Raw genomic sequence first — 51,078 nt, 5'->3', positions numbered from 1 at the left:
GCCTATTCACAGGCCACGCTCAACGCTGTTGCCAAGCGGCTCAATGAGCGTCCTCGAAAGACGCTAGACTTCGATACACCGGCTGAGCGCTTTCATCAATTCGTTGCATCGACGGGTTGAATCCGCAGTCCCTAAGCGGGCGCACAGGGGGTGTCAGGATTTCCGTGTTTTGGTACGCCTACAAGGTAGACCGGCGTACTCGACGAGCCGAGATCAAGGCGCCGCCAGATGTCGAGCCGCCAGTCCAGAAGAGCTACCACAAAGACTCCTACAAGGGGCGCTGCAAGAGCGGATCGAGCGTGTGTATCTCACCACCGTATGTCTGCTCGATGTCGCCGATCTGATCCTCGTAGGAACCGATGTGTTCCGAGAGCTTCGCGGAGGCGACCACGCTAGCGTCCTCGTGGTGCGATCGTCCCATGGCATGCACTGCATCCGAGAAGCTACGTGTGGCCCACTCGAAGGTGTGAGCGCGAAGTTCGCCGCCTTCCTTCTGGAGTGCTGCTGCGGTCACTGCCCACGCCACGGCATTGGCCGTCCGGGCCGCGAGACGGTGCTGATGCTGCTGGGAAAGTGACGGGAATGATGCAGACGCTTCCTCAAGAACCGACCAGAGGGGTGCAAGAAAATCTGCGGCCGGAAAGTCCTTAGTTAAGAGGGTGTGCAGCTTTCCTGGGTTCTTCAGCACTGAACGTCCGAGGTAGCCGGAGATTCCATCCGTGGAACCCTCGAAGACCCTCAGAACTCGGTAATCCCTGAAGTTCTGCGTGACGGGGTTCGAGTCAAGGAATCCGCGCCACCCCATAAGTTGCACGCAAGTGTCGATAACGCTCCACGACAGTTCGCCGCTGATGATCTTGCATACCGTGTAGTACGTGGGATCGACGACGCTCCCGTCGTCGAGGCCGTCATAGATCAAGCGAGTGACCGCGTCAACCGCTTCGACGGAAGCGACGCAATCACTCAGGATCTGCTCAATCCGGCCATTGCTCAACAGCGGGCCGGTCGCCACGGTACGACGCGAGACGTAACGTGTGGCCAGCTGGAGACACCGTTTCATCGTCCCGACGATTCCGGCAGCGAGCATCCAGCGGCCGGCCTGGAAAGCGTGCGTCGCAACAGCCGCGCCATTGCCGACCCCGCCGAGGACAGCATCGGCGTCGAGCCGCATGTCGCGCATCTCGATGTGATTTTGCGGCACGGCCCTCATTCCCACCGTGAGGGCTTCGGAGACAGGTACCCACCCCGGAGTGCCGGTCGGCACCAGAAAGGTGGTCAGGCTGTCGTCAAGGCGCACCGTGAGGTTGATGTACTTAGCCCAGCCGCCCAGCGAAATCATCGACTTGGTGCCGTTGATGACGTAATCGGAACCATCGCGCACTGCGCGCGACATCATCGCCTGGAAGTTTGTGCCGACTTCTGGCTCCGTCGCCGCCACGCCAGCAAGCGCCCCCGTGGAGGCTAGGACAGGAAGCACCTTGTCCTTGGTGTCTTGGTCCGCGAAAGCGAGGATCGGGTCGACCCCCACTGCGTTGTGCACGGTCGTTAGCAGCGACACATTGCCGTCGATTGCTCCGAGCTGCTCGAGGACGCGGGCGGTGTCGCGTGCGGACAGGCCCTGGCCGCCGTGCTCTGCGCCGACCCTCAGGCCGAGCAGTCCTCCGGAAGCCAGGTCGGCTGGCAGTGAGGCCGGCGGCCGTCGGTGTTCGTCGATGAGGCGCGAGCTGAGTCGTTCGCCCGCGTACCAGCGTAAGAACTGGATGATGCTGTCTGCGCTCATGGCACTCCCGTCAGTTAGTCGACAAAATTGATGGAGAAGATCGTGCATCCTTCGACGCTCGCCGGGATGTGCGAAGAGCCCTTCTTGCCATACAGAATCGAACCTGCGGGATAGCTTCCGGCATTATCGGTCAGAGTGCCATCGAGCACATGGACGATTTCCAGACCGAGGTCGTGAGTGTCCTCCATAGGGAGGACGGCGCCCGGGGCGAATCGAATCAGGCGAACCATCACGCCCTCGTCGGTGTGGTGCAGCATCTTGATGAAGATGCCGGGGGCAGCCTCGACCTCTGCGATATCGTCAATGTGGGCTCGTTCGAACATCTCAGGAGTGACCATGTTTCCTCATCTCAAGCGAGAGGATAACTTTGCAGTTATCCGGTTGAAGACACTTAGGACTACAATCCTTTGCAGGATTGCGGTCCTAACTCCAAATTCCGGGAAAGGCATGTAGGTGGATTTCGCCGATCCCAGTCAAACGCGATTTCAGAGTATCCACGCAGAAATTATTTGAAAATCTAGACTTCTAGAGGAAATCTTCGACGCGGCGATGGTGAGATTGTCATCGAGATCGATTTCCACATGATCCTTCGTGGTAGTTGCGAGCCCCGGGGTATAGGCGGTTCGAACGCTATTTTTGGCAGTCTGTCGATTGCCGATGGTCGTGCAAGTGCCGGTTGGGCCAGTTTCGGCACAGACCAGCGTGCGCGCCGGAAATTTCGGCACAACGCGGCCGCGCTACCTTGCAATCCACGGCCGTTTCGGAGACGATGGAAACACACCTGATGTGGCATGACGCAATACGCGAAGTCTTGAGGGCCGCGTTACCGCGCGGACGATCGCGGACGTGGTGAATCGGCTTGGTCGCTATGCGCGTCTAGATGGCGAGCCGGTAGATGCCAGCAAGATCACCGCTTGCACCCTCAACTATCCGTATCCGTTTGCAGTCGCCGGCGGCGCTCATTGCGCCGTACTGATTGGCGATCCAGCGCGGTGTGCCCGAAGGCGGGGTCGGTCACCGAGGGACTATCGCGCGCTGGGTCAATATTTTCGCGAGCTCAACGTCGACGTAGTGACGCTGCTTCACGGACATTGAAGAGATTTCGGACGCGCCGTTGCCACCCGTCGCACGCAGTAGTGAGAGGGACACGCGTTTGGGGTAGAGGTCTTACGTAATGCAATGTCTGTATGTTCGAGGTACACGTTTTTGTTGCATTCCGCTGTGAAGACTCACTATACTGAAGCCCTATTCGCAGTATTTTGCGATGCCGATCATGATCCGCAGCATAGCGGAACAGGGAATCCATCTCGAGATCGCCATGTGTCGTCACGCGGCACGGTCCGGTGCTCCTGCCGTTTGAAAGAGACGATGTGACCATATTCGTGTGGTCGAGGTCTCCCTTCGCATACGCGTGATTCGTGCGACTCGCTACCGCCTGTCCATTCGATTCCGAAACGCTTTTTGCCAGGAATTTTCATATTTATTTCGTATTCCTGTTGAGTCGGATAGTAACCGGCTCGCTCGCAAAGCAATTGGTCCGAGACATCAGGTTCGCAACGTTCCCGTCCAATTTGTCAGACCCCTTGATAAGTCAAAGTCGGGGCAATAGATGGTGATCGTCCGTGTGAGCCGAACGACCCAGAACACGTGCTGAACGCACCGATTATCGATTGCGGGCGCTCTTAGGGCCATGTCCCAGCATCGGCGATCGAGAGTCTCGATGAATCTGCGCTGCTACTAAAGGCTTGCGTCGATGTCTGACACCGGGCCACTTTTGATGTAGCGGGATACGCAAATAGCATGGGTGGCAGAAACGCGCTCGGGGCCAATGCGTAGCGGGAAGACGCAGTGCGTGCTCGTCTTTTGGCAGACGAAACTCTGTCGTGTTGTTTGCAACGCAGGGATGCGGTGCGGAAAAGATCGTTTCGAGCGATTTAACGACCATTGGACGATTTGAGAACCGTCGAATCAAATATTCGGCTCAACCATAAAGAGCGTCAGGTCGCAGGAGCTTTTGCGGAAATCCTGTAATGAGGAAATTAATCATGAAGTTGCATATTAGGCGACCTCCTACTGCGGGCGTGGAGACCGGGGCGGTCGATACAGCGTATGCGGCGATGGAAGTGTCGGAGCAGGCGGACGCTTTCTCGAGTGCCGCGAATACTGCTCAGCCACTCGGGAGGGCGAGTGCCGTATTGCCGCAAGGCAGCTCGCGGGTCGTTCAGACTGCGGAGATCGCTGAAGTTGAGGCGATGATGACGCGCGATGCCCTGACCACCCTTCGAACATTGCAGACGTTTTCTTACGTCGTGTCGCTACTGTTGTACCGTACTGAGCTGTCGTACTACATCACGCTTAGCCAGGACGGACGTATCTGGCGCGCGTTGAATGCGATGGAATTTGAATCAGCGGAGGTAGCCTTTCGACATTTCGAGGAGCAGGCGGTCCGGCTTGCTGACATTGAGTTGCGACGCGCGCAGTTAGAAGCACAGAACAAACAACTGGTCGCGATGATCGAGGAGTCTGAAGCGCAGGCGGAGCGGCTTCGCACCGATCTCGACAATCATCTCGAACAGACGCAGCTTGTGAGTAACCGCCAACAGCAAGTTAGGAAGGAGGTAGCTCAACTCGAAGCACAACGACTCGCGTCACAGGCGCAGTTAAACAAGGCGGTTCGTCTCATTCAACAGCTCCGCGCATCTAGCAATGAGCGCATTCCGAATTTGACCGTTCGTCGGATAGATATCTAAAAGTTACGAAGAAGAAAAGTGAAATTTTGAAATTATTTGGCGATGCCTAGTCTCACAAATGACGCTCATGGTCGTGTTGGCGTTGGTTGCTATTCTACCCATCGTTCGGCAATTGCACTCGGATGTAACGGGTTAACGGAGGACAGATGTCGAGTGAGTCGTTGCATATGCTCCGGGCGCAAATATCTGCTCTGGAGACGAGGATTGCGGTACGACGCGCGGCAATCCGGAATGATGTCGTCGAGCAGATCGTCAAGCTCATGCGGGAATATGAAATCACAGCGCGAGAGGTCGAAGTACGGTTGAGCGTTGGGCAACGCAGGCGTATTCCACCACGATATTGGGATCCGGCTACGGGAGCGACGTGGTCGGGTCGCGGGAAGCGACCGCGTTGGATGCAAGGGCGCGATCCGGAGGATTTTCGGATTGAATCGGATAGCGATTCAACCGGCGGGGATGTCGATACGAAAGTGGGATGAGTTGCAGCTGATCGCGCGGGTAGCTGACGGTGGTGTCGTTCCGATGAAATGAGACACCGTCATCGAATCAATGACAATGAGAAGGGGGGATCAATGCCGTCGTGTTCGATCAGTCGTGCGGTCGTTCGTTGCGCGGTAGTGGATGGGAATTCGGTTCGTCGGCGGGAGTTGGCCAATGTACTGGCCAAGTTCGGCTATTTGACCGCCGAGCTTGATACGCGGGATGCGCTGGTGGAGTATATGCGCGAGGCAGTCGTTGATCTTGTTCTGGTGATGGAACCGACGGTTGATGAGCCGATCGGTCCGTGGGTCGAGCAACTCAGAAACGATCCGGCCTTTTCGGGAACACCGTTGATCATCGTGGGAAGAGAGATTGAGAGTGAGATGGTCGCTGCTCTGATGGCAGGAGCAGATGTGTATCTCAACTGGCCGGTCTCGTACGACCTGATCATTGCCCGCCTCGAGGCTCTGTTACGTCGGGTCCACGGATTTTATCTCGGTTCAAGAAAGCAGTCCCATGATTCGGGTATTTTTTTTCTTGGTAGTGATCGAGTCTGTCTCGGCCCAGAGCCGGTTCTTTTGACGAGAATGGAGTATCGTGCCGCCCATTTGCTGTTTTCTCAGTATTTGCGTGTCGTCACATTTGACGATCTTTGGCGCGTGATGTGGGAGGGTGTTTCGATACAAGAGCCTCGACCGCACAACATACGCGTTCACATTTCACGCCTGCGCATCAAGCTCAAGTTGAATGGCGAGAACGGTCACCGTCTCATGTCGGTGCGCGGCGAAGGATATAGGCTGGTATCTGCTGGTCAGTGGAAAAGTGATAGAGGGAGGTATCCGGAATTCCGTGTGTGAGGCGGGTTGAGATTCAGACTCCAATGTTGAATCGTTCCGGGTAAAGCAGCGCGAACTGGGTCATGGCACTCTTCCAATCGTGCCGGGAACCGGTCCACTTGGCCACAACGTTGCGCAGCGCCAGCCAGATCAGTTTGAGTGCGGCCTCGTCCTACGGGAAGTGGCCACGCGCCTTGATGATCTTTCGAAGCTGCATGTGCAGCGACTCGATCGCGTTGGTCGTATATACAATTTTCCGGATGTCGGGCGCGAAGGCATAGAACGGAATTACTTGATCCCAGGCCCGGCGCCAGAGTGCGGCGATCGGGGTATTTCGTACCCCACCGTACTGATGAAGTCCGGCGATATCTCGATGCCGTACATCTCCGGCAAAAAAACTTTGAATCTCCCGCGCTCATACCGCGTGTATACATCTCGATCATCTTGTCGTCGAAGCCTGCGAAGCGCCGCTCGCCCTTGGCGATCTGCACCGGATCAAAAGTGCCTTCGAGGTTGCGCGGAATCTCGACGTCAAGGAGGTCATCGTCGGTTGCGATGCACCTGCGGCGGTGCTGTTGCGATGGTTCGCGCGGCCTGCCGGCTTTGCGTCCCCCTGCTTGTAGCTCGGATGGTGGTTCGGTTCGCCGCCCAGCGCGGGCTCGAGGATTGCTTCCTTGACGGCTCAAACGTTGCGTCGACGCGCTCGGCAAATCATGGCGTATGACCTGTCTCGTCCACCACGTGCAACAAAACGTTAACCTCTGGACGCACGCGTTTTGTTAGTCTAGATTCAGTGCACTGATTGTCAACCATGCGGTTTCCAGGGTCGAAACAATATCAAATTTCCGCGCAAATGTACGGACTGCAAACCAATCTGCGGCCCGCCTTCTGCCTTCTAGGAGCAGATTCAGGCAATGGGCCGTGCATGACGACCTCCGGCTTTCAGAAGTCACACTCGTGAGCTTCAAACTATATGAGATCGTTTCTTGCCCGTCCTCTTCAATGCCGTGGAACACCGAATCCGGGTCGCTCTCTTCTGGCGCCGCGCGACGTCAGCTCAACTTCTGCGAGTTGTATGAGAGGAAGACCAGTCAGGACGATGTGGCCCATGCGCATTGCCGGGCCGTCGTATCTGTTTTGAAAGGGCGACCGTAAGTATTAGAGTTCAGATAGAAATTTACTGAGAGGAAGTGCCGGAGAATCCTTACGTCGGTTACGTGTGCGCGGAGCTTCGTAAGACCTTGGCGCGACGCGAGCCAGGTCAGGAAGGGATTTTCCAATTCACCTATCCAACCATGTCATTCAATCGGCTAAAGATCGGGTATGCTCGGGTTTCCACCGAGGAGCAGCACTTGGACCTACAACTGACAGCATTGAAGGAGCGTGGATGCAGTACGGTGTTCTTCGACAAAGGGGTGTCCGGAGCCAGGTTTGATCGGCCCGGCCTGAATCAGGCATTCGAAGCGGTTGAGGGGGGCGGAACTCTCATGGTGTGGAGGCTCGACAGATTGGGGCGTTCACTGCCGCATTTGGCAGGCATCGTGGTGGAGCTTGAAAAGAAAAATGTCCGCTTGGTTTCTCTGAGCGAGCACATTGACACGGGCTCGACCACGGGCCGTTTTACGTTTCATATGCTTGCCGCGCTTGCCGAATTCGAACGCGGACTGATCAGTGAACGGACTCGAGCCGGGATGGCAGCGGCGCGCCAGCGCGGTAGCAACATTGGGCGCCCGGCTGGTATGAGCTCTAGGCAACGGGATGAGGCGCGTGCACTTCTCGAGATGTATCCGCCCGAGGAGGTCGCGAAGACGTTCAATGTCCATACCCGGACATTAAAACGGCATTTAAAAATTCCTGGATAGTTGTTGAAATACATAAAAGTCGGTAATTTCGCACATGGATTGCAAAGATTTAATACTATTGCCTTGGTTCATCCGATATGACGCAGATGCAGTTTCGAGCAATTATCGACGCGTGGCGCTTTAAAAGCGTCTGCAATTTCGGATGTCCGTGCCTCGAAAAAGCGTAGAGATTCTCCGGCCTTAGGGCGAGGGACGTGAACTGCTCTCGAAATCATGGACACGGAAGAGAGCGAGTGTTTCGGAGGCAATTTTCCCAATAGGAACGGGAGGTTGGCGATGAAGCATGAGCAATACTCGGTAGAGCGGGGCGTGGCCGCGCTCAAGCAAACTGACTTGGCCATGCCGGTGGCGAATCTAGTTCCGTGGCTTGGAATATTCGAGCCGATGTATAGCCGATCGAAGAAGCAGTATGCGGGCTTGGAATCGTACCGGCGCCGCAACTGAAGCAACTGCGGGATGGGAACGAGGGCGCAAGAAGCCGGCCATCGCGCGAGTCGTCGAGCCTGTTGGCGCGCGGCCGACCAATTTCACATTCGACGTCGGCGGGTTGGATCTTGCGTTCGCACCGGGCACCGGTATGCTCGTTCCGGCCAGCCTGTCGAGCGACCAAGCACAGCCGAACTCCGAGGGTACACGTCGCTCGATCAAGGCGTCGCGGACGTGATCGAGGTGGTATTCGCCTACGACTATCCAGACATCACCGCGCTCGCGGCCGCGGACGTGGCGAGCGAGCTAGTCCGCCTGTTCAGGCGGAGCGCGAACGCTACATGGGTTGAAGACGTCGACGATACGCGGCACGAATGAAAAACGCTCGAGGAAGCCTGTTTTTCAAGCATTGCTACGACCGAAAAAGAATGTCGGACGAGATCCCGTACTGTTCGCGCGTCATACGATGTTTGTACGGGCTCCGCGCAGCTGTTTCTTATTGCATTCCGCTACGAAGGCTCTCTATACTGAAGCTGTCTTCGCGATATGTTGCGACGACGATCATGATCCGCAGCATAGCGGAGCAGGGAATCCACTTCGAAATCGTCATGTGCCATCCCGCGGCACGATTCGGCGTTCCTCCCATTTGAAACGATAACTGTGCCCTCCTTTGCCGGGCGCGGCTTTCGTTCGCCATGTGCTCGGTTTGGCCGCGTGGTCACCGCCTGCCGCCCGCGCATTGATCCAGAAACGCTGCGCTCCGAGAGATCGTGAATTATTTCGTAATGCATAGTAAATGGCGATATCGAAAAAGAAAAAGGAAAGCTTCTCAACCGCAAGGAGAATCCGCGTATGGCGTATCCCGACGTGCTTCGGATGTTGCACAAGCTGATTGCAGCGCCGCTCATCGAACAGACGCCGCCCCTTCTCGGCGAAGCGGGAAGAGACGTCAGAGAGGCCGTGAACGCGCTGCTGCCGAATCTGCTCGCGGCTATCGTCCACCGGGGACTGTCTTGCCCTTCGGAAGCCACTGTATTGATGGATGTGCTCGACTCGCCTCGTCTCGATCCGACGCTGCCGCAAGCGAATCCGGCCAATTTCTTTTCCGGCGATAGAGTAACCGAATTGCACATGGCGGCAGGAACCGTGCTGCTCACCGAACTATTCGGGGATCGCATCCACGACATGGAGCGTGCCGCGGCAGATCTGGCGAACCTCAAACTAGGAAGCGGCAGGGTACTGCTCGCGATGGTTGCCCCGTTCGCTTTCGCCGTTCTCCGACATGCGTGGGTGACCAGTGAAGGGAGCACCGACCGTGGGTCCCTTGTCCGCCTTCTGCACGCTCAGCGGCACACTATTCATCCGGCCCTGCAGGAGCGCTTTTTGTCGGCGCTCGGCGTGCCATCCGCGGCAACCTGGCTCGAACTGACCGGTGATTTTGACGCGGCTCTGGTACGACCGGTCAGTGCATCCGCGCAAATGCGCCTGAACGAAAACAAGCGATGGAGTCGGGCGTTATGGTTGGTCCCGCTACCTTTGCTGGCCGTACTGCTCCTGCTCGCCTATTGCTCGCATCACACGCCTGGCCTAACTGAGAAGGCCGCGGCACCCGGCTTCGCGGCGTCGGACGTTCCCGCATCGTTGTCCCAACGGGCATCGTCCGCCACTGCAGCATCGACCGCTTGCGAATTCGACAACGCCTCTGAACCCGCGGCGAGTTCGCTTGAAAGCGTGAAGTCGCAGCGGGCACGGCACCGCCTTTGCTCGATGCTCGCTTTGGTTATGCCCGTGCCGCGCTGCCCGACGATTTCAAGCAGACCGCTTCGGAACGGGGGCCTTACGCGAAGGCCCGTTGCGCATCAGTCGCTGCGCTCGTCGCGCCATCATTCGCGTGCGCATTTATGTCAACATGCCGAAATAATGAACGACGCAACTATCGATTGCGCGAACAACTTTTGCAGGCAGCATCGCCCCGGACAGGCATTGATTGAAGCGCCGCCAGTGCCCGTGCGTAATGCGATGTCATAATGTACCGCCTGTATTTTTTTGTTGTTGCATTTCGTAGTAAAGACACCCTATACTTGAATCGCTCATCACGGCGTCTCGTGTGTGCCCATTATGATCCGCAGCATAGCGGAGCAGGGAATCCACCTCGAAATCGTCATGTGCCGTCTCGTGGCACGACTCGACGAATCATCCCGTTAAAACCCTTGATGTGACCGATTTCCATCGGTCGCGTTTCGCTCGTCCATACGCATATTTCGTGCGTGTGGTGGTCCACTGCCGTCTGTTAAATGGATTTATTTCCGGACCTTGTGCGCCGGTAATCGATGTATTCGTTTTGAATTTCGGATTCGAATGAAATAGTAATAAAAATAATTTATACGCCACCGCAAGGAGAAACTGTGTATGACGTACGCCGATATTCTTCGGAAATTGCATAACCTGATTGCGACACCGATCGGTGAACAGGCCCCTCTGTTTCTCGGAGAGGCGAAGAGCGATGTGAAGGATGCAGTCGATTCGCTTTTGCCGAATCTACTTGCGGCAATCGTCCACCGGGGGCTGGCCACCCTCTCGGGTGCCGATGCGCTCACGGCCGTGCTCGACTCGCCGCGGCTGGATCGGTCGCTGGTGCGTACGAATCCGGACAATTTCTTTTCGGGCGGCGTTGTAACGGAAACCAACATGAAGGCCGGCTCGGCATTGCTCGCCGAATTGTTCGGCGACCGAATCCCCGCCATGGGCCACGCCGTGGCGAGTATGGGCCACCTCAAGCTGGAAAGCGGTCACGCGCTGCTTGCGATGGTCGCGCCGTTTACGTTCGCTGTTCTTCGGCATGCGTGGATCACGGGTCCCGACGGCGCGAACCGGGCCTCGCTTGTAGGCCTTCTGCGCGCCCAGCGGCAGGCAATTCACCCCAGGCTGCAGGACCGATTCCTGTTGGCGCTGGGCATTCCGTCTGCCGTGGCGTGGCTCGACTCGACCCTGGAGTCACAGGCGGCAGCGACGGGCCTCGTTACAGCGGCGCCCCCGCCGGACGACGATGAAGGCAGCCACCGACATCGCGCGTGGTGGGTGATCCTGCTGTTGTTGCTCGTGCTCGCGGTCTTGCTGACCGTTGCCTATTGCACCAATCGTCTCCCGGGTACAGCGGACAAGACAGCGGCTACCCCGAGTCCGGTGGTGTTGGTGACGCCGGCATCGTCGCCTGAACCGGCTTCTTCCGCGCCTGCGTCGGCCGCTTCTGCAGCAGGCGCCGCGTCCGAACCCGCAGCGGCACCGAAGCCGGTGCCTGCTGCCGCGGCTCCGTTGCTCGAAGTGCACTTCGGATACGCCCGTGCCGCGTTACCCGTCGATTTCGCGCAGACGGCCTCGGCATGGATCGCGTACGCCAAAGATCACGCGAATGCTAGGTTCGAGGTGTTTGGGTTCGCAGACAACACAGGCGAGCCGGCTTTCAACGCGCGGCTGGCGGGCCGTCGTGCGGAGGCAGTCATGGCGGCACTGATCGCGGCGGGAGCCGGCAAGGCGCAACTGACCAAAGGGGCGTCTCAAGTCGTGAGCGAGACCACCGACGCAGCCGCGGCCCGGCGCGCCGAGGTACGACCGAAACCGTGATATGCATACTCGATCCATGTTTCGAGCGGGCGTGCTTGCCGGGTCGTTGGCCTGCGGAGCGTGTGCGCTGGCGCCCACCGACGGTCCGGCAACAAGCGACATCGTCGCCGAGCAGCAGTCGCGGGCGCGCATCAAGGTGGTCGACCTGACGCCGGACGCCGTTGGGCGGATGCGCGTGCGCGACACACGTCGCACCTTCGCCGACCACTTCACGCCAGCCCGGCCACGCAGCGACGTGCTGGGGCGTGGCGACATCGTGGCCATCACGATCTGGGAGGCTCCGCCGGCGACGCTGTTCGGCAGCGTGGACACGACCGGTTCGATGGCGCCGGCCGCGGCGAAAGCCACCGCGTTGCCGGAGCAGACGATCGATTCGAACGGCAGGTTGATCGTGCCGTTCGCCGGTAGCATCGGCGCGGCCGGCATGACGGTTCCCGAGCTCGAATCGACGATCGTGAGCCGGCTGAAGTCGAAGGCGAACGAACCGCAGGTGCTGGTTCGCATCGTACGCAACGCGACGGCGGACGTGACGGTAGTAGGCGATGTCGGCAGCAGTATGCGCGTGCCATTGACGCCCAAAGGTGAGCGTTTGCTCGACGCCCTCGCGGCAGCCGGTGGTGTGCGGCAACCGGTGAACAAGGTGACGGTGCAGATCACGCGGGGCACGCAGGTGTTTTCGATGCCGCTCGATGCGGTGATCCGCGATCCGCGCCAGAACATCGCGCTGCAGGCGGGCGATGTGGTCACGGCGCTCTACCAGCCGGTCAGCTTCATGGCGTTCGGCGCGACGGGCAAGAACGAGGAGATCGGTTTCGAGGGGCAGGGCATCTCGCTCGCGCAAGCGCTGGCGCGCTCCGGTGGCCTGCTCGATTCGAGAGCCGATGCGCGCGGTGTGTTCGTATTTCGTCTCGAAGACGTGGCGGCACTGGCCGTTCCGCGAGACGAAACCATGCCTGTCACCGCCGATGGGCGTGTGCCCGTGGTGTACCGAATCGACATGAAAGACCCGGCCAGCATGTTCATCGCGCAGCAGTTTCCAATGCACGACAAGGACATGCTCTACGTGTCGAATGCGCCCGTGGCCGACATCCAGAAACTGGCCAACCTGTTCTATACGGTCGTATTTCCCGCGGTCAGCGTCGGCACGCAGTTCCGTTAGGCGGAGGCAACGGCATGGACATATCGGTCGGTCTTTCCGCGCAAGGCTCCCAAAGAACATACAGGTGGAATCCCAGCAAGATGCCGCGTTCGACTTCTTACAGGCTCACGCCCGCAAAGCTGCTGTTCGTGCTCACGGTCGTCATTCCGGTGACGATCGCGGCCGTCTACTACGGCTTCGTCGCAGCCGACGTCTACGTGTCGGAAAGCCGCTTCGTCGTCCGTAGCGAACAGCGCCAGCCGGGCGGTTCGCTGCTCGGTTCCTTCCTCGCGGAGAGCAGTCTGGGCCGCGCGCAGGACGATGCCTGGATCGTGAACGACTACGTCCTCTCGATGGATGCGCTCAAGATCCTCGACCACGAAATCCAGCTTCGCAAACGTGTGGGCGATCCTCACGGAGACATCGTCAGCCGCTTTCCGCAGTTCGGCAGCGCGGATGCGACATACGAGAAATTCCTCGACTACTATCGGGACCGTATCGTCGCCGTGGTCCACGACAGCACGACCAGTATCACGACACTCAGGACCTCGGCCTTCGATCCGCGTTCGGCGCGTGATATCAACGAGCATCTGCTGACGATGAGCGAGGCGCTCGTCAACGAACTCAATCGGCGTGCGCGCCAGGACGAGATGCAGTACGCGTCCGCGATGGTCCAGGAGGCCCAGGACCGCGTGAAGTCGGCGGCACTTGCATTGAGCGAATACCGCATGAGCTACGCCGTATTCGATCCGGACCGGCAGTCCGCCCTGCAACTGCAACTGGTCGGCAAGCTGCAGGACGAGATGCTGGCTACCCGTGCGAGGCTTGCCGAGGTCGAATCGCTGTCTCCCGACAATCCGCAGATACGGCCGCTGAAAACCCGTATCGCGGCAATCGGATACGAGATGGCCGCGGTCTCCACCCAGGTGATGGGTAGGGGCGACGGCAGCTTCGCGGCAAGGAGCCGCGAGTTCGAGCGCCTGAGCATCGAGAAGCAGTTTGCCGAGCGACAGCTCGCAAGCGCGCTCGCATTGCAGGAGCAGGCCCGCAGCGAGGTGGCGAAAAAGCAGCTCTATATCGCACGTGTCGTGCAGCCGCGTCTGCCCGATGCGGCTGAAGAGCCGAAACGCCTGCGCGCCGTGCTCATCGTGCTGACGATGGGGCTCGTGACTTGGGGGCTGCTTGCGCTGCTGCTTTCCGGTATCCGTGAACACACGCTCGAGTGATGCCCATGCTCGCCACTCCGTTCCGCGACTCCCTGGCCATTCAAACGCGCGTCATCGCGGCGTTGTTCATGCGCGAGATCATCACGCGCTTCGGAAGGCACAACATCGGCTTTTTGTGGTTGTTCGTCGAACCCATGACGTTCACGCTTGGCATTGCAGGCCTGTGGTACATCACGCGGTCCACGCACGGTCACCACGTTCCGATCGTGGAATTCGCGCTGACCGGCTATTCGACCGTCCTGCTGTGGCGCAACTGCGCAACGCGCTGCGTGGGCGGTCTCACGCCCAATCTCAGCCTGCTGTTCCATCGCAACGTGAAGCCAATCGACGTCTTCCTTGCCCGCATCCTGCTGGAAGTGGCGGGCGCGACCTGTTCCTTTTACGTTCTCGCCATCGTGTTTTATGTGACGGGGCTGTCGGAGCTGCCTCAGCATGCCGGTCGCGTGATCGCCGCGTGGTTGTTGACCACGTATCTTTCCGCGGGGCTCGGCGTATTCGTGGGCGCGGTCAGCGAACTTTCCGAAATGGTGGAGCGCGTGTGGCACACCGTCACGTATCTGCTGTTTCCGTTTTCGGGCGCGGTATTCATGGTGGACTGGCTGCCCCCTGCCGCACGCGACGCGGTGCTGTTGCTGCCGTGGGTACATGGCGTCGAAATGCTGAGAAGCGGTTTTCTCGGCGAGGGTTACACGTGGCACTACAGCGTGGCCTACATGGTGACGGTCTCGTCGTTCCTGTTCCTCGCCGGGCTGATGGTCCTGCGGCTCGTTCATCGACGCGTGGAGGCGGGATGATCCAGCTCGACGGCGTGACGAAGATCTATCCGGCCCGCGGCGGGAAGAAGGTGGTTCTCGACGACGTTAACTTCGTGCTCGAAAGAGGGCAGAAGATCGGCATTCTCGGCCCAAACGGTGCCGGCAAGTCCACGTTGATCCGCCTGTTGGCGGGCGTCGAGCAGCCGTCAAGGGGGGCCATCCGCCGTCATATGAGCCTTTCATGGCCGCTCGCGTTCGGCGGCGCTTTCCAGAGCAGCCTGACCGGGCTCGACAACCTGCGCTTCATCTCGCGGGTGTACGGCTGCGACGAAGCGAAGATGCGAGCATTCGTCGACGAGTTTTCCGGACTGGGCCGCTACCTGCGCGAACCGATCAAGGTCTACTCCAGCGGCATGCGCGCCCGGCTCGCGTTCGCGTTGTCGATCGCGGTGGAGTTCGATTGCTTTCTGATCGACGAGGTCATCGCGGTGGGCGACCAGCAGTTTCAGGAGCGTTGTCGCGAGGAGCTGTTCGTCAAGCGCGGCGACCGTTCGATGATCCTCGTCTCGCACGACCCCAATCTCATTCGTCAGCATTGCACGCTCGCGGCTGTGCTGAACGCGGGAAAACTGACCGTCTGCGATTCGGTGGACGAGGCCTGGGCGCGATATTGCGGCCAGCCTGTCAAGGAAACGGCAACCGGAGACGGTGCCGACACTACAAATCAACCGGGGGAATGAGGGTGAAAGGCGACAAGCCAAAACTCGCTATGATCAGTACGTACGACGAACTGTGCGGCATCGCCAGTTATGCGCGTGCCATCGTGCGGCAGCTGTCACCGTGGTTCGACATCACGGTGTTCGACCTCGACCAGTACGTGTTCCGTCACCGCAGCCGCCGGATACGCAAGATGGCCAATCTGGAAATCGAGCGCATCTGCAAGGAGCTGAAGAAGTTCGATTGCGTCAATGTCCAGCTCGAACACGGCATATTCGGGCGCAACAAGCGCGATGCGTACCGGCGTATCTGCCGGATCATCGCGGCGGCGCCGCAGCTGTGCATCACGTTCCACACCGTGTTCGAGAGCGAGGGGACCAACTGGAAAGCCGTGCGCGCCATGCTGCGGGAGTTTCAGCTGGGCAAGGCGTGGTCGGAGATGATCGGCTCGCGGCAGGAAAGCAGTCTGCTCGGGCAGGGCATCTACAGCGCCATCCGGCGTGCGCAGTGGCGCAAGAATGTGAGCGTCGTGGTTCATACACGACGCGAGGCGAAGACGATGAAGCTCGTGGAGCGCATCTCGCACGTCCACGATCATCCGCTTGCCTACTACTCCGACGCGGACGCACAGGGTTACACGGCCAAGGCGACGCGCGACAGTTTTCCGTTGCTCCAAAGTCTCGGCAAGGACGACGTGCTGCTCGGCTGCTTCGGATTCACCGGCAGCTACAAGGGAATCGACACGGCGCTGCGCGCGCTGCACCTGCTTCCCGACAACTATCACCTCGCCATTTTCGGTGGCGTGCATCCCGAGGCGATCCAGCAGGGCGTGCCGCTCGATCCCTACATCGCGGAACTACTCAGGATCGTGAGCCCGGGGCGCAACTGGCTCGATGACATCGGAGCCGGGCACGGCAAGGCGATCAGTCTCACCACGTCGGTGGACGATCTGCTGCGCCTCGCCCGCACACGTCATGTTTCGGATATCTCGCGCCGCACCCATTTCATGGGACCGATGAGCGACGACCAGTTTCCGCATGCCATGGCGGTATGCGATGCGGTGCTGCTGCCTTACCTGGAAGTGGGGCAGTCTGCTTCCGGGCCGATGTCGATGGCGGTCAATCTGAACCGTCCCGTCATCGCGACACGCACGAAGACGTTCATGCAGTTTTCGCGCTACTACCCGGGCCGTGTCGAACTCTTCGACATAGGCAACTACCTGCAGCTCAGCCAGATCATCGAAGCGGGCGCGTTCAGAGGGATAAGCGCACAGCGCATGGAGAACCAGCCGGACACGTCGACCAACGTCGAGACGTACCGCAAGGCGTTGTTCTCAACGTCGGCAACGTGAAGCGGCAAACACATATCAACGCGACAGGGAGAGCGCAATGGAACGCAGGGCAATCGTGACGGGTGTGAGTGGCCAGGATGGCGCGTATCTGGCGAAGCTGCTGCTCGAGAAGGGTTACAAGGTGTTCGGCACGTATCGCAGAACGAGCTCGGTGAATTTCTGGCGCCTGGCGGAACTGGGTGTTGAAACACATCCGCGGCTCGAGCTCGTCGAGTACGACATCACGGACCTCGGCGCCAGCGTGCGCCTGCTGCAAAAGACCTGTGCCGACGAGGTCTACAACCTCGCGGCACAGAGCTTCGTCGGCGTGTCGTTCGAGCAGCCGGTCACCACCGCGGAAATCACCGGCGTCGGTCCGCTGAATCTTCTCGAAGCGGTTCGCGTTGCGCGTCTCGAAGCGCGTTTCTACCAGGCCAGCACGTCGGAGATGTTCGGGCACGTGCAGGCCGTGCCGCAAACCGAGAGCACACCTTTCTATCCGCGCAGTCCCTATGGCGTGGCCAAGCTTTTTGCTCACTGGATGACAGTCAATTATCGCGAGAGCTACAACCTCTTCGCGTCCAGCGGGATTCTCTTCAATCACGAGTCGCCGCTGCGCGGGCGCGAGTTCGTCACGCGCAAGGTGACGGATTCTTTCGCGAAGATGCGGCTCGGCAAGCTCGACGTGCTCGAACTCGGCAACCTCGATGCAAAGCGCGACTGGGGTTTCGCACAGGAGTACGTGGAAGGGATGTGGCGCATGCTCCAGGCCGGTCGTCCGGATACCTACGTTCTCGCCACCAATCGCACCGAGACGGTGCGTGACTTCGTCACGCTGGCGGCCCGTGCCGCGGGTTTTCGCCTCGAGTGGGAAGGCCGGGCACAGAAGGAAGTGGGCATCGACGCGGGAACGGGCCGCGTCGTCGTGCGCGTGAATCCAAGGTTCTACCGTCCGGCGGAAGTCGATCTGCTCATTGGCGACGCGACGAAGGCCGAACGTGAACTCGGCTGGAAGCCGACGACGACGCTCGAACAGTTGTGCCAGATGATGGTCGACGCCGACATCCGGCGCAACGAAAACGGGTACTCGTTTTGATGTTTGCTTCGTCCGCCTGAGCGTGGTAGGGCCGATCGAAACGGCCGTGTTCGTGACAGGCAGTGGCGCATGTCGTTGCGCGGAAGTTCCATCCGACTCGATAACTTTGGGATTCCTATGAATACGATTTTTGTGCTTACGCTGAAAACCGTGCTGCTTACGGTGGTCATGTATCTCTCGGTGAGCGCGTTGGGATGCTCGCCCATCGTGTCCATGGTGCTGGCGTCGATTCCGCTCGTATTCATGATGCTCAGCGTCTATACCGGGTTCGCCTTTAGGCTGGTGGCCTTCGTCTTTCTGGTTGCCTGTGCCAAGACCTTGATCGTAGGCGAAAACATCACGGCCAAGCAGGCGACCAATGCGTTGAGGGGCGCGGCGGGCGAAGTCAATGAAACGCTTCGTGCCGTCAGGCCCTGAGAAACGCGTTCGCGAGCGTGCAGCGCCAATGCGGCGATTCCTTCGTTGGGGACGAGCGAGATGATTCCGGGCGGTTGGTCGTATTTCGAAGACATGAACGTCCTGCTGCTGCAGGGACCGGTAGGACCGTTCTTCCGGCGCTTGTCGAAGCGCTTGGAGGCCGCGGGCGCGCACGCTGTTTACAAGGTCAACTTCAACGCCGGCGACTGGCTGTTCTTTCCGATGCGATCGGTCAACTACACCGGATCTCGGGCCGACTGGCCCGTCTTCCTCGACACGTTCCTCGAACAGAAGAAGATCGACGCGGTACTCCTGTTCGGCGATTGCCGCGCTTACCACGAAATGGCAGCGGGATTGGCCCGACTGCGTTCGATCGAAGTTTGGGTGTTCGAGGAAGGGTATGTGCGACCGGACTTCGTCACCATGGAGCGGGACGGCACAAATGGGCATTCGAAGGTTCCACGCAATGCCGGCTTCTACCAGTCCCTTGCTGATTGGCCGGACGAGCCGGAGCAACAGGTGGGCAACGTGTTCGTGTGGCTTGCGTTGTGGGGGGCACTGTACTTTCTGGCTGGTTCGTTCGGCGCTGCTCTCTTTCCGGATTACCGCCACCACCGGCGGTTTTCGCTTCTCGAAGCGCTCGTCTGGGTTCGCGCCGGCTGGCGCAAGCTCCTGTACGCAGCACTCGAGCGAAAAACGACACGCCTGCTCACCGATGCAATGAGCAAGCATTTTTTCCTGGTATCCCTTCAGACCGCGATCGATTCGCAGATTCGCGTTCATTCCCGTTTCGAGTCTATAGAGCCCTTCATACGCGAGGTCATCGCGTCCTTCTCGCGCCATGGGCCGCCCTCATGCGTGCTTGTGTTCAAGCATCATCCGCTGGACAGAGGACACAACGACTACGGCCGTTTCATCCAGCGGGTATGCGCGGAACATGGGATCACGGGCCGCGTGTTCTACATCCACGACCAGCATCTGCCGACGCTTCTCGCGCATGCGGCGGGGCTCGTCGTCGTGAACAGCACGGTCGGGCTGTCGGGTGTCCATCACGGGCTGGCCGTGAAAGCGCTCGGTGACCCCGTGTACGACATCGAAGGACTCGTCTTCAAGGGCGAGCTGGATGCGTTCTGGCAAGCTGCGGGCACCTTTGCTCCTGATATGGCGTTATACCGGCGTTTTCGTCGTTGGCTGATCGATCACACGCAGCTGAACGGCAGCTTCTATGCCGGCGATGTCGAGGGTGACGCGTCTTGCGGGGCGTCGCGGCCCGGTGAATCCGCGGCGGAGGCGGCGTGGCCGCTCGCGGCGCACCGGCACGCTGCCGTATCGACGGACAGCGACGATCCTCCCGTGGGCCTTTCGCCGGAAGAGGAGGCTGCCTGATGACAAACGCGACGGAGTGGGCCGGCACGGCGCCGTGTCCCTTGCGCCTCGATGTGACACGCCTCGTTTATCGTTGGGTGCGGGATATTCGCCCGACGGGCGTGGACCGGGTCGGGCTTGCCTATGTGCGCCGCTATGCCGAGCAGGCTCGGGCCATCGTGGCCATTCGCGGCGTACCCGTCGCACTGACACGCGGCGCGTCTTGTCGCTTGTTCCGGCTGCTGCTGGGGGCGAACGAGGGCGCCGGTCTGGCGGCACCGTCGTTGCGCGCGCTCGAGCGGGTATTGGAGGGAGCCAGCATGCCCCCCGACCCGCTCCTATGGCAGGGCCGGGAAACGGTTCTCCACACCGCCCACTCCGGTCTGGAATACAGCCGGTATTTTCGCGCGGCGTCGTCTGCGGGCGCGCGTACCGTGGTCATGGTGCACGACCTCATCCCGGTCACGCATCCGCACTATTGCCGGCCGGCCAGCGTACGGAAGCACGCGCTGAGAATGGCTACGACACTGCGCTTCGCTGCCGGAATCGTCACGAATTCGCAGGCCACGCTGCGCGCATTGACGGCATTCGCCGACGAAAACGGGCTGCCTATGCCGCCGACTGCGGTGGCAAGGCTTGGCGTGGACACGGTGCCTTTGCCGGTGTCGTCGAGTCGGAACATCGCTCGCCCCCATTTCGTGATGGTGGGCACCATCGAGCCCAGAAAGAACCACTGGTTCATTCTGCACCTATGGCGCGAACTCGTCGCCCGGTGGGGCAATGCCGTGCCACAACTCGTCATTGTCGGGCGGCAGGGATGGAAGTGCACCAACGAGCTCGACATGCTCAAGCAATGTCCGGAGCTGCAAGAGACCGTGGTCTATCTGCCGGATTGTTCCGACGCAACGATGCTCGCGCAGCTTCGTTCGGCTAGCGCCCTGCTGTTCCCTTCGTTCGTGGAAGGATACGGGTTGCCCATCGCCGAGGCGCTGTCCATGGGCGTGCCGGTGCTGGCCAGCAATCTCGCGGTGTTTCGCGAGATTGCCGGCGACGTGCCCGATTATCTCGATCCACTGGACGGAGCGGGGTGGCTTGCGCGCATCGACGCGTATGCCCAGCCGTACAGCAAGGACCGAGAGCGGCAGATGGCGCGCATGGCGGGGTTCCGAAAGCCGACTTGGCCGGCGCACTTTGCCGCGCTCGAAGCCTTTCTGGAGCGGCTCGCATGATGGTCGCGCGCGCGTATCGGCAAGTCGTGCGGCGAATGCGCCGCGCCCGACAGACGTACGTATGGAACGGGCCGGTTCAGGAAGGCTCGCACCCATCGCGCAAACGGCTGTCGTGGTTCGAAGTCCCGGTGGCAAGGTCGATTTCCGCATCGTTCCTCGAAGCATTGAACGATGCGCTGGACGAGAGCGGAAAACGCGCGTGTGAGGACGAATGGTGCGCGCTCATGAACCGGCTACTGGATGCGTATGTCGGTGCCGATTCGGGCCTGGAGCGATCCACACGGCGTACCGGCTCGCCTCATGGCAGCGCGGCAGTCGTTATCGTGGACGAACGCCTCTCGTTGCCCGATCCGTTCGCCTGCTCCCGCTGGGACCGACGCGCGGCGTTTCGCCGGCTATTGCGGGCGGCGAAGGACGCGCATCCCGGTCAGACGCCATGGATCGTTCGATCCGGTGATCGAGGAAGCGGCCCGTGGCTTTCCGGCACGGCGCTGACGCTATCGAACGACGCGTGTTTGACGACGCACGACGGGAGCTTTCATGCGTTGCTCCCGGAAGTGCGGCATGTGTACACGCTCGGCGCCACCGAGGGGTTATATGCGCTACTGCGCGGCGCCACGGTCCACGTCTTCGGCAGGCCATATTACGCGGGCTGGGGCCTGACCGATGATCGAGAGCCTCAGTACGGACGCCGCTCATCGCCAACACGGGAAGCGTTCTTTCACGCCGTTTTCGTCCGACTCGCGCACTACCTGGATCCGTCCTCGCATCGGGAGGGGGCGCTCGATGCAGTCGTCGCCAGCATGGAACTGCAGAACGAAGTCGCGCGACGGTACGGCGATATTCGATCGATCGCCGCGTGTGGATTCCAGTGGTGGAAGCGTCCGTTCATCAAGCCGTTCCTCGAGGGCGGGGCCGCGAAGAAAATCAGTTGGGTCAGGAAACCGTCCGGCGCCGTAGCGGAGCACCATATCGCCACGTGGGGCGCACGCGCAGTGCGGCATTCGCGCGGTACCGTGCCGCGACTTTTCATCGAGGACGGCTTTCTTCACTCGTGCGGCCTGGGCTCGGATCTGAGTGCGCCCTTCAGCCAGGTGATCGATCGCAGCGGCATTTATTTCGATCCTCACCGTCCTGGTGATCTTGCATCGCTGCTTAACCAGACGGTGTTCGACGATGCCGAACTGGCAAGGGCCAGGGCATTGCGTGAGCGTATCGTCGCGGCCGGACTGACCAAGTACAACCTCGGGCGCCGGCGTCCGACATGGACCGCACCGGCCGACGCACAGGTCGTGCTGGTCGCGGGACAGGTGGCCGACGATGCGTCTGTGCGCTTCGGTTGCCCCGGGATTCGGACGTCGGAAGCGTTGCTCCACGAAGTGCGCAAACGACGCCCCGCTGCGTGGCTCGTGTACCGGCCGCATCCTGACGTGCTCGCGGGCAATCGCAGGGGACTGATCGGGGATCCCGGGCTGGACGATGTCGTCGATGTGATCGATACGACGGCCGATATTGTGTCGCTGATCGACGCGGCCGACGAGGTCCACACGTTGACCTCGCTCGCAGGCTTCGACGCGCTCCTGCGAGGCAAGGAAGTCTTTACGTACGGCATGCCGTTCTACGCGGGCTGGGGACTCACCCACGATGCGATCAGCGGCATTCCCGCGCGGAACCGGCCGCTTACCCTCGACATGCTGACCGCCGGCGTGCTGTTGCGGTATCCCCTCTACTGGGACTGGGAGCTCGGCCGTTTCACCACGGCAGAGGCGATCGTCTGCCGACTCCGTGCACAGGCGCAACGATCCCGCTTCGCGATGCAACCCATGGCGCTGCGAGCCGTACGCAAGGCGTGGCGCTGGTCGCGCAACGTCGTCATTCATCTGGCGCAAGACGGAATCACCGGTTCGCGCGGCTCGCACGAGCGGTTTCCTTGAATTCACGACGGCTATTGGCCACAACAAAGGAGGGGTAAATGTCGATCTATCCAGTCATCCTCGCGGGCGGAAACGGAACCCGTCTGTGGCCGCTGTCGCGCGGCAGCTTTCCGAAGCAGTATCTGTCGCTCACCGGGGAGCAGAGCCTTCTGCAACAGACGGCGATGCGCGCGGCACAGCTTCCCGACACGGTCTCGCCGATCGTGATTGCGAACAGCGAACAACGCTTTCTCGTGACCGAGCAACTGCGACAGGCCGACATTGCGCCATTGGCCATCGCGCTGGAGCCGGTGGGGCGCAACACGGCGCCTGCCATCGCCGTAGCCGCGCTGCTGGCGCTGGAAGACTCGCCCGACGCGTTGCTGCTCGTCTTGCCGTCGGATCACGTCATTTCGGATGGCAGCGCGTTTGCCGATGCCGTCGGGCAGGCGTCGCGGGCCGCTGCGGAAGGCTATCTCGTCACGTTCGGCATACAGCCCACGGAGCCGCACACGGGATACGGCTATATCGCACGTGGCGCCCCCCTCGATGGACTGCAAGGCGTGTTTGCGGTCGACCGGTTCGTGGAGAAGCCCGACGCGGAAACGGCGAACGCTTTGCTTGCCGATGGCACCTATTTGTGGAACGGCGGCATGTTCATGATGAAGGCTTCCGCCTGCATCGAAGCGTTGCGCCGCTGGGAGCCGAAGCTCATGGCCGAAGCGGAAATGGCCTGGTGGCATGCCAATCGCGACGGGAAATACGTGTTTTTCGACGAGATGCACTTTGCTGCGTGCCCACGCATTTCGCTCGATCACGCGGTGATGGAGCGGACCGACCGGGCCGCCGTGGTGCTGGCCGATCGGATCGGATGGAGCGATATCGGCTCATGGAGCGCGCTGGCCGATCTCGCACCGGGAGACACGGACAACAATGTCCTCATCGGCGACGTGATAACGGAGGGCGCGTCGCGTTGCTATATCCGTGCGGAGAACCGGATGATCGCGGCCGTCGGCGTGGACGATCTGGTGATCATCGAAACCGCGGACGCGTTGCTCGTGGCCCGCCGCGACCGCGTGCAGGACGTCCGCAAGATCGTGGACGCGTTGAATGCTTCGGGCCGTGGCGAGTCCGTCACGCATCGACGTGTGGTTCGTCCATGGGGATCGTTCGAAGGCATCGATCGCGGCGACCGCTTTCAGGTGAAGCGGATCGTCGTGAATCCGTCCGCCCAGCTGAGCCTCCAGATGCACCACCACCGCGCCGAGCACTGGATTGTCGTCAAGGGAACCGCCCTCGTTACCAACGGCACGCAGCAGGTCATATTGAGCGAGAACGAGTCCACGTATATCCCGGTCGGGACGACGCACCGTCTCAGCAATCCCGGAAAGATTCCGCTCGAACTGATCGAGGTCCAGTCCGGGGCGTATCTGGGCGAGGACGACATCGTACGGCTCGAGGACACCTATGGCCGGGCCCCGGCAGCGTGACGTCGCGCATCGGACCGGCCGCGAAGGCTGACGGGGCGCGCGAGCCGGCCCCTGGTCCATTGAACGAAGGCTCGGTAATCTGGAGAACGCGAATGAAAAGACTGGTCTTGGCAAGTGTGGTTCTCAGCCTGCTCTCGTCGGTGTCTTATGCCCAGAGTAGTGTGACGCTCTATGGTCTCATTGACGAGGGTTTCGACTTTACCTCGAATGTCGGCGGGCGGAGGGCATATCAGATGGAAAGCGGTGTCCTGCAGGGCAGCCGATGGGGGCTGACCGGAACAGAAGACCTGGGGGGCGGCATGCAGGCGATCTTCCGGCTCGAGAACGGCTTCGACCTCAATAACGGGGCATTGGGCCAGGGGGGACGGATGTTCGGCCGACAGGCATACGTCGGGTTGAGTTCAGCTACGGCCGGCACGCTGACCATGGGGCGCCAATACGACTCCGTGGTGGACTACGTCGGACCGTTGACCGCCAATGGCAGCTGGGGTGGGGAGTTCTTCTCGCATCCGTTCGACAACGACAACACGAACAATTCCTTCCGCATCAACAACTCGATCAAATACGCGAGTCCTTCCTATGGCGGGTTGAGTTTCGGCGGACTCTATGGTTTCAGCAACGATCCCGGAGGCACGAAGACGAACCGTGCATGGAGCGCGGGCGGGTCATACAGCAACGGCCCGATCGTTATCGGCGCGGCGTATCTGAACGTCAACAAGCAGGCCAGGACGGCGTTTGGCGCGGTGACGGACGGCGATCCTTTCGCTACCGCCGGATGGCAACGCGTGGCGGCGGCGGGTGTCAACCTCACGCTTGGACAGCTCACGCTGGGTGGAGTCTTCTCATATACGAACGTTCACAACCTTGCCGGATTCTCTTCGATGATTTTCCGGAACTACGAGGTGAGTGCACGGTTTGCCATGACGCCGGCGTTTTCGCTGGGCGCGATGTATGACTACACGCACGTGAGGGAAGGCCTGCAGACGGGAAGCGTGGCAAAGGGACACTGGCACGAGGGCGGCGTGATGGCCGACTACGCGCTGTCGAAACGTACCGACGTATATGCGCAGGCCTTCTATCAGCGGGCGACCGGCGCGGCAGGCCCGGCATGGATCGTCGGCACCACGGGGGCCGCGTCGGGGGACCATCAGATTGCGGGGCGTGTCGGTATGCGGCACAGGTTCTAAGTGCAGCAGGGGACCAGGACGGCGGCGAGAATCGCCGCCGTATTTACTCAGCCGCAGCGGTCGTCGTGCTCCATCATCAGCGCGCGCATTTGCGTCCACATGCCGAAGTAATGAACGATGAAACTGTCGGGGCCGCGCATGAACCATGGCGTGTTGAACCGAAGCGGGCTGTCGATCAGGGCTTCGTGCAGCAGGTTGTGCTCACGCATGGCTTCGATGAAATGGAACTGATCGCCGTTTCCCGCGTAAACACCCGACCGATCGGGTAGCGCGGCGATACGCTGCATCAGTGCGGCCAGCATGGCCAGATTAGCCTCGGTGCGCCGAAACCCCATCACTCCCGCATTGAAGGGCCACTGGCCGATGTCTTTCGCGAGCAACTGCGTACGTTGCGCGAGCATCGGCTCCAGCGCACGGTCTTGATCGGCAACGAGGACGTCCGCATCGACCCAGATCACCCACTCGTGATGGGCCAGATAGGCGTGCAGCAGCCAGGGCTTGAGCCAGTTGCCGGTGCCCGCCAACCCCACTTCGTGCGGACTGTCGCGGTGCACGTGCAGCGTGTAACCGTGGCGTTCGCAGTAACGCTTGAAGCTGCGTTCGGCAATGCTTCCATAGCAAGCGATATCGGGCGTGTAGAGCGTGACGAGCGCAATTGGATGACCGGGCTGGAACGTGCTGCGCTCGGGCGAAGGCTCGGTATCGCTCGGGAGCGCGGTATCGAATAGCGGTTCGCCGTGCGACTGGCACCGGTTGACGTGGCCGAACAAGGTCTCCCGGAATCGCGGCACGACGCCGAGCTCGGGCGGTGAGTGCATCGCTGTGTCGAGGCTGATCGCGAACGTTGGCATCCGGCTCCAGCGCGGGTCGACATTCGGCCCGGCAGGCATGACCGCGCATAGGCTATCAATGGTTTCATACCACGGCAAAGCGGGAACCGCGTCGAGCAACCGCGTTTCGTCGATGAAGGGCTCGCCACCCAGCCGACAGCGTGCGGCAATCTCGCGTACGCGCGCGCGTATGGCGGGCGTATTGCGCCATACCTGCACGTTGTGCCGCAACGCTGAATCCGAGGTCGAGACGATCAGATGATCGCGTCCGGCCATCAGGCTGGGCAGCGCAACGGGCCGAACGATCGCGGCGTTCTCGGTGAGCAGCAGGACGAGATGCTTGTCGGCGGCAGCCTCGAGCGCGGCCAGCAGGGACTCGTAGCGGTGCAGTGCCTGCAGTTGCGGCCCCCGCGGACCGTCGCTCATGTCTACCCACTTGTGGCAATAGCCGTGGGTGGCCGCGTAGTGGCGATGATTGACGAGGCTTGCGCCTGCCGGCTCGGCGAAGCAGGAGATGACGGTGACGTCGCCGGAGCCGGTGGCCGCTAGCGCCGGCCGATACTGCACGGGCGCTGGCATCGGTCAGGCGACAACCAGGAACGTGCCGAACCGTTCGGCCGCAAAACATCGGGACAACTGCATATCGATTTCCTCGTTGGGATGGAGCCTGCGTGGTGAATGCTTAGTCGCTTCTGGGGTTCTGGGTTGCGCCGCGTTGCGGATGCACCGCCCGCCTGACTGTGCGTGGATGCACATTGAAACGGCGCGCGACTTCGCCGATCGGCGTCGTTTCGAGCAATGCAATGGCCTGATTGCGCTGGGCATCGGTCAGTGACGGTTTGCGACCGATCGTTCGGCCGCGCGCACGCGCGGCAAGAATGCCGGCCCGCGTACGTTCGCTGATCAGGTGATGCTCGAACTCCGACAGAGCCGCCATCATGTGGAACATCAACAGGCCGCCAGCCGATGTCGTATCGATCGACTCCGATAACGAAACAAATCCGATCCCGTGGCGTCCGAGCCACGCAATCAGGTCGATGAGCTTGCTGAGCGAGCGACCAAGCCGGTCGAGTCTCCAGACGACGAGCGTATCGCCCGCGGAAAGCCGCGCGAGGGCGCGATCGAGCCCCGGACGGCTGAATCCGATTCCCGACACCCCGCGGTCGGTGAAGAGCTTGGTGCAACCCGCGCGACGCAATGCGTCCTGCTGGAGGGCGAGATTCTGCTCCTCGGTGGATACCCGCGCATAACCCATTTTCATGACATACCTCCGGCAGACCGCGATATTGCGGCGGAGGAGTTAACGCGATTTAGCCGGCGCAGGTGATCCGTTGGCTTCGCATATGCATATTGCAGGAGTGTTAACAACGCAGCGGGAGGGCGCAGGTCTTTGCCGCAACCCCGCGACAGGAACTTCATCGGGTCTCCTTTGGGTATGACGTTGCCCCGTTTCGAACAATTGTCATCAATTGCAAGGTTGATCGCATTCTACTGGACAAAAAGGTTCCTTTTTGTCACCCCCTTTCAGTGCTCGACACCCTCCTTATTCCACGGGGCTTTCCCGGCACATCAGGATTTTTTTAGCAATTTGGCACAAGGGAACCCTTTTGCCACCCCCCTCCGGAGTGCCGCTTGTCGTGTTTCGAATACAACGAATTACCCAGTCGAAACTGGTTCGGAGAAAAAGATGAATGACATGGATTGGGCGGGGGAAGTATTCGGGGCGATGCGCGAAGCGCGCGTGTCGCTGCGGCGCGAGCCGATTCGCCGCGCTTCAGGGCGTGGCGACGTGCTGTATTGCGAATGCCTTGCAACGGTGCTCGATTCCCGCGGGCGTCTGTTGCGTCCGGCCGAATTCATTCCGCCGCTCGAGCGGCTTCAACTCATCCGCGCCTTTGACCGGCATGTCCTCAGGCAGGCCGTTACGCTGCTGCGGGCGTCGCCCGATGTTCGGCTGGGGATCAACCTCTCCGGCCAAAGTGCGGTGGTCGACATCGCATGGGAAGCGGTGCTTCAACTGATCGAACGCACGCCGGAGGTTGCCAGACGGCTCGTGGTGGAAATCACGGAAACCGCGCGGCTGGACCCCGCGCAAGGCCGACGTTTCGCACAACGGCTCCAGCAGGCCGGTTGCCGGGTGGCGATAGACGATTTTGGCGTGGGCTATGGCGTCGAGACCGCCATCGGGATCCGGACGCCCGACGTCATCAAGATCGATGCATCGTTCATCGTCGCCGCGCGGTACGGCGAAGCTCATCTGGCGCGTCTCGCGCGACTCGTGCAGCTCGCATCGGAACTGGCTGACGAAGTCGTCGTGGAGGGCGTGGAGCTACCGGAAGACATGACGCATGCGCAGCAGTGCGGAGCGAAATGGGTGCAGGGGTGGTTCGTCATGGACGCGTTTACCAGTGCGGGGGCGGGAGGTCGCCGGGAACACGGGAACGGGGGTGCAGCATGAGCGCATCGGCACGGATGACCGCTTTACGCGGGGGGCAAGCGGACTCGCTTGACGAGCACGGGTGCCACGCCGATGCCGCGGGCGGTACGTTGGGCATGATTCTGGCCGGCCTCGGCGCTTTCGTGCATGACGCGGCTTGCGACCGGGATATCGATCCTGAAGCGGCGCGCTCGCGTATCGAATGGTTCCGTCGATCGGTACATGCGCTTATCGCCCAATACGCATCCCGGCATTACGCACTGGCAGTCAGCGCATATGACGTTGGTTTTTCGGCCGGACTGCATGGGCTGGAAGCAGCGGCAACGCAGATGTACCGGTGGTGCTATGACACGCACGTCGCCACTGATCCGCAGGGTGCAATGGATGCCAGCTCCTTGACCGACCATCTCATCGAAGCGGGCTTCATGCACGGGCGTGGCATTCGTGCATGGATGGTAGAGAAATAAAAGAAGTCAGTTGCCTTCGCTGTCAGTAAGCGTATCCAGAGCTTTGCATTCCTGATCAGTGCAGGTGGAAAAACAAAAAGCACTTTAACCGGGTGATCTAAATGAACACAATCTATCGGACGGTGTGGAACGAGTCGCTGGGCGCGTGGGTCGCTGTATCCGAACTGGACTCGGCGCGCGGTAAAGGTACCAGTCGTGTCGTAACCGCATCAGGGGCCTTCGGATATCGAGTGAACCATGTGCCACTTACGGTCATGGCAATTGCGACGACCATGCTGTTTGGCGGCACTTTGCTGCTGCCGGATGACGCCGAAGCGCAAACCGTCAATATTCCTGGCACCGGATGTACGGATACAACGACAACGGCTGCGTTCAAGACCGTTGCGGTCGGCTGCGGCGTTACTGCATCGGCCTCGGGCGCCACGGCGATGGGTGCCGACAGTACCGCATCAGGTGCGAATGCGACGGCGGTCGGCATCTTCGCGACCGCGTCAATGCAAGGTACGGCGGCTTTCGGCACGTCGGCGCGAGCAACCGGCCTGAATTCCGTTGCGTTCGGGTCCGGTGCGCGATCGAGCGGGAACGCAAGTTCTGCGATCGGGATTGCGTCGTTCGCCACGGGTGATGGCAGTGCAGCTATCGGCGCCAACGCCAGTGCTTCTGGTAATAATTCGCTATCCTTTGGTATCAATACGAACGCCACAGAAGTGAGTGCCGTTGCGCTTGGCGCAGTGGCGACAGCGTCGGGAACGTCAAGTATGGCGCTCGGTGCATCAGCGACAGCAAGTGGTGACAATTCGAATGCATTCGGCAATAGCGCAATAGCGACCAGTACCGGGGGCACTGCGCTGGGATTCCAAGCGTCATCAAGCGGCGTAGGAGCGATGGCTCTCGGCGCCACCGCAGCAGCAACGGGAGCAAACGCAATCGGGATTGGAACGACAGCGCTTGCTTCGGGAAATCGGGCCGTTGCGCTCGGCTATGGTTCGACGGCATCAGGAATTAATTCTTTCGCCTTCCTCGGAAATGCGTCTGGCCAGGGCGCGATTGCCATGGGTAACACTTCCGTAGCATCAGGGAAAATGGCATCGTTGGCGATAGGCAACTTTTCGACCTCCTCCAATACGAACGCGGCTGCGTTCGGCGTCTTCGCAACTGCCGCAGGAGCTGCCGCCACAGTCGTGGGGTCGGGCGCAACTGCAACTGGCGACTACACGACATCCGTAGGCGCTAATGCGGCGGCTGGCGGAGCAAGCAGCACTGCTATAGGTAGGCAGGCTGCAAGTATCGGTGACGATTCTGCTGCTTTGGGCGAGAACGCGACGGCATCAGCCGTTGGTTCGATGGCATCCGGCTTCGGTGCACTGGCAAACGGCACCAATTCCTTCGCGGGCGGAGCGAATTCGGTAGCAGGCGTAGCCGGCAGCACGACAATCGTCAATGATGTCGCACTGGGCAATGCGGCATCGGCTGTCGGTGGCAACTCTGTTGCGATTGGCACGAGCGCAGTCGCATCCGCCGCCAACGCGATGGCATTCGGTAACGGCGCAACCGCCGCGAACGCTGATGGCGTCGCGATCGGAAGCAGTTCAGTTACTAATGCAGCAAATCCTACGCCAACCGGTACCGTCGGCGGCAAGACGTACACGTTTGCCGGCGGTGCGCCGACGAGCGTGGTCAGCGTGGGTAAAGCCGGCGCTGAACGCCAGGTCACGAACGTCGCGGCAGGTCGTGTTACCGGTACGAGCACCGACGCGGTCAACGGTTCGCAACTCTATGCTACGAACCAGGCCGTTGCCTCGCTTTCGACGGGCGCGACGCACTACTACAGCGTGAACGACAACGGCACGCAAGCGTCGAACTACAACAATGGCGGTGCGACCGGCGTGAACGCACTGGCGGCGGGAACCGGCGCAACGGCGGCGGGCTCCGCCAGCGCAGCGATCGGCAACGGCGCCACGTCGTCGGGCGCGAACACGCTGGCGTTGGGCGCGGGCGCGACGGCTGCGAACGCGGGTGCGGTGGCACTGGGCAGTGGTTCGGTGACGGCCGCGGCCAACCCGACGGCCACCGGCACGATCGGCGGCATCACCTACAGCTACGCAGGCACGACACCGACGAGCGTGGTGAGCGTGGGTGCGCCGGGCGCGGAGCGGCAGATCACGAACGTGGCGGCGGGCCGTGTCAGTGCGACGAGCACCGATGCGATCAACGGTTCGCAGCTTGATGCAACGAACCAGGCAGTGACTTCGCTTTCCACGTCCACGTCAACGACGGCCAGTTCGCTGTCGACTGGGGTCAGCTCGCTGTCTACCGGCCTGTCGACGACGAACAGCACGGTAAGCTCGCTGAGCAGCACGATTTCGGCCGGCAAGAGCCACTATTACAGCGTGAACGACAACGGCACGCAGCAGGGCAACTACAACAACGACGGCGCCACGGGCGTGAACGCGCTGGCCGCGGGCACGGGAGCGACGGCGGCAGGCGCGGCAGGCGTGGCGGTCGGCAACAACTCGAACGCGGCAGGCGCCGACACTGTGGCGATCGGCTCGGGCGCGACGGCGGCGAACGCGGGTGCGGTGGCGCTCGGCAGTGGTTCGGTGACGGATGTGGCCAACCCGACGGCCACCGGTACGATCGGCGGCACGACCTACAGCTATGCCGGTGCGACGCCGACGAGCGTGGTGAGCGTGGGGGCGCCCGGCGCGGAGCGGCAGATCACGAACGTGGCGGCGGGCCGTGTCAGTGCGACGAGCACCGATGCGATCAACGGTTCGCAACTCTTCGCGACCAATCAGGCGGTGAATTCGCTGTCGACGTCGACCTCGACGAGCATCACTTCACTGTCCACAGGGTTGTCTAGCACGAACAGCAGCGTGACTTCGTTGTCGACGTCTACGTCGACCACCGCAAGTTCGCTGTCGACCGGCGTGAGTTCGTTGTCCACGGGTCTGTCGAGCGTGACCAGCAACATCACGTCGTTGTCGACCTCGACGTCGACCACGGCGAGTTCGCTTTCCACCGGCGTCAGCTCGCTGTCGACGGGTCTGTCGAGCACGACCAGTTCGGTGACGTCGCTGTCGACGTCGAGTTCGACGGCGACGAGTTCATTGTCGACTGCGATCTCGGCCAGCAAGACGCACTACTACAGCGTGAACGACAACGGCACGCAGCAGGCCAACTACAACAACGACGGCGCCACGGGCGCGAACTCGATGGCCGCGGGCGTGGCCGCGTCGGCATCCGGCGCGAAGGCGACCGCGATCGGCTACAACGCGAACGCGCTGGCCGCTTCGACGGTGGCGATCGGCGACAGCAGCACGGCCTCGTCGTCGGCCGGCGTCGGCTCGGTGGCCATGGGATCCCAGTCGCTGGCGACGGGTGGCAGCGCGGTGGCGATCGGCAATCAGCAGACGGCCAGCGGCAATGGCGCGGTAGCGATCGGCGATCCGAACTCGGCCACCGGGACGGGCGCCGTGGCAGTGGGCGCGAACAACACGGCCAACGGCACGGGCGCGGTAGCGATCGGCAACGCGAACTCGGCCACGGGCACCGGCTCGGTTGCGTTGGGCAATGCGTCGAATGCAGCGGGCAACGGGTCGTTGGCGCTGGGTTCGGCGGCGAGCGCCGCGAACGCCAACGACGTCGCGCTGGGCAGCGGTTCGGTGACGGCGGCGGCTAATCCGACGGCCACTGGCACGATCGGCGGGGTCACCTACAGCTATGCAGGCACGGCGCCGTCGAGCGTGGTGAGCGTGGGTGCACCGGGCGCGGAACGGCAGATCACGAACGTGGCGGCAGGGCGCCTGAGCGCGACGAGCACCGATGCGGTCAACGGTTCGCAGCTCTTCGCGACCAATCAGGCTGTGAACTCGCTGTCGACTTCCACTTCGACGACGACCAGCTCGCTGTCGACGGGCCTGTCGAGCACCAATAGCTCGGTGGCGTCGCTGTCCACGGGGATCGGGTCGATATCCACCTCGGTGTCGACGATCACGAGTGGCATCGCCTCGCTGTCCACGTCGACGTCAACGACGGCAAGTTCACTGTCCACTGGCGTGAGTTCGCTGTCGACGTCGACCTCGACGACGGCCAGTTCGTTGTCTACAGGCCTGTCGAGCACGAACAGCAGCGTAACCTCGCTGTCGACAGGAGTCAGCTCGTTGTCCACGGGTCTGTCGAGCACGACCAGTTCGGTGACGTCGCTGTCGACGTCGAGTTCGACGGCGACGAGTTCGCTCTCGACGGCGATCTCGGCCAGCAAGACGCACTACTACAGCGTGAACGACAACGGCACGCAGCAGGGCAACTACAACAACGACGGCGCCACGGGCGTGAACGCGCTGGCCGCGGGCACGGGCGCGACGGCGGCAGGTGCGGCAGGCGTGGCGGTCGGCAACAACTCGAACGCGGCAGGCGCCGACACTGTGGCGATCGGCTCGGGCGCGACGGCCGCGAACGCGGGTGCGGTGGCGCTGGGCAGCGGTTCGGTGACGGCGGCGGCCAATCCGACGGCCACTGGCACGATCGGCGGCACGACCTACAGCTACGCCGGCACGACGCCGACGAGCGTGGTGAGCGTGGGTGCGCCGGGCGCGGAGCGGCAGATCACGAACGTGGCGGCAGGGCGCGTCAGCGCGACGAGCACCGACGCGATCAACGGTTCGCAACTCTTCGCGACCAACCAGGCCGTGAATTCGCTGTCGACCTCGACTTCGACCGGCATCAGTTCGCTGTCCACCGGCGTGAGCTCGCTCTCCACGGGTGTCAGCTCGCTGTCGACGGGGTTGTCTAGCACGAACAGCAGTGTGACTTCACTGTCGACGTCCACGTCGACCACGGCCAGCTCGCTGTCCACGGGTGTCAGCTCGCTGTCGACGGGGCTGTCCAGCACGAACAGCAGCGTGACTTCGTTGTCGACGTCTACGTCGACCACCGCAAGTTCGCTGTCGACCGGCGTGAGTTCGTTGTCCACGGGTCTGTCGAGCGTGACCAGCAACATCACGTCGTTGTCGACCTCGACGTCGACCACGGCGAGTTCGCTTTCCACCGGCGTCAGCTCGCTGTCGACGGGTCTGTCGAGCACGACCAGTTCGGTGACGTCGCTGTCGACGTCGAGTTCGACGGCAACGAGCTCGTTGTCGACGGCGATCTCGGCCAGCAAGACGCACTACTACAGCGTGAACGACAACGGCACGCAGCAGGCCAACTACAACAACGACGGCGCGACGGGCGCGAACTCGATGGCCGCGGGCGTAGCCGCATCGGCGTCGGGCGCGAAGGCGACCGCCGTCGGCTACGGTGCGAACGCGCTGGCCGCTTCGACGGTGGCGATCGGCGACAGCAGCACGGCGTCGTCATCGGCGGGCGTCGGCTCGGTAGCCATCGGGTCCCAGTCGCTGGCGACGGGCGGCAGCGCGGTGGCGATCGGCAATCAGCAGACGGCCAGCGGCAATGGCGCGGTAGCGATCGGCGATCCGAACGCGGCCACCGGGACGGGCGCCGTGGCAGTGGGCGCGAACAACACGGCCAACGGCACGGGCGCGCTGGCGATCGGCAACGCGAACTCGGCCACGGGTACCGGCTCGGTTGCGTTGGGCAATGCGTCGAATGCAGCGGGCAACGGGTCGTTGGCGCTGGGTTCGGCGGCAAGCGCCGCGAATGCCAACGACGTCGCGCTGGGCAGCGGTTCGGTGACGGCGGCGGCCAACCCGACGGCCACCGGCACGATCGGCGGGGTCACCTACAGCTATGCAGGCACGGCGCCGTCGAGCGTGGTGAGCGTGGGTGCACCGGGCGCGGAACGGCAGATCACGAACGTGGCGGCAGGGCGCCTGAGTGCGACGAGCACCGATGCGGTCAACGGTTCGCAGCTCTTCGCGACCAATCAGGCTGTGAACTCGCTGTCGACTTCCACTTCGACGACGACCAGCTCGCTGTCGACGGGCCTGTCGAGCACCAATAGCTCGGTGGCGTCGCTGTCCACGGGGATCGGGTCGATATCCACCTCGGTGTCGACGATCACGAGTGGCATCGCCTCGCTGTCCACGTCGACGTCAACGACGGCAAGTTCACTTTCCACTGGCGTGAGTTCGCTGTCGACGTCGACCTCGACGACGGCCAGCTCGTTGTCTACCGGCCTGTCGAGCACGAACAGCAACGTGACCTCGCTGTCGACGTCCACGTCGACGACGGCGAGCTCGCTGTCGACAGGAGTCAGTTCGCTGTCGACCGGGGTGAGTTCGTTGTCCACGGGCTTGTCGACCGCGACCAGCAACATCACGTCGCTGTCGACGTCGACCTCGACCACGGCGAGTTCGCTGTCTACCGGTCTTTCCAGCACGAACAGCAGCGTGACGTCGCTGTCGACGTCGACCTCGACCACGGCCAGCTCGCTGTCCACCGGCGTGAGCTCGCTCTCCACGGGCGTCAGCTCGCTGTCGACGGGGTTGTCGAGCACGAACAGCAGTGTGACTTCGCTGTCGACGTCCACGTCGACGACCGCAAGCTCGCTGTCGACCGGGGTGAGTTCGTTGTCCACGGGCTTGTCGACCGCGACCAGCAATATCGCGTCGCTGTCGACGTCGACGTCGACCACGGCGAGTTCGCTGTCCACCGGCGTCAGCTCGCTGTCGACCGGTCTGTCGAGCACGAACAGTTCGGTGACGTCGCTGTCGACGTCGAGTTCGACGGCAACGAGTTCGTTGTCGACGGCGATCTCGGCCAGCAAGACGCACTACTACAGCGTGAACGACAACGGCACGCAGCAGGCCAACTACAACAACGACGGCGCCACGGGCGTGAACGCGCTGGCCGCGGGCACGGGTGCGACGGCGGCAGGTGCGGCAGGCGTGGCGGTCGGCAACAACTCGAACGCGGCAGGCGCCGACACCGTGGCGATCGGCTCGGGCGCGACGGCCGCGAACGCGGGCGCGGTGGCGCTGGGCAGTGGTTCGGTGACGGCGGCGGCCAACCCGACGGCCACCGGTACGATCGGCGGCACGACCTACAGCTACGCAGGTGCGACGCCGACGAGCGTGGTGAGCGTGGGTGCGCCGGGCGCGGAGCGGCAGATCACGAACGTGGCGGCAGGGCGCGTCAGCGCGACGAGCACCGACGCGATCAACGGTTCGCAACTCTTCGCGACCAACCAGGCCGTGAACTCGCTGTCGACGTCGACTTCGACCGGCATCAGTTCACTGTCGACGGGCCTGTCGAGCACCAACAGCACGGTTACGTCGCTGTCGACGGGAATTGGGTCGATATCCAGCTCGGTGTCGACGATCACGAGCAGCATCACGTCGCTGTCCACGTCGACATCGACCACGGCCAGCTCGCTGTCCACCGGCGTGAGCTCGCTGTCCACGGGTGTCAGCTCGCTGTCGACGGGGTTGTCGAGCACCAACAGCAGCGTGACTTCGCTGTCGACGTCGACGTCGACCACGGCAAGCTCGCTGTCCACCGGTGTGAGCTCGCTCTCCACGGGTGTCAGCTCGCTGTCGACGGGGTTGTCGAGCACGAACAGCAGTGTGGCTTCGCTGTCGACGTCGACTTCGACCGGCATCAGTTCGCTGTCCACCGGCGTGAGCTCGCTCTCCACGGGTGTCAGCTCGCTGTCGACGGGTCTGTCGAGCACGAACAGCAGCATGACCTCGCTGTCGACGTCCACGTCGACCACCGCAAGTTCGCTGTCGACCGGGGTGAGTTCGTTGTCCACGGGCTTGTCGACCGCTACCAGCAACATCACGTCGCTGTCGACCTCGACGTCGACCACGGCCAGCTCGCTGTCGACGGGTCTGTCGAGCACGACCAGTTCAGTGACGTCGCTGTCGACGTCGAGTTCGACGGCAACGAGTTCGTTGTCGACGGCGATCTCGGCCAGCAAGACGCACTACTACAGCGTGAACGACAACGGCACGCAGCAGGCCAACTACAACAACGACGGCGCCACGGGCGTGAACGCGCTGGCCGCGGGCACGGGTGCGACGGCGGCAGGTGCGGCAGGCGTGGCGGTCGGCAACAACTCGAACGCGGCAGGCGCCGACACCGTGGCGATCGGCTCGGGCGCGACGGCCGCGAACGCGGGCGCGGTGGCGCTGGGCAGTGGTTCGGTGACGGCGGCGGCCAACCCGACGGCCACTGGCACGATCGGCGGCACGACCTACAGCTACGCCGGCACGACGCCGACGAGCGTGGTGAGCGTGGGTGCGCCGGGCGCGGAGCGGCAGATCACGAACGTGGCGGCAGGGCGCGTCAGCGCGACGAGCACCGACGCGATCAACGGTTCGCAACTCTTCGCGACCAACCAGGCCGTGAATTCGCTGTCGACCTCGACCTCGACGGGCATCAGCTCGCTGTCCACCTCGACGTCCACGGCGGTGAGTTCACTGTCTACCGGACTGTCGAGCACCAACAGCACGGTGACGTCGCTGTCGACGTCGACTTCGACCGCGGTGAGCTCGTTGTCCACCGGACTGTCGAGCACGAACAGCTCGGTCGCGTCGCTGTCGACATCCACGTCCACGGGCATCAGTTCCCTGTCCACGGGTGTCAGTTCGTTGTCCACCGGTATCAGTTCGCTGTCCACTGGTCTGTCAAGCACGAACAGTTCGGTGACGTCGCTGTCGACGTCCACCTCGACGGGCATCAGTTCGCTGTCCACTGGTCTGTCAAGCACGAACAGTTCGCTGACATCGTTGTCGACGTCGATCAGCACCATCGGGACCGGAACCGCGTCGCTGTCCACGTCGACCTCGACCACCGCCAGCTCGTTGTCGACCGGTCTGTCGAGCACCAACAGCACGGTTTCGTCGCTGTCGACCTCGACTTCCACGACCGCAAGTTCGCTGTCGACGGGGCTGTCTACCACCAACAGCAATGTGTCGTCGTTGTCCACGTCGACCTCGACCGCGGTGATTTCGCTGTCCACGGCCATCACCAACTCGAAGCCTCACTACGTGAGCATCAACGACAACGGCACGCAGCAGGGCAACTACAACAACGACGGCGCCAGCGGGGTGAACGCAGTGGCCATCGGCACCGGCGCGATGGCGAGCGGCACGAGCAGCTCGGCACTGGGCGACGGAGCCACGGCCGCGGGCAATGGCGCAACGGCACTCGGTGCGAAAGCCGTGGCGTCCGGCAGCGGCGCGGTGGCGCTGGGCCTGGGCTCGTCGGCCAGCGCGCCGAACTCCGTGGCGCTCGGTGCGGGTTCGATCGCGAACGAGGCCAACACGGTATCGGTCGGCTCGCAGGGTAGCGAGCGGCGGATCACCAACGTCGCGCCTGGCGTGAATCCGACCGACGCCGTCAACGTGTCGCAGTTGCAGGGCGTGCAGCAAAGCATCACGAGTATCGCCCGCAAGGCGTATGGCGGCGTCGCGGCGGCCACCGCGCTGTCGATGATTCCGGATGTCGACGCCGGCAAGTCGTTGGCGGTGGGCATCGGCGGAGCGAGCTTCCAGGGTTATGGGGCAACGGCGGTTGGCTTTACGGCGCGCATCACGAACAACCTGAAGCTGCGCGGCGGGGTCGGGGCGAGCAGTGCCGGGTATTCGTTCGGCGGCGGTATCAGCTACCAGTGGTAATCCGAGGTCCGGCGGCGGCACGGCTGACGTGCCGCCGCCGGCGAACAACGATGACAGCGGGAGCAAAAGAGATGACAAAAAAAGTGGCGGCAACGCTCATTGCGACGATGGTGCTCGCGGCGTGCTCGACATCGCAGGGGCCGACGTGGAACGGGTATTCGGTGGGGCTGCCCAACGGACAGCGCGCGTTCCGGGTCGACTGTCACGGCATTTTCGAGGGGCAGGGCACCTGCTATTCGAAGGCCGCGGAGATATGCGGCAAGCAGCAGGTGCGTCCGATGGAGCAGGTGGCTCCGCTCGCGGATGCCGATACCACGCGTGACGTGCGCGTCCTGACGTTCCAGTGCGGGCCGGTTCCGCAACCCGCGCAGCCGGCGCCGCAACCCGTTCCGGTGCCGCCGCCGCCGCCCCCGCCGCCTGCGCCGAAGCACGTCACGCTGGCCGGCGATGCGACTTTCGACACCGACAAGGCGACGCTGCGTCCCGACGCGCGCGCCAAGCTCGATGCGCTGATCGACCAGGCGCGCGGCATGACGTTCAACGTAGTCACCGTGAACGGCTACACGGATTCGAGAGGGTCGACCGCTCACAACCTGGGGTTGTCGGAGCGACGTGCGCAGTCCGTGGCGCAGTACTTGCACGATCACGGTTTGCAGGCGAAACGGTTTGAGACACGCGGCTTTGGCGCGAGCGATCCGGTCGCCACCAACGCGACGGCGGCCGGCAGGGCACAGAACCGCCGTGTGGACATCACGCTGGAGTAAGTGCTAACCCCAGCGTGATGGTGTCGTCCGCGAGCGGTACGCGGACGTTCGGCGGACTGCCGCCCCCGAGGCGGTCCGTTCTTTTTCGCGGCGCGATGCATGGCGCCGCGTTCGCGTACCGGGACGTTGAGAAGTACCACGACAGTCAACTCCACTGGACCTCGGAACAGGATGAAGATCGGAATCTCCGTGCTGACCCATGCCGGACAGAGCATATGGGAGAACGGACTCGGACAGAACGTCTGCTACTTCGTGCAACTGCTGCGCACGCTGCCGTTCGTCACAGGCATCGTGTTGCTCAACTGCGGCGACCAGCCGTGCGTCGCAGTGGAAGCTGAGACCCTTGCCGCGGGGCTGCCGCTCGTCTCGCCGCGCGATCTGGATGAACCGCCCGACGTGGTGTTCGAGATGGGCGGCGGGCTCGATGTCGAGTGGCTCGACTACGCGCGCGCATGCGGATCGAAGGTCGTGTTCTTCTGCTGCGGCCAGCCGTACGTCGGCCTGATCGAGCCGAGCGTATTCGCCCGTGGCGGCTATTTCACGAAGGCCACGCGGTGCGACGAGATCTGGGTTCTCGGCAAGGACCGCCTGTTTGCGCCGATGCTGCGCGCATTGCATCGCTGTCCGGTGTTCGAAGTGCCGTTTCTGTGGGATAGCACCTTTATCGAGCAACGCGCTGCCGCCATCGGCGCCGCCGGCCTTCGCTTCGGTTACGAACCGCGGCCGACACGCGGCGACGGCACGCCGCGCGGGCTGCGTGTGGCCGTGTTCGAGCCGAACATTTCCGTGGTGAAGTGCTGCGTGGTGCCGATGCTCGTGTGCGACCGGGCGTTCCGCACCGACGCGACAACCGTCGCCCGCCTGCATGTTCTCAACAGCGTGCAGATGCAGGCGCATCCGTCGTTTGCGTTCCTGCTGCGTTCGCTCGACCTGAATCATCGCGAGCGTGTACGCCTCGACGGCCGCCACGACTTCGTGGGCTTCATGAGCCAGCATGCGGACGCAGTCGTCTCGCACCAGTGGCAGAACGAGCAGAACATCGTGTATCTCGATGCGTTGCATGGCGGGTATCCACTCGTGCACAACTCGCCGTGGCTCCGTGACGTGGGCTACTACTACCCGGACTCGGATATCGACGCCGGCGCGTCGCAACTCACTCATGTCGCGCGCCATCACGATGCCGATCACGACAGCTACGTGCGGCGTGCACGCAGCTTCCTTGCCACGCTCTCGCCGCGCAGCGCCGCGAACGGTTCGCACTATGCGCGGCAATTGCTTGCATTGCAGTCGAATGCCAGCTCGCGGAGGGCGTCATGCTGAACGGCCGGCGCTTGAAGGTGGGCGTGACGATTTTCCTGCGCCGCGGCTTCCAGTCGATCTGGGAGAACGGCATCTTCCAGAACTGCTATTTCCTCGCGACGCTGTTGGCGAATTCGCCCCTCGTGGAATCCGCATATCTCGTCAATGGTGGCGACGGCGATCCGGCCGAGGCAAAGGACTTCCTCGCTCTCGCACCGGTTCCGGTGATCGACCTCGCGACAGCGCAACGCTCGCTGGACGTCGTCATCGAACTGAGCGCGCAACTGGATCCGGAATGGGGAAGGGCGTTCCGAGCGCGCGGCGGGAAGATCGTCGGCATGCGAGTGGCCAACGACTACGTGATCGACATCGAGCGCATGATGTTCGACCGGCCGTCGGGCATGCTGATCTCCGGTACGCCGTACGACGCACTCTGGACCCTGCCTGCGTTCATGCGTACCTGCGGGGCCTATTACGGCAGCGCGTTGCGTGCGCCTGTCGCGGCGATGCAGCACCTGTGGAGCCCGGCGTTGCTCGAGCGTGCGGCGCGCACCGCCGACGGCGGCCGTGCTTTCGGGTACGAGCCGGGGCGCGACCGCTGGCGTCTCGCGATCCTCGAGCCGAACATCTGCATGGTCAAGACCTCGCATGTTCCGATGCTCGCGGCCGATCTGGCCCACCGGCAGCAGCCCGGCATGATCGAGTACCTGCGTGTTTTCAACACCATGGAACTCAAGAGCGATGCGCAGTTCGTCGGCTTCGCCCGCAGCCTCGATCTCGTCACGCAGGGGCGGGCCACGTTCGAGCCGCGCCTGCCCGTCTACGAGATTCTCACGCGGCAGGCCGATGCGATCGTCTCGCACAACTGGGAGAACGCGCAGAACTACCTGTATTACGAGGCGCTGCACGGTGGCTACCCGCTCGTGCACAACTCGGCACTGTTGGGCGGATGCGGGTATCGCTATGACGATTTCGATTGCGAAGGAGCGGCGCTTGCATTGCGCGAGGCCTTCGCTGTTCACGATGCGCAGCTTGCCGACTACCGCCGGGCGGCCCGCACTTTTCTCGCGACGCTCGACCCGCTGTCACCGTCGAACGTCGAGCACTACAGCGCCGCCATTGCGGCCCTCTGGCCATGAATACACCAACACCAGCACATACATGGCCGGGCCTTTGCGTGCCTGCTTGTATCGCGCATGACATTCTGGAGAAAACATGAACGGTCCAAGCCCGCGCGGGCTGCGCATCGGCATCACGATCGGCCTGCGGGATGCCGCCGAGAGCCTGTGGATCAACGGCATCAAACAGAACGCGCTGTACCTGTGCAAGTTGTTCCAGCACTCGCCGCTGCGGCACGAGGTGGTGCTGGTCAACACGACCGACGTCGCGATCACGGCGGCGTTGCCGTGGGACTTGGCGCGCTTTCCCGTACGCAGCTTCGCCGATGCGAAGGACGAGCTCGACGTGCTCATCGAACTGGGTGGCCAGATCGACGCCCATCAGACCGCGTATCTGAAGGAGCGCGGCACGAAGCTCGTGAGCTACTGCTGTGGTCCCGAGTACGTGCAGATGATCGAGGCCATGATCTTCTCGCGCCGGATGTGCGACTCGGTGTTCATCAATCAGCGCTATGACGAGGTATGGGTGATTCCCCAGGTCATGGAAACGAGCGCGGACTTCTTTGCCGTGCTGCGGCGATGCCGGGCTCGCGAGGTGCCGTTCGTGTGGGATCCGATGTGCCTGGAGATGGGTTCGCGCGAGCTGCCGTTCGCCGGCGAATATCGCCCGCAGCGCGGGCCGATGCGTGTGTCGGTGATGGAGGCCAACATCGACGTGATGAAGTTTTGCCTGTACCCGCTGCTCATCGTCGAGAGCGCCTATCGCAGCGCGCCGCAGAAGATCGGCTATGTGCACATCACGAACGCGGCGCACCTCGCCCGTACGAGCCCCGAATTCATCGGTATCGCGCATCACCTTGATCTCGTGCGCGACGCTCGCGTGAGCTTCGTGGATCGGTACGACACGCCGCAGTTTCTGTCGGAACACACCGACGTCGTAGTGTCCCATCAGTGGGGGCTGGCTCTCAATTACTTCTACTTCGACGTGTGCTGGAACGGCTATGCGCTGGTTCACAACGCACATCTGTGCAACGAGGTGGGCTACTTCTATCCGGGTAACGACGTGAGCGAGGGCGCGCGTCAGCTCGTACAGGCGCTCGCGCATCACAACGACGACTGGGAGGCCTATCGCGCGCGTCAGCGCCAGGCGATCCGCCCGTTTCTCGCCAACCATGAACCGCTGATCGCCCGCTACGACGAACTGCTCGGCGCGCTCTTTACCGCGGGGACGTCGCGGGTGGGGACAACACTGATTAACTGACGGGGATAAACACGACGATGAGGAAAACACCAGAAAAAACCGCACGCCGACGCCAAGGTGCGGCGATCCGAACCATGGCCATCGTGCTGGCGATGGCCGCGAATGCGCAAGCGGCGCACGCCGCAGACGAGGTCGTTGCGACCGTCAATGGGGTGCCGTTGCATCGCACTGCCATCGACGAAGTACTGAAGACAGCCGGCCAGCAAGACACGCCCGCGGCGCGGCAGCAGATTCTGAATGGTCTGGTGGCGCGGGAGCTGATCCGTCAGGCGGCGGAGCGCGACCGGCTTGGCAACACCGAGGCCGTGCGACAAGCCATGCAAAAGGCGAAGGTCGACACGGAGAACCGGCTCTACGCGGCACAGCATCTGCAGCCGCGGCCCGTCACCGATGCCCAGGTGCGCGAACGCTATGACGCCATCGTGAAGGAGGCCGGATCGGACGAATACCAGGTCAGCGTGATGACGCTCGCGGACGAACCCGCGGCGCGGTTTGCGCTCATGCGCGTCCGCTGGGGCGAGCCGTTTTCGACGGTGGCCGCGCAAACGGGCGTCGCGGCGCAGGGCGACGGCACGCCCCGCTGGGTGAGCTTCCGCACGCCCGCGGTGGAGGGGCACACGCAGGGCTTGCCGCTGCCGCTTGCCCAGGCGCTCTCGACGCTGAAGGTGGGTGAGGTGACGCCGGAGCCGATCGCGGCAGCGGGCCGCTACGTTATCGCGCGCCTTGACGCACGGCGACCGACGGCGATTCCTTCGTACGACGCGGTGCGTGAATCGCTTCGTACCTCGCTCGAGGCGCAGCAACGTGACGACGCGGTCATGGCGCTGGTCGACCGGCTGGCGGCCAGGGCAGTGATTCGCCCACCGCTTGCGACGGCACCGGTGGCGCAGTGACGCGCACCGGGCACGGGGACGAGACGGACGCGGACGCCGCGCCGCATCGGGACGCAGCGGCGGGGAGCAGCGAGAACGGCAGGGCAGAGCAGCAAGCGGCGCCGGCATGTTGCCGGCGCTGACCACCATCGATAGGGAGAACGGGTATGACGCTCGAGCAATGCGTAGTGTGGCTGGTCGTCGGGGCCATCGCGGGATGGATTGCGGGACTGATCGTCAAGGGAAGCGGATTCGGGTTTGTCGTCGACGTCCTCGTCGGTATTGCCGGCGCGTTCATTGGCGGCTGGCTGGCATCGGTGATCGGCATCAGTGTCGGCAGCGGCTTTGTGTCTTCGGTGATCGTCGCGATCGGGGGAGCCGTGGTCCTGCTGTTCGTGCTGCGACTGTTGCGCTGGGCGTAAACGCGGGTGAGGGCGGCGTAGAAGGGAAGGAGGCTCACGTAGATGCGTCGAGGTTTGTTCATGGTCAATCTGGCACTGGGTTTCCTCATGGCCTGGGAAGCTTCGCTCGCTGTCGGTGCGCTGGCGTTTCACGTGCCGATCGGTCAGGCCGCTTCGCCGGCCGGGCGCGCCGTGCTGGCGGGTGCGTTGGCCGCCGGTGCGCTCTTCGCCGGCCCGCCTCTCGCGCGACGCGCTCTGCACCGCTGGCCGCCTCCGGGCGGGCTTGACGAGCCGCCGTACCGGCTGTGGTGCGTTCGTGTTGCAGGACTGTTACTTGGACTCGTGGCGGCGTTGGCCTCTTAGGTTGCTGATCGGCACACCGTCTGTCTATTGCGTGGAGAGAAAAATTCGATGACCTGGCTGAACAAGGTGGAAGCGATGATCGCGCGCGGCGAGCTGATTGCCGCGTGGAGACTGCTCGATGCGCATCGCGTCATGGATTCGAAGCGGCCGCGGGAACTGGTGATCGCCAGCCGCCTGTGGTATTTGCGTGGCCGCCTCGAGGAGGCAAGGTACCTGCTCGACCGCGCGCTGGAGATCGACGGGGCGAACGTCGACGCGCTGACCGAGCGGGGGCGCCTAGCCATCCGCCTGGGCGACGATACCGGTGCGAACGGCTGGTTCCGGCGTGCATGGGACGAGGGCGCGCGTGGCGACGACTGGATGGTGGACTGGATCGATGTGCTGCTGCGGCTCGGTCACCACGACGACGCTCGGGATATCGCGATGGTTCGCTGCGAGCGTGCGCCCGAAGACGCGCACACCTGGTTCCGCCTCGGCCTCGCGCACCAGCAGACTCGTCATCACCTGCAGGCGCTGGACGCCTATCGCCACGCGATGCGGCTCGATCCAGGCCTGCCGATGCTGCGTAACAACATGGGAGCCGCGCACCTCGAACTGCGGCGATACGCCGAAGCAAGGGAGCTGTTGGAAGCGACGCTCGCCGAGGATCCGGATCACGCGCTTGCCTGGACCAATCTCGCCACCGCGCTTCTGCGGACGGGCGAGATCGACGATAGTCTCGTCGCAGCCGAACGCGCCTGTGCGCTTGCGCCGAACTACGTCACCGCGCTGCAGGCCTATTCGTATGTGCTGCGCGAGCTGCAGGCGTTTCCGGCTGCGCTCGCGGTCGCCGAGCGCTCGCTCGCGCTCGAGCCGCAGAATGCGTCGCTCGTTTGGACAAAAGCGATGCTGCAGCTCATGCTGGGCGACTACGACGAGGGTTGGCGCAGCCATGAGGCGCGCTGGAATGGCTCGCCCGAATTGCGCGATGTCGTGCCGAACCTGCCTGCGCCGAGGTGGAACGGCGAGCCGCTGGCGGGCAAGACGCTCTTTGTATGGGGCGAGCAGGGCCACGGCGACGTGCTGCAATTCGCACGTTTCGTGCCGGTCATCGCTGCGCGCGTCGAGCAGGAAGGCGGCACGTTCGTCTATTGTTGCTTCGACAGCCTGCACGCGCTGCTCGTGCGCAGTCTGGGCGATTGCGTGCCGACGATCGTCGCCCATGACCAGCGACCACTTCCATCGTTCGATTTTCATCTACCGCTCGCCAGCATTCCGTTCATGCTCGGCATCGGGTTCGCCGACCTACCGGGCCCGGTGCCGTATCTGAAAGCCGATCGGGAGCAAACCCGTGCGTGGGATACCCGCCTGAAGCGCGACGGCCGACTACGCGTGGGACTCGTGTGGACGGGCAGCCGCAGCCATCAGCGCAACGCCATGCGCTCGGTCGATCCGCTCGCCTATGCCCGGGCGTTTGGCGCCGTCGAAGACGTGACATTTGTCAACCTGCAGCTAGACGCGGCGGCTGACGTGCAGCGTATGCGCGACGCCGGTCTTGGGCTGGTCGACCACACCGATGAACTGACGTCGTTCGACGATACGGCGGCGCTTGTCCGCAGTCTCGATCTAGTCGTCACGGTGTGTACGTCCGTTGCCCATCTTGCCGGCGGTCTCGGTGTGCCCGTCTGGCTGCTGCTCGACGTGAATCCGCACTGGCCGTGGATGAGCGAACGCACCGACAGCCCGTGGTACCCGACGGCACGGCTTTACCGCCAGTCGGCGTACGGGCAATGGTCGCCGGTTCTCGACGCGCTTGCGGGCGACCTCGCCGAGCATGCACGCGAGCACCGCAAGCACGCCGTCGGCGCGGGCCGGACTGCCGCGTGACGCATTGATGGAAGACGAGCTTTCCGGTCCTGCCGGAACGCATCCGGATGCGTTTCGCTTTCCCGGCCGGTACATCGAGCATCGCCCGGTACGGCAATGCGGTTGGCCGTTCTACCTGAGCCGCAGCCAACTGACCAGGCTGCGTCACTTGCGAGAGGCATGGGGCGACGACGTCGTGATTCAGATCTACGCCGGATGCGTGCGCATCCGAGGCGAGTGTGGCGATTGGCGGTTCACTGACGAGAGCGAACTATGTACGGAGATCGCGCGGCGCCGGCAACTGGCAACTGCGTCTGGACAGGCGGTGCATGGCCGAAGGGGTGGGAAGCGGCCGCGGATGTAATTGATATTGGACGGCTGTCGATATGACGGCCAAAAGCACTACGGGGGTATGCATTGAAACGGATTAATCTTGCGCAGGCGCTGGAATTGTGTGCCGACGATGCCGTACTGCAGCGGATCGCGGACCGGATGGGCCTGCCGCCGCACGTCGTCGCTCATGTGTTTCGCTGTGCCGGCCCGGCGCTGGTCGCGGCGCTCGCGGCACGCGCCGCACGCGGATGCGAGGATACACAGGCCGTGTTCGACGCACTGATGTCGCACGACAGCAATGCACGTATCGGCAGCGAGTGCGCGCATCTCGTCGAGACAACTGCCGGACTCAAGGATTTCGAGCACCAGGGCCATGTACTCGCGACCCGCGCAATCGATATACCGGTGGCGGCATTGAGCGACCACATCGCGGTGCGCACCGGTGTGCCGACACAGCCGGCGAGTGTGCTCTGTTCCATGGCGGCAGGGATGCTTGCAGGGCTCATCAAGCATCACGTATTGCTGGAGCAGGGTGATGTGACGCAGCTTCCCGGGTTGCTGGCAAGCCAGCTTCCTTCTGTTGTGAGCGGCATCGAGGACGACGTCGCCACGCTCTTCGGGTATCCGAATGTTCGTGCGTTGGCCGACGCGATCGCGGTGCGGCTCGCCGCGGTTGCGGCGGACTTCCACCCACGGCAAGTGTCCCACCGGCATTCGGACGATGGGCCGAGTGCCGATACGATCGCGGCGCATGCGCGGGCGGACGAGAACCACCTCGGTGCGACCCATCCTCGCGTGCCCGACGCGCCGACTTTCGAAGATCCCGCTGGCGGGGCGACGTCGGGCGAGGCGTCCAATGTCGTCGCCGGCAGCCGTCCACTGCGGACCGACCTGGGTGCTGCCGCCTCCGTGCCCGGCATCGATGCCGAAGCCGCGGTCGCGAAGCCGCCGGGCACGCCTGATTACGCCCGTTTCGTGGCCGGGAAGGTTTATGCGAACGAGGTGCACTACACGAGTTCGATGGCGACGCCTGCGTATGCTGCGGCGTCGAATCCAGACGTGTCTCGCCAGGCAGCGCAGGCGGGACGGCACCGGCCTGCACGACGTGCGTGGCTGGTGGGGGCGGTGCTGATACTTGTTGTTGCGCTCATCGTCTGGGCGAAGCGCGATACGTTGGCCGAAGTCATATCCGCGCTGACGCCGGCTACGCCGGTTTCGTCAGCGCGGCTTGCAGGACCGGCCGGCGCGGTAGGGCGGTCCGCAGATGCGGGTGACCCATCGGACGCTCGCATCGCTGCGCGATCCGCCGATGCGATCGTGGCTTCCGGTGCGATCGCGTCATCGGGCGCGAGCGCCGCCGCTGCCGCCGAATCGACCACCCAGGCGCTGGCCGCGGACACGGAATCGCTTGCGGCCGACACGTGGCTCGTCGCGCGTACGAATGGATCGGGAGCGCCTGCCGTCCAGGCCCTGCTCGATAGCGACGATCAGCGTTCGGCCGTGGTGGATCCCTTGCTGGCGCGTTTCGGCAAGGGACACTTTTCGGCATCGCTCAGGGCCGGGGGGAAGGAGGCCACCGTCTGGCTTGACCACCTCGACGCGCTGTTGCCGTTCATCGCGGTGCCGGGCGCCGAACTCACCGTCGAGCGCCATCGCGTGATGCTCGGAGGCCTGGCGCCGGATAACACGGAGGGCTGGCGTCAGCGTCTGCAGCAGGCGCTCGGGCCGGCGTTCGACGTGCAGGTGTTCGACAAGGCCGCAGCGGTCTCGCGTGCCACCGATTCGTTTCTGCATGCCATGGCCGCGCTGCTTCAGACCGACTCCATGTGCAACCCGGGGCAGGCGGCTGCCGTACTGAACCGGCAGGTCGTCGATTTCGCCGCCGGCGACGACAGGCTGCCACCGTCCGCGACCGAGAACCTGGCGACGTCCGCACAGCTGATGAAGACGTGTGCTGCACGCAATCAGGCACTGCGGTTCACGATCATTGCCCATGCGGACCGTGCGGACGACGGCGAGGGGCTGCTTGGGTTGACGCAGCGGCGCGCCGATGCCGTCCGCAGTTTTCTCGTGAAGGCAGGCGTGCCGGCTGCGTCGCTCGTCGCGCAGGGAGTTGGCGAGGACCGCCCAGTGGCCGGCACGCTGACTGCCGCCGGGCGATTTGCCAACCGGCGCGTCGAGTTCATGCCGCTTTGAGCGTGGAGGGCTTGTATGCGAAGCGATACTGTAATCGATGTTCCCGATGACCTCTCGATACCGGGCGCTGTGTCGGTCAAGACATTGCATAAGGCACTCTCGCATGCGCAACGGACCTTCCTTGCGCAGCTCGTCGAGCATGCATTGAGTGACGACGCCTTCCTGGTCGCGCTGCTGGTCGTGCCATTGCTCGATTTCGGTCAGCGGCGGCCCATCCCCGACATCGACTTGCGCGCGGTCTGCGGCTTCACGGTCAGACGATGGACAGATGCAATCAATGAACTCGTGAGCCTCGGCGCCCTACAGCGCTCGCGGCCCCGCCTGCCGGCCCGGCGTATTCCTGCCTTCAGGCTGGGCAGCCAGTTCAGGCCGCGTTATGTTAGAGACGTTCACGATGGGCTGCGCGATGACACGCACGCCTGATGTACCCGGACAGGCAGGCGTCGCGAACCGGCTCTTCGAGGAAGCGGTCGCGGCGCATGGCCGCATGTCGTTGTCCGACGCGGAACGACTGTACCGGATGGTGCTGCGACTCGCCCCAGGTCATCCGGAAGCCCTGAACAATCTCGGTGCGCTGCGCGAGCGTGCGGGCGACGCGACTGAAGCCGAGCGCTGCTACCGTGCCGCGCTGCAACGCGCACCGGACTACGTCGATGCGCGTTACAACCTGGGTCTGCTTCTGCACGGAAACCGGCGGTTCGCGGAGGCCGAGGATTGCTACCGGCGCGTGATCGAGGCGGTGCCCAGTCATGCAGCGGCCCACGTCTATCTCGCCGGTCTGATGCAGGAAACGGATCGTGTGGCCGATGCAGAATGGTCTTACCGGCACGCGATGTCGCTCGATCCCGACGACGCCGTCGCGCATCTTGGTCTCGGGCTGCTTTTCGTGGCGACCGGTCGGGACTCGGAGGGTGAGGCCTGCCTTCGCGACGCATTGCGCCTCGCCCCGGACCTGAAAGACGCATGCGGTGCACTGGGCGCGCTGCTGCATCGCCAGCAGCGCTATACCGAAGCCGAAGCGTGCTACAGGCACGTGCTCGAACTCGATCCGGGGTCCGTCGAGGTGCTGAATAACCTGGGCCGGCTGCTGCACGACGCGGGACGCCTGATCGAAGCCGAACGGTACTTGCGGGAAGCGCTGGCCGCCGCGCCGGAACGCACGCCCACCGCGTTCAATCTGAGCCTCGTGCTGCTTGCGATGGGCCGCTATGAAGAGGGCTGGGCGCTGTACGAGGCCCGGTACGGCGAATCGACGTACTGGGGTGACGATGCGCACTGTCACGTGCGGCCCGCATTGCGGTTCCCGGAATGGCGCGGTCAACCGCTGGCCGGCAAATCGATGGTGGTGTGGGCCGAACAGGGGCTGGGCGATTGCGTGCAGTTTGCCCGGTACCTTCCGCTGTTGAAGGCAAAAGGGGCATCAAGACTGACGCTCGTCTGCCCGCGCACTCTGTGTCGACTGTTGCAAACGCTCGAGGGCGTCGACGAATGCGTGCCGGACGATGACGCGTCGCATCTGGCCGAACACGACTATGCCTGCATGCTGATGAGCTTGCCGCTGCATACGGGGACGACGCTCGCGACGCTGCCGGCAGATGTGCCTTATCTGCGCGTGTCGCATGCTCAAGCGGCACGATGGCGTCGTCGTGTGTCAGTGGGCGGATTCCGGGTGGGTCTCGTCTGGGCG

46 protein-coding genes and 11 pseudogenes are annotated in these 51,078 nt (G+C 62.9%); 43 read left to right on the top strand and 14 right to left on the bottom strand.

Going from position 1 to position 51,078, the window contains the following annotated elements:
* A pseudogene (locus tag GD429_RS36645) lies at window positions 1–120 on the top strand (IS30 family transposase); the annotation flags it as partial.
* Between the two features lie 148 nt (window positions 121–268).
* Here GD429_RS36645 and GD429_RS36640 read toward each other — a convergent pair.
* Together GD429_RS36640 and GD429_RS36635 are read right to left on the bottom strand one after the other, a co-directional pair.
* Window positions 269–1,780 (bottom strand): acyl-CoA dehydrogenase family protein, encoded by a 1,512-nt coding sequence (locus GD429_RS36640; RefSeq protein WP_193727306.1) that lies wholly within the window; start codon window positions 1,778–1,780, stop codon window positions 269–271.
* A 14-nt stretch (window positions 1,781–1,794) separates the two neighbouring features.
* Window positions 1,795–2,118 (bottom strand): cupin domain-containing protein, encoded by a 324-nt coding sequence (locus GD429_RS36635; protein WP_152864644.1) that lies wholly within the window; start codon window positions 2,116–2,118, stop codon window positions 1,795–1,797.
* Between the two features lie 1,707 nt (window positions 2,119–3,825).
* Between GD429_RS36635 and GD429_RS36630 the strand changes: the two genes are divergently transcribed.
* The 3 genes from GD429_RS36630 (at window position 3,826) to GD429_RS36620 (ending at window position 5,867) form a co-directional block, all read left to right on the top strand.
* Entirely contained in the window at window positions 3,826–4,530 is a 705-nt protein-coding gene (locus GD429_RS36630; RefSeq protein ID WP_193727305.1) for a DUF2968 domain-containing protein, read from the top strand.
* 146 nt (window positions 4,531–4,676) lie between these two features.
* Window positions 4,677–5,009, top strand: coding sequence for an H-NS histone family protein (locus GD429_RS42250; protein ID WP_152864640.1), 333 nt, complete (start codon window positions 4,677–4,679; stop codon window positions 5,007–5,009).
* A 168-nt stretch (window positions 5,010–5,177) separates the two neighbouring features.
* Entirely contained in the window at window positions 5,178–5,867 is a 690-nt protein-coding gene (locus GD429_RS36620; RefSeq protein ID WP_193727303.1) for a response regulator transcription factor, read from the top strand.
* Window positions 5,868–5,880: 13 nt separating this feature from the next.
* Here GD429_RS36620 and GD429_RS42245 read toward each other — a convergent pair.
* Both GD429_RS42245 and GD429_RS42240 read right to left on the bottom strand, forming a co-directional pair.
* Window positions 5,881–6,190, bottom strand: a pseudogene (locus GD429_RS42245) (transposase); the annotation flags it as partial.
* A 123-nt stretch (window positions 6,191–6,313) separates the two neighbouring features.
* A pseudogene (locus GD429_RS42240) lies at window positions 6,314–6,532 on the bottom strand (hypothetical protein); the annotation flags it as partial.
* Between the two features lie 609 nt (window positions 6,533–7,141).
* Here GD429_RS42240 and GD429_RS36610 point away from each other — a divergent pair.
* From GD429_RS36610 to GD429_RS36535, 18 genes and pseudogenes are all read left to right on the top strand, one after another.
* Window positions 7,142–7,708, top strand: a complete 567-nt coding sequence (locus tag GD429_RS36610) for a recombinase family protein (RefSeq protein WP_152864660.1) — start codon at window positions 7,142–7,144, stop codon at window positions 7,706–7,708.
* Window positions 7,709–7,984: 276 nt separating this feature from the next.
* A pseudogene (locus GD429_RS40820) lies at window positions 7,985–8,175 on the top strand (IS3 family transposase); the annotation flags it as partial.
* Window positions 8,176–8,192: 17 nt separating this feature from the next.
* Window positions 8,193–8,372: an arginase family protein gene (locus GD429_RS42235; RefSeq protein ID WP_415748976.1), complete on the top strand. Its 180-nt coding sequence runs from the start codon at window positions 8,193–8,195 to the stop codon at window positions 8,370–8,372.
* Complete coding sequence (locus GD429_RS40815; protein ID WP_193727302.1) at window positions 8,369–8,512, top strand: hypothetical protein; 144 nt, start codon at window positions 8,369–8,371, stop codon at window positions 8,510–8,512. The genes GD429_RS42235 and GD429_RS40815 overlap by 4 nt, the downstream gene beginning before the upstream one ends.
* Window positions 8,513–8,986: 474 nt before the next feature.
* Window positions 8,987–10,162: a DUF937 domain-containing protein gene (locus tag GD429_RS36600; RefSeq protein ID WP_152864635.1), complete on the top strand. Its 1,176-nt coding sequence runs from the start codon at window positions 8,987–8,989 to the stop codon at window positions 10,160–10,162.
* A gap of 381 nt (window positions 10,163–10,543) precedes the next feature.
* On the top strand, window positions 10,544–11,755 hold the full coding sequence (locus tag GD429_RS36595; RefSeq protein ID WP_152864634.1) for a DUF937 domain-containing protein: 1,212 nt from the start codon (window positions 10,544–10,546) through the stop codon (window positions 11,753–11,755).
* Window position 11,756: 1 nt separating this feature from the next.
* Window positions 11,757–12,914: a polysaccharide biosynthesis/export family protein gene (locus GD429_RS36590; protein WP_227792051.1), complete on the top strand. Its 1,158-nt coding sequence runs from the start codon at window positions 11,757–11,759 to the stop codon at window positions 12,912–12,914.
* A gap of 80 nt (window positions 12,915–12,994) precedes the next feature.
* Window positions 12,995–14,119 (top strand): hypothetical protein, encoded by a 1,125-nt coding sequence (locus GD429_RS36585; RefSeq protein WP_152864632.1) that lies wholly within the window; start codon window positions 12,995–12,997, stop codon window positions 14,117–14,119.
* Between the two features lie 5 nt (window positions 14,120–14,124).
* Entirely contained in the window at window positions 14,125–14,913 is a 789-nt protein-coding gene (locus GD429_RS36580; protein WP_152864630.1) for an ABC transporter permease, read from the top strand.
* Window positions 14,910–15,614 carry an ABC transporter ATP-binding protein gene (locus GD429_RS36575; protein ID WP_152864628.1) on the top strand — a complete coding sequence of 235 codons (705 nt, stop codon included), beginning with the start codon at window positions 14,910–14,912 and terminating at the stop codon, window positions 15,612–15,614. The genes GD429_RS36580 and GD429_RS36575 overlap by 4 nt, the downstream gene beginning before the upstream one ends.
* A complete protein-coding gene (locus GD429_RS36570; protein WP_227792045.1) occupies window positions 15,611–16,942 on the top strand; it encodes a hypothetical protein in 1,332 nt (443 codons plus the stop codon). Before GD429_RS36575 ends, GD429_RS36570 begins: the two co-directional genes overlap by 4 nt.
* 37 nt (window positions 16,943–16,979) lie before the next feature.
* Window positions 16,980–18,017, top strand: a complete 1,038-nt coding sequence (gene gmd, locus GD429_RS36565) for a GDP-mannose 4,6-dehydratase (RefSeq protein ID WP_152864626.1) — start codon at window positions 16,980–16,982, stop codon at window positions 18,015–18,017.
* 117 nt (window positions 18,018–18,134) lie between these two features.
* A complete protein-coding gene (locus GD429_RS36560) occupies window positions 18,135–18,434 on the top strand; it encodes a hypothetical protein (RefSeq protein WP_152864624.1) in 300 nt (99 codons plus the stop codon).
* Window positions 18,435–18,527: 93 nt separating this feature from the next.
* Window positions 18,528–19,820 (top strand): capsule biosynthesis protein, encoded by a 1,293-nt coding sequence (locus GD429_RS36555; RefSeq protein ID WP_227792037.1) that lies wholly within the window; start codon window positions 18,528–18,530, stop codon window positions 19,818–19,820.
* A complete protein-coding gene (locus GD429_RS36550) occupies window positions 19,820–21,028 on the top strand; it encodes a glycosyltransferase family 4 protein (RefSeq protein ID WP_152864622.1) in 1,209 nt (402 codons plus the stop codon). The genes GD429_RS36555 and GD429_RS36550 overlap by 1 nt, the downstream gene beginning before the upstream one ends.
* A complete protein-coding gene (locus GD429_RS36545) occupies window positions 21,025–22,962 on the top strand; it encodes a capsular biosynthesis protein (RefSeq protein WP_227792035.1) in 1,938 nt (645 codons plus the stop codon). Before GD429_RS36550 ends, GD429_RS36545 begins: the two co-directional genes overlap by 4 nt.
* A 38-nt stretch (window positions 22,963–23,000) precedes the next feature.
* The gene (locus GD429_RS36540) at window positions 23,001–24,431 is read left to right on the top strand and encodes a mannose-1-phosphate guanylyltransferase/mannose-6-phosphate isomerase (protein WP_152864620.1); all 1,431 of its coding nucleotides are present in this window, start codon (window positions 23,001–23,003) and stop codon (window positions 24,429–24,431) included.
* A gap of 92 nt (window positions 24,432–24,523) precedes the next feature.
* Window positions 24,524–25,618 (top strand): porin, encoded by a 1,095-nt coding sequence (locus GD429_RS36535; protein WP_152864617.1) that lies wholly within the window; start codon window positions 24,524–24,526, stop codon window positions 25,616–25,618.
* A gap of 47 nt (window positions 25,619–25,665) precedes the next feature.
* On the opposite strand, the gene GD429_RS36530 is transcribed toward GD429_RS36535, so the two are convergent.
* Together GD429_RS36530 and GD429_RS36525 are read right to left on the bottom strand one after the other, a co-directional pair.
* Entirely contained in the window at window positions 25,666–27,027 is a 1,362-nt protein-coding gene (locus GD429_RS36530; RefSeq protein ID WP_152864615.1) for a galactosyl transferase GMA12/MNN10 domain protein, read from the bottom strand.
* A gap of 103 nt (window positions 27,028–27,130) precedes the next feature.
* On the bottom strand, window positions 27,131–27,709 hold the full coding sequence (locus tag GD429_RS36525) for a recombinase family protein (protein WP_152864613.1): 579 nt from the start codon (window positions 27,707–27,709) through the stop codon (window positions 27,131–27,133).
* 426 nt (window positions 27,710–28,135) lie between these two features.
* Here GD429_RS36525 and GD429_RS36520 point away from each other — a divergent pair, with 426 nt between their 5' ends.
* The 3 genes and pseudogenes from GD429_RS36520 to GD429_RS42230 form a co-directional block, all read left to right on the top strand.
* Window positions 28,136–28,906 carry an EAL domain-containing protein gene (locus GD429_RS36520; protein WP_193727300.1) on the top strand — a complete coding sequence of 257 codons (771 nt, stop codon included), beginning with the start codon at window positions 28,136–28,138 and terminating at the stop codon, window positions 28,904–28,906.
* Window positions 28,903–29,352, top strand: a complete 450-nt coding sequence (locus tag GD429_RS36515) for a hypothetical protein (RefSeq protein ID WP_152864609.1) — start codon at window positions 28,903–28,905, stop codon at window positions 29,350–29,352. The genes GD429_RS36520 and GD429_RS36515 overlap by 4 nt, the downstream gene beginning before the upstream one ends.
* Window positions 29,353–29,453: 101 nt before the next feature.
* Window positions 29,454–31,124, top strand: a pseudogene (locus GD429_RS42230) (ESPR-type extended signal peptide-containing protein); the annotation flags it as partial.
* Between the two features lie 89 nt (window positions 31,125–31,213).
* Here the strand turns inward: GD429_RS42230 and GD429_RS41480 are convergent.
* Entirely contained in the window at window positions 31,214–31,441 is a 228-nt protein-coding gene (locus GD429_RS41480; RefSeq protein WP_227792033.1) for a hypothetical protein, read from the bottom strand.
* Between GD429_RS41480 and GD429_RS42225 the strand changes: the two are divergent.
* Window positions 31,374–32,138, top strand: a pseudogene (locus GD429_RS42225) (hypothetical protein); the annotation flags it as partial. The gene GD429_RS41480 and the pseudogene GD429_RS42225 sit on opposite strands and share 68 nt — an antisense overlap.
* Before the next feature lie 8 nt (window positions 32,139–32,146).
* Here the strand turns inward: GD429_RS42225 and GD429_RS36485 are convergent.
* Entirely contained in the window at window positions 32,147–32,488 is a 342-nt protein-coding gene (locus GD429_RS36485; protein WP_152864607.1) for a hypothetical protein, read from the bottom strand.
* 220 nt (window positions 32,489–32,708) lie between these two features.
* Here GD429_RS36485 and GD429_RS42220 point away from each other — a divergent pair.
* A pseudogene (locus GD429_RS42220) lies at window positions 32,709–33,206 on the top strand (hypothetical protein); the annotation flags it as partial.
* A gap of 5 nt (window positions 33,207–33,211) precedes the next feature.
* Here GD429_RS42220 and GD429_RS40810 read toward each other — a convergent pair.
* Together GD429_RS40810 and GD429_RS40805 are read right to left on the bottom strand one after the other, a co-directional pair.
* Window positions 33,212–33,616: a hypothetical protein gene (locus tag GD429_RS40810; RefSeq protein WP_193727298.1), complete on the bottom strand. Its 405-nt coding sequence runs from the start codon at window positions 33,614–33,616 to the stop codon at window positions 33,212–33,214.
* A gap of 45 nt (window positions 33,617–33,661) precedes the next feature.
* Window positions 33,662–33,871 carry a hypothetical protein gene (locus GD429_RS40805; protein WP_193727296.1) on the bottom strand — a complete coding sequence of 70 codons (210 nt, stop codon included), beginning with the start codon at window positions 33,869–33,871 and terminating at the stop codon, window positions 33,662–33,664.
* Here GD429_RS40805 and GD429_RS42215 point away from each other — a divergent pair.
* Window positions 33,780–34,031: pseudogene (locus GD429_RS42215) on the top strand (hypothetical protein); the annotation flags it as partial. The gene GD429_RS40805 and the pseudogene GD429_RS42215 overlap by 92 nt on opposite strands.
* A 617-nt stretch (window positions 34,032–34,648) precedes the next feature.
* Here GD429_RS42215 and GD429_RS40795 read toward each other — a convergent pair.
* Entirely contained in the window at window positions 34,649–34,786 is a 138-nt protein-coding gene (locus GD429_RS40795; RefSeq protein WP_193727294.1) for a hypothetical protein, read from the bottom strand.
* Between GD429_RS40795 and GD429_RS42210 the strand changes: the two are divergent.
* Window positions 34,737–35,234 (top strand): annotated as a pseudogene (locus GD429_RS42210) (hypothetical protein); the annotation flags it as partial. The gene GD429_RS40795 and the pseudogene GD429_RS42210 overlap by 50 nt on opposite strands.
* A 5-nt stretch (window positions 35,235–35,239) precedes the next feature.
* On the opposite strand, the gene GD429_RS41460 reads toward GD429_RS42210, so the two are convergent.
* Together GD429_RS41460 and GD429_RS41455 are read right to left on the bottom strand one after the other, a co-directional pair.
* Window positions 35,240–36,082, bottom strand: a complete 843-nt coding sequence (locus GD429_RS41460; RefSeq protein ID WP_227792031.1) for a hypothetical protein — start codon at window positions 36,080–36,082, stop codon at window positions 35,240–35,242.
* 45 nt (window positions 36,083–36,127) lie between these two features.
* Window positions 36,128–36,355 (bottom strand): hypothetical protein, encoded by a 228-nt coding sequence (locus GD429_RS41455; protein WP_275924778.1) that lies wholly within the window; start codon window positions 36,353–36,355, stop codon window positions 36,128–36,130.
* Here GD429_RS41455 and GD429_RS42205 point away from each other — a divergent pair.
* Window positions 36,246–36,497 (top strand): annotated as a pseudogene (locus GD429_RS42205) (hypothetical protein); the annotation flags it as partial. The gene GD429_RS41455 and the pseudogene GD429_RS42205 overlap by 110 nt on opposite strands.
* 785 nt (window positions 36,498–37,282) lie before the next feature.
* Here the strand turns inward: GD429_RS42205 and GD429_RS41445 are convergent.
* Window positions 37,283–37,498, bottom strand: a complete 216-nt coding sequence (locus GD429_RS41445; RefSeq protein WP_321575112.1) for a hypothetical protein — start codon at window positions 37,496–37,498, stop codon at window positions 37,283–37,285.
* Here GD429_RS41445 and GD429_RS42200 point away from each other — a divergent pair.
* The 13 genes and pseudogenes from GD429_RS42200 to GD429_RS36415 all read left to right on the top strand — a co-directional run.
* Window positions 37,401–37,652, top strand: a pseudogene (locus GD429_RS42200) (hypothetical protein); the annotation flags it as partial. The gene GD429_RS41445 and the pseudogene GD429_RS42200 overlap by 98 nt on opposite strands.
* A gap of 657 nt (window positions 37,653–38,309) precedes the next feature.
* Window positions 38,310–38,939, top strand: coding sequence for a YadA family autotransporter adhesin (locus tag GD429_RS41720; protein ID WP_321575111.1), 630 nt, complete (start codon window positions 38,310–38,312; stop codon window positions 38,937–38,939).
* Between the two features lie 107 nt (window positions 38,940–39,046).
* A complete protein-coding gene (locus GD429_RS36465; RefSeq protein WP_227792030.1) occupies window positions 39,047–39,703 on the top strand; it encodes an OmpA family protein in 657 nt (218 codons plus the stop codon).
* 171 nt (window positions 39,704–39,874) lie between these two features.
* Entirely contained in the window at window positions 39,875–41,023 is a 1,149-nt protein-coding gene (locus tag GD429_RS36460; RefSeq protein WP_152864603.1) for a DUF2827 family protein, read from the top strand.
* Entirely contained in the window at window positions 41,017–42,141 is a 1,125-nt protein-coding gene (locus GD429_RS36455) for a DUF2827 domain-containing protein (RefSeq protein ID WP_152864601.1), read from the top strand. The genes GD429_RS36460 and GD429_RS36455 overlap by 7 nt, the downstream gene beginning before the upstream one ends.
* A 76-nt stretch (window positions 42,142–42,217) precedes the next feature.
* Window positions 42,218–43,381, top strand: coding sequence for a DUF2827 domain-containing protein (locus GD429_RS36450; RefSeq protein ID WP_152864599.1), 1,164 nt, complete (start codon window positions 42,218–42,220; stop codon window positions 43,379–43,381).
* 74 nt (window positions 43,382–43,455) lie between these two features.
* Window positions 43,456–44,274 (top strand): peptidylprolyl isomerase, encoded by an 819-nt coding sequence (locus tag GD429_RS36445; protein WP_227792028.1) that lies wholly within the window; start codon window positions 43,456–43,458, stop codon window positions 44,272–44,274.
* Window positions 44,275–44,420: 146 nt separating this feature from the next.
* Window positions 44,421–44,675 carry a GlsB/YeaQ/YmgE family stress response membrane protein gene (locus GD429_RS36440; protein WP_152864595.1) on the top strand — a complete coding sequence of 85 codons (255 nt, stop codon included), beginning with the start codon at window positions 44,421–44,423 and terminating at the stop codon, window positions 44,673–44,675.
* A gap of 60 nt (window positions 44,676–44,735) precedes the next feature.
* Window positions 44,736–45,017, top strand: coding sequence for a hypothetical protein (locus GD429_RS36435; RefSeq protein WP_152864592.1), 282 nt, complete (start codon window positions 44,736–44,738; stop codon window positions 45,015–45,017).
* Between the two features lie 48 nt (window positions 45,018–45,065).
* Complete coding sequence (locus GD429_RS36430) at window positions 45,066–46,883, top strand: tetratricopeptide repeat protein (protein WP_152864590.1); 1,818 nt, start codon at window positions 45,066–45,068, stop codon at window positions 46,881–46,883.
* A gap of 396 nt (window positions 46,884–47,279) precedes the next feature.
* A complete protein-coding gene (locus GD429_RS36425) occupies window positions 47,280–49,391 on the top strand; it encodes an OmpA family protein (RefSeq protein WP_152864588.1) in 2,112 nt (703 codons plus the stop codon).
* Between the two features lie 15 nt (window positions 49,392–49,406).
* Window positions 49,407–49,814, top strand: coding sequence for a hypothetical protein (locus GD429_RS36420; RefSeq protein WP_152864586.1), 408 nt, complete (start codon window positions 49,407–49,409; stop codon window positions 49,812–49,814).
* The coding region (locus tag GD429_RS36415; RefSeq protein ID WP_227792026.1) for a tetratricopeptide repeat protein at window positions 49,786–51,078 on the top strand (1,293 nt) is incomplete at its 3' end. The genes GD429_RS36420 and GD429_RS36415, both read left to right, overlap by 29 nt.

Origin of the sequence: Burkholderia sp. BE17 (genome assembly GCF_009362305.1) — a bacterium.
Lineage (GTDB): Bacteria > Pseudomonadota > Gammaproteobacteria > Burkholderiales > Burkholderiaceae > Burkholderia > Burkholderia pyrrocinia_C.
This window is presented reverse-complemented; position numbering and strand designations above follow the sequence as displayed.

Bases quoted from the DNA above. Each gene is read 5' to 3' on its own strand.
- GD429_RS36460 (WP_152864603.1), top strand. From the start codon at position 39,875: ATGAAGATCGGAATCTCCGTGCTGACCCATGCCGGACAGAGCATATGG.
- GD429_RS36445 (WP_227792028.1), top strand. From the start codon at position 43,456: ATGGCCATCGTGCTGGCGATGGCCGCGAATGCGCAAGCGGCGCACGCC.
- GD429_RS36540 (WP_152864620.1), top strand. From the start codon at position 23,001: ATGTCGATCTATCCAGTCATCCTCGCGGGCGGAAACGGAACCCGTCTG.
- GD429_RS36550 (WP_152864622.1), top strand. From the start codon at position 19,820: ATGACAAACGCGACGGAGTGGGCCGGCACGGCGCCGTGTCCCTTGCGC.
- GD429_RS36530 (WP_152864615.1), bottom strand. From the start codon at position 27,027: ATGCCAGCGCCCGTGCAGTATCGGCCGGCGCTAGCGGCCACCGGCTCC.
- GD429_RS36600 (WP_152864635.1), top strand. From the start codon at position 8,987: ATGGCGTATCCCGACGTGCTTCGGATGTTGCACAAGCTGATTGCAGCG.
- GD429_RS36465 (WP_227792030.1), top strand. From the start codon at position 39,047: ATGGTGCTCGCGGCGTGCTCGACATCGCAGGGGCCGACGTGGAACGGG.
- gmd (WP_152864626.1), top strand. From the start codon at position 16,980: ATGGAACGCAGGGCAATCGTGACGGGTGTGAGTGGCCAGGATGGCGCG.
- GD429_RS36545 (WP_227792035.1), top strand. From the start codon at position 21,025: ATGATGGTCGCGCGCGCGTATCGGCAAGTCGTGCGGCGAATGCGCCGC.
- GD429_RS41480 (WP_227792033.1), bottom strand. From the start codon at position 31,441: ATGCCGCCGATCGTGCCGGTGGCCGTCGGGTTGGCCGCGGCCGTCACC.
- GD429_RS36585 (WP_152864632.1), top strand. From the start codon at position 12,995: ATGCCGCGTTCGACTTCTTACAGGCTCACGCCCGCAAAGCTGCTGTTC.
- GD429_RS36450 (WP_152864599.1), top strand. From the start codon at position 42,218: ATGAACGGTCCAAGCCCGCGCGGGCTGCGCATCGGCATCACGATCGGC.
- GD429_RS36630 (WP_193727305.1), top strand. From the start codon at position 3,826: ATGAAGTTGCATATTAGGCGACCTCCTACTGCGGGCGTGGAGACCGGG.
- GD429_RS36595 (WP_152864634.1), top strand. From the start codon at position 10,544: ATGACGTACGCCGATATTCTTCGGAAATTGCATAACCTGATTGCGACA.
- GD429_RS36555 (WP_227792037.1), top strand. From the start codon at position 18,528: ATGAACGTCCTGCTGCTGCAGGGACCGGTAGGACCGTTCTTCCGGCGC.
- GD429_RS36520 (WP_193727300.1), top strand. From the start codon at position 28,136: ATGAATGACATGGATTGGGCGGGGGAAGTATTCGGGGCGATGCGCGAA.
- GD429_RS36535 (WP_152864617.1), top strand. From the start codon at position 24,524: ATGAAAAGACTGGTCTTGGCAAGTGTGGTTCTCAGCCTGCTCTCGTCG.
- GD429_RS36455 (WP_152864601.1), top strand. From the start codon at position 41,017: ATGCTGAACGGCCGGCGCTTGAAGGTGGGCGTGACGATTTTCCTGCGC.
- GD429_RS42250 (WP_152864640.1), top strand. From the start codon at position 4,677: ATGTCGAGTGAGTCGTTGCATATGCTCCGGGCGCAAATATCTGCTCTG.
- GD429_RS36640 (WP_193727306.1), bottom strand. From the start codon at position 1,780: ATGAGCGCAGACAGCATCATCCAGTTCTTACGCTGGTACGCGGGCGAA.
- GD429_RS36610 (WP_152864660.1), top strand. From the start codon at position 7,142: ATGTCATTCAATCGGCTAAAGATCGGGTATGCTCGGGTTTCCACCGAG.
- GD429_RS36420 (WP_152864586.1), top strand. From the start codon at position 49,407: ATGCGAAGCGATACTGTAATCGATGTTCCCGATGACCTCTCGATACCG.
- GD429_RS36575 (WP_152864628.1), top strand. From the start codon at position 14,910: ATGATCCAGCTCGACGGCGTGACGAAGATCTATCCGGCCCGCGGCGGG.
- GD429_RS36515 (WP_152864609.1), top strand. From the start codon at position 28,903: ATGAGCGCATCGGCACGGATGACCGCTTTACGCGGGGGGCAAGCGGAC.
- GD429_RS36570 (WP_227792045.1), top strand. From the start codon at position 15,611: ATGAGGGTGAAAGGCGACAAGCCAAAACTCGCTATGATCAGTACGTAC.
- GD429_RS36590 (WP_227792051.1), top strand. From the start codon at position 11,757: ATGCATACTCGATCCATGTTTCGAGCGGGCGTGCTTGCCGGGTCGTTG.
- GD429_RS36430 (WP_152864590.1), top strand. From the start codon at position 45,066: ATGACCTGGCTGAACAAGGTGGAAGCGATGATCGCGCGCGGCGAGCTG.
- GD429_RS36580 (WP_152864630.1), top strand. From the start codon at position 14,125: ATGCTCGCCACTCCGTTCCGCGACTCCCTGGCCATTCAAACGCGCGTC.
- GD429_RS36435 (WP_152864592.1), top strand. From the start codon at position 44,736: ATGGTCAATCTGGCACTGGGTTTCCTCATGGCCTGGGAAGCTTCGCTC.
- GD429_RS36560 (WP_152864624.1), top strand. From the start codon at position 18,135: ATGAATACGATTTTTGTGCTTACGCTGAAAACCGTGCTGCTTACGGTG.
- GD429_RS36440 (WP_152864595.1), top strand. From the start codon at position 44,421: ATGACGCTCGAGCAATGCGTAGTGTGGCTGGTCGTCGGGGCCATCGCG.
- GD429_RS36525 (WP_152864613.1), bottom strand. From the start codon at position 27,709: ATGAAAATGGGTTATGCGCGGGTATCCACCGAGGAGCAGAATCTCGCC.
- GD429_RS36635 (WP_152864644.1), bottom strand. From the start codon at position 2,118: ATGGTCACTCCTGAGATGTTCGAACGAGCCCACATTGACGATATCGCA.